Source organism: Anaeromicropila populeti, from assembly GCF_900112775.1.
In the GTDB taxonomy this organism is placed as follows: domain Bacteria; phylum Bacillota; class Clostridia; order Lachnospirales; family Lachnospiraceae; genus Anaeromicropila_A; species Anaeromicropila_A populeti.
The window spans coordinates 123,165-180,835 of the sequence record NZ_FOYZ01000003.1; the positions used below are offsets into that span (position 1 = coordinate 123,165).

Here is a 57,671-nt window from a genome sequence, read left to right on the forward strand (position 1 = left end):
TCTTCGTTTCTCATAACCAATTTGACAGCATCCTTAAGCGCCTTATTTTTATCTAGATTTATACCAGACACAAGTGTTTCAAATAAAATTTTATTTGCTTTGATTTCTTCGAAATTTACGTCTTCAGATGTTGTATAAATTAACTTATCCGTTCTGATTCCATATTCAGTAAATATTTGAATCATATTTATTATATTATCAAATAAAAATTTCCCCGATGTGTTGTACAAATAGAAATTTTTTATGGTATTATCTTTTAATATATTTTCACCGGTATCTCTGTACATTTTATTATACATTACAGCATCATCATCAAATTTGCTCAATGTTCCATCTAACTTTCGTTCTTTAATTCTCTTGTTAATAATTGCTTCATCATCATTGTATATGAAAATGATCAACCTGCCATCCAACTTAGTTTTAAAGTTTATCTTTAATTTTTCAACTCTATCTTCTTGAGAATAACTAGTAAGCATATATTTACATATAAATTCTGGTTCACGATCTTTTATGTTAAACCCGAACTCCCTAAGAAACTTTATTATTGTGGATTTTCCTGCCATATCTCCACCATCAAAAATTATTTCATTGGTCATTGTTCACCTCCTATGTTTGCTAAATCATCATATAAACCCATCCAAGTATCATATATTAGACTTTCTTCTTTTCCAATTCTCCACAAATCCTTGTCAAAACATTTGCCTTTCTTCTTGATTCGCATTCCATCAGGAGTTATCTCGCTATACACAACAGAACCCTTTGTATTAATAAAATAACAAGTATCAACGAATATGTAATCTTTTTTAAGTAAGAATTCAGATATAATATTAGATACAGCTAGAACCGTTTTCTTAGCAGCTGTTGTATCTACCCAAAAACCTGCGAAGTCATCAGGAATACACTCATCCTTGTATCTCACTCCATCTTTCTCGAATGGATTTCTCCAATCAAACCTAACAAATTCTTCTGTTTCATCTTCTGGTTTAATATAAGTTCCATATTTCGTTTGGAACTTATCAACATCCACAAGATTGTGTTTCATAGTCCCTATGAAACACTTCTTCCATACAAATTCAAGCGGGGTTTGGTTTTCGATATATTTACAAATGTTATATGTTATACCATCTATCTCGATACTTCCAAGATACGATGTCAAGAACGGATAATTTTCAGATATTTTTCTAGTTTCCCATAATGAACAAATTAAATCGTTTACCTTTTTGCTGTATGTTCCGTTTCCAGTAAAACAAACACTAAAGCATTCGTTATTAATTTCGTTTGAGAATAATCTCCACAACTTATTTCGTGGAATATCTATGTTATTCACGATACCGTATCGATTCTGCGTGAAAGAATACATTGTTGGCTTCAATGATATTAGACATATGTCTGAGCCAACGTCCTTGAAAATTCTTTTTGACTCTCCTTCCTCTGTTGTTTTGTTCAAGTCGAATCTGTTAAAATTGTGTCTAACATATTCAGTTACAATTCTTGAAACGGCAGAAACAACTGTTTCATTGGAATTTATATACACCTCTTCGCATTCAATCTTTAGTCCTTCAATAATGCTATTTACTATATTTACCTTATTCATTTACTTTTTCCTCCTTTTCCTATTGCCATATATTAGGCGTTTGTTAAACTCCATGTAACACTTCATCCTATGGCAGAATGATTTATGTTTATCCTGAAAAAAATTATGCTGACCTATTCCTTTCTGGAATCGCTCAACTTATGACCGTTGTATTAGCTGACAAAATATATCAGCATCCATACATTAGAAGTTTAAAACCACTGATTGCATAGACAGTGTCTATGGGTTACATATATATTTCATATTCTGTTAAATCTCTACCCATAACATGAGGTATATTCCTAAAGCTATTTCTACAATGTTTTTATATGAATCAGTCCACCAACTATAACGTTCTATTTTTCCGCTTTTATATATTCCTGCGCTACAACATCCAACAATCCCTTTTATTTCCCCAATAATTCACAATCTATTAGTTATACTAAATTATATACTATTATTTGTAATAAATCTATATATAATATTTTCTTTTTCAATATATGATCTTTTATTGTATAATTTAGGTGTCATAGCAAAACACCTGATGTGGTAAAAAAAGAAAATCTGTCGCACGTTCCATGCCAGCTCCCATAATTCCACACATCTTCAATTCTTCATTCCTCTAATTCCCTTCCTATTACAATTCTTATCTTTCTAACCCTTTTTACAACATTACTTATAACCCTTCCCGGCTTAGCTCAATCGCAGACAAAACAATATTATATGGTATCAGATCCATATTTCCAATCGTGATAATATAATTCTTCTTATCAGGAAGTGTTTTATCTTCAATTACGCACCCAATAGGATTAGCTATTGTAGTTTGTATCATTATCATCATTCCTAAGAGATACGATTAAGCTTCCCTGTGGGTCAAAATGCACCAGTAAAACTTTCTTTTCCTGATTTGCTAACGCATAGCCTAAATTTAAAGTAGTAGTTGTTTTCCCACTCCACCTTTTTGATTTACTACTGCAATTACTTTATTATTCATTTCAAACTCCTTCTTTCCTTTTTATTTTTCCATACCCTTTTCCATAATTTAAGCCAGAGCTGCGCGACTCTGGCTTAGGAAAAAAGGTAATATGTGCATTCTGTTGCTTTTAAGCAACAAAAAAAGGACAACCAAACACATTCTGATTATCCTTTTTTTATTGCTTATCATATTCATTTAGCAGGTTTTACACTCCATTTTTTTTCATTTATTACTCCATTTTTACTCCAAATAAATAAAATCTTTTAAGAATATTTAAGAAAAAATAAGAAAACCATTTATTAAAATAACATCAGTCAAGCTCTGCAATCGTGCGTCTTTCCTTAACTTTCCTATAACTCATACGGCGTCCTCTGATATACATAATAATTCAGCCAATTAGTATACAACGCATTGGAATGTCCCCTCCAGGTTAGCAAAGGCTTTTCATTGCAGTCATTCCCCGGATAATAATTAACAGGAAGCTTAATCTCAGCTCCCTTTTCAAAATCACGCTTGTATTCCGAGTCCAGCGTCATACGATCGTACTCAGGATGTCCAAATACAAAAATCTGTTTACCTTCCTCTGCAATAGCAAGATAAACACCAGCCTCCTCAGACTGCGCTAATATAGTCAGCCGTTCTTCCTTCAGGATATCTTCACTGCATGTCCCTGTGTGCCTAGAATGAGGGGCAAAGAACACATCGTCAAATCCACGCATTAACGGAACCTTTCGGTGCAGGACACGATGTTCAAACACCCCAAACATTTTTTCCTCAAGGTCGTACTTCCGCACTCCATAATGATAATAAATTCCTGCCTGGGCTCCCCAGCATATATGAAGTGTCGAGGTAATGTTGGTTTTTGACCATTCCATAATCTGAACCAGCTCTTCCCAATACTGAACCTCTTCAAATTCCATGGTTTCTACTGGCGCACCTGTAATAATCAAGCCGTCAAATTTCATGTGCTTTACTTCTTCAAATGTCATATAAAACTTATCTAGATGGCTGGCTGGTGTATTTTTCCCAATATAAGATGCTGTTGTTAAAAATGTAATATCTACCTGTAACGGTGTATTAGATAAAGACCTTAAAAGCTGGACTTCTGTGTCCTCCTTAAGAGGCATCAAGTTCAAAATAGCAATCTGCAACGGCCGGATGTCCTGCTCAATTGCTCTGTTTTCATCCATAATAAATATATTTTCATTCTCCAGTACTCTTTTTGCTGGCAAATTACTCTGTACTTTAATTGGCATTTTTCATCATCTTCCTTCCAAAACTCCCCTTATTCTATCATAATAAAATACAAATATCAACTAAGCATCTGCATAAATTCTTCTTCTGTAATAATCGGAATCCCTAATTCCTTTGCCTTCTTATTTTTTGATGAATTAGAAGTATTATCATTATTAATTAAATAGTTAGTCTTTGATGTAACCGAACCAGTAACCTTGCCGCCTCTTTTTTCAATTACATCCTTCACCTCGTTCCGGTTTGCAAAATGATTAACAGAACCTGTTATAACAAAAACCATATCTGTAAAAATTGGCTCTTCTTCATTTTCCTCTGTAACAAAATGAAGCTCATGAATCAAGTGCTGCACATTTTTCCTGTTTTGCTCCTTTTGGAAATAAGACACATAAGTATCTGCAATGATATCCCCGATTCCACTAACGTCTAATAAATCTCCAGAGGACAATTCCATCAATTTATGAATATCACTTCCAAACGCCTTTACGATTAATTTGGCAGTAGATAGTCCTATGTTCTCTATCCCTAAACTAAACAGAAAATTCTCCACTTGGACATTTCTGGACTTTTCTATGGATTGCATTAAGTTTTCAAAGGATTTTTCTCCGTACCCCTCCATAGAAACAATTCCCTCCTGGTGATCCTTTAAATGATACAAATCAGCTAATTCTTTTATATATCCCTTTTGTATCAGCTTTTCAACCGTTGCTTCCGAAAGTCCATCTATATTCATAGCATTTCTTCCGACAAAATGAGAAAACAGCTTGATTTTTTTCGCAATACACTCTGGATTTGTGCAATACAGTGATTTTACATTTTGGCTGGAATGATCGCTGCGAACCTCTGTTTTTCCTCCACATACTGGACATGTCTCTGGAATTACTACTGAATTGCTTCTAGTCAGATTTCTGGCAATCTGTGGTATAATCATATTAGCCTTATACACTTCAACAGTATCCCCTATTCCAAGTTCCAGACCCTCCAGAATACTTACATTATGAACACTGGCTCTGCTTACTGTAGTTCCTTCCAACTCCACTGGTTCAAAAATCGCAACCGGATTAATTAAACCAGTCCTGGAAGCACTCCATTCAATCTCTAATAATTTAGTTTCTCGAATTTCGTCTGCCCATTTAAATGCAATGGCATCCCTTGGAAACTTTGATGTAGTTCCCAATGACTGCCCATAAGCGATGTCGTCTAAAATTAGTACCAAGCCGTCAGACGGAAAATCAGTTTTCCCAACCTGCTGGGAAAACCACTCAACACTTTCTTCAATGGTATCCTTTGTGACTTTTCTGCTTTCCACCACATCAAATCCTTGTTCTTCCAGCCATTTCATTTGCTTTTCCCTGGAATTTTCAAAATCAGTTCCTGCTGCCTGTACCAACGCAAATGCAAAAAAATACACGCTTCTTTTCGCTGTAATTTCATTATTAAGCTGACGAACTGATCCACTGCACAAGTTTCTTGGATTTTTATATTTGGCATCCACATCGGCAATTTGGCTGTTAATTTTCTCAAAATCAGAATACTTAATAAGTGCCTCTCCTCTTAAAACAAGAGTTCCCTGATAGCTGATTTCTAAAGGAATATTGGCAAAAACCTTTGCATTATTTGTGATAACCTCTCCTATTTCACCATTTCCTCTCGTTACAGCTTTCATCAGTTTACCATTTTCATAGGTTAATACAATGGTCAATCCATCTAGCTTCCATGACAAAATTCCTGTCTGATTCCCAAGCCAAGATTTTAATGTACCAACCTCTTTGGTTTTATCAAGGGAAAGCATTGCCGACATATGACGCTCCTTAGGAAGTTCACTTAAAACTTCATAGCCCACATGGATGCTTGGACTATTTGACAAAACAGTTCCTAATTCCTTTTCCAGTGAAAGAAGCTCATCATAAAGTTTATCATATTCAAAATTACTCATAATCTCATTAGCTTCTTGATAATAGGCTTTTCCTGCCTCATTTAAAAGTGTTACAAGTTCACGCATACGCAGTTTTTTGTCCATAAACAATTTCCTTTCCACAATACCGTTTTATCTATCTCTTCTTTAACAACCGCTTTAATTCACTAAATTCCTTATCCGTTACCCCACGATAAGTACCTTCTTTCAGATTTCCTAACAAAATATTCATAATTCGAACACGCCTCAGCCGGATTACCCGATATTCAAAATACTCACACATTCTTCGTATCTGCCGGTTCAATCCCTGAGTAATGACAATTTTAAACTGATAATCTCCTATTACCTCAATTTTGCAAGGACGTGTTACCGTATCTAATATAGGGACTCCCTGCTCCATTTTTCTGACAAAATCAGAGGTAATTTTTTTATTCACTGTAACCACATATTCCTTTTCATGGTGATTACTTCCACGTAAAATGTCGTCTACAATATCGCCCTTATTAGTTAGCAGAATAAGCCCCTCTGAATCTTTATCCAGCCTCCCAATGGGATAAATCCTTTTATCCATATGAATATAATCTACGATATTATCTGGATCATTTTTACTTGTGGTACATACAATTCCCCTGGGCTTATGAAAAGCAATTAAGATTCTTTTTTCTTCTCGCTCTATTTCTCTGCCGTTAACTGCAATAATCTGATTCCAAAATATTTTATCTCCTAGTGCTGCTTTTTGCCCATCAATGGTAACTTTCCCTTGCTCAATCAGACGGTCTGCCTCACGTCTGGAACAAAATCCAGCATCACTCATGTATTTATTTAAGCGAATAGCGTCCTCTGCTAAATTATCCTTTCCCATCTATCTCTCACCCTTATCCTTTAAAAGTCAATTCATTTCTTCATAAAGCAGGTGCTGCAAATCCTATTGTTCCCGTGTAAATATGGTATACAACCTTCATTTGCAACACCTTTTTCATTCCTATAAAATATCAGCTGTTACTATTCTTAGCAGAATTCTCAAGCTTCTTGTCAAACTCATTTAATTTCTCATCCTTTTGAAGAGCTTCTGTAAAACGATTATCCACTGAACGAATCAGTTCCTGTACCCCTTCGCACTCAGCAGCTTCTTTCATATAGTTCTGTGTTTCTTCATCCAAGACACCAAAATACACACATAGCTTGTCATCATCTGTCTTACGAATATAAATACTTGTAAGCCCTGGTGCTGGTGTATCAATATCCAAAATCTTCACTTCACTATATACATATACAATGTAGCTGTCCTCTTCCAGACCTTTTACCGTATAACATTCAATATTCTGATAGCCTTCAATATATTCACTTTTTTCTTGCAATGTCTTTTCACTTAGATAACTCACATCACTGACAAGACTGCTCAATGCATCCATATCACAACGTACTCTTGCATTCAGATAGTCTTTCACCAGTTGGTTCACTTCATCATAAGCATCTTTCTCAAGAATTATTTCCCCGGCCTCACCTTCATAGGTCTGCTTTGTAAACTCGGTACTATCCACGCTGATTTGTCCTGCACTTGTCTCAACACTGTCAGCTTTTGATTTATTTTTGACTGGCTTACTAAGAGATAATGTTACAAAACCAATAAACATAGTTCCTAACGTAATCAGAAGCACTATTTTCTTGTATTTTAATTTCATAAGTTCACCTTTTCTAATACTTTTGTTATTTCCTCTATAATAGTAACAAAATTTTAAAGAAAAAGCAATCTGCTATTTACTTTTTTCAATTTTCCATATATAATAGAAAAGTACTTTTTAGCATCTGTAGCTCAGTGGATAGAGCAGTGGCGTCCGAAGCCATGTGCGCAGGTTCGACTCCTGTCAGGTGCATTTTTTATGCTCATTTATAGCAGACTTCATTTGTCAAAGTGCCTACATCAAAAAATTCCTGAAAATTTCCCAACGTAGTTTTTGCAATATTTTCAATTGCTTCATTCGTAAAAAATGCCTGGTGAGAGGTTACTAAAACATTTGGCATAGATATTAATCGAGATAATACATCATCATGCACAATCGTATTTGACAAATCTTCAAAAAAGAAATCCGATTCCTCTTCATATACATCTAAAGCAGCTCCACCAATTTTACCAGATTTAATATTTTCCAGCAGATCATCACTATCTATCAGCGCACCTCGGGATGTATTGATAATATAAACTCCCTGCTTCATTTTCTCAATGGATTTTTGATTGATAATGTAATGGCTTTCCTTAGTTAGCGGACAATGCAGCGAAATAATATCTGATTTCTCACATAATTCATTAAAATCTACATATTGAAAATCAGCATCTTGAGCAGGATATGGGTCATAGGCAAGAATGTTCATACCAAATCCTTTGCATATTTTGATAAATATTCTTCCTATTTGCCCAGTTCCCACTACACCAATGGTTTTTCCATATAAATCAAATCCATTTAATCCATTTATACTAAAATTATATTCTCTTGTCCGGTTATAGGCACGATGAAATTTTCGATTTAATGTTAAAAGCATTCCCATTGTTGCTTCTGCTACTGCATGAGGCGAATACGCTGGCACTCGGACAATATGAATTTTTCCTTTTGCAAATTTCAAGTCCACATTATTATAGCCTGCACAACGCATCGCCACAATTTCAATTCCACTTTCGCATAAGGTTTCTAATGTTTCTCTGTCCAAGGTGTCATTTACAAAAGCACATACACCCTGACTGTTTTTTGCCAGAATTGCAGAGCCCTTATTTAGTTTCGTTTCATGATAAATAATATCAATATGATATTTTGCTTTATACGCATCGAAATAAACTTTATCATAAGGTTTTGTGTCAAAAAAGCTTATCGTTTTCATCTTTTTCTCATCCTTTTCTTTTTAAGAATAAGATTTGTAAAAATGCTTATAACTATGCTTATTAGAATATGTATGTTATGGAATAAATGACTTTCTTTACTGAATAAAATTACATGATTTGAAATGAATGTTCTTGATAAGAATAAATATAGACACGATCACTTAGAATATCTTCTCTTGGAACCTGTGTTTGATTTACTTCCTTTACCATAGATTTTAGCTGCTGCACATTTAATGCATTTGAATAGGGAATAATAATAATTTCATGAATACTACTTGGTAAGATATATAAATTAGACTGAATAGAACAGGCAAATTCCTGCAAAACTTCTTCATACAGCAATGAGGCTGCACCATTGACTCCTGAAAGATTCGACATCACATACATGCCATACGGTTCCGGCACTCGTTTCATCTCCAATATCTCCTGTATGAGTTCATGAACCTGACAAGCATAAGAATCTGATTCCTCTTCTGGCGATTCACCAGCTAAGCTGATTAACTCCGATTGCATAATATCAAATATCACTTCTTCCATACGCCGTATTGACACTGGAAATAACTGTTGGGTGTTTTTCACAGCATATCTCATTAATTCATTTAATGAAATCTTCCATTTCTGCTTTATTATATTAGTAATCGTTAAAGTACTAACTCCAAGTTCTCCTCTAGAAACGAGACAATGGAATGTAATTGCTAAATCCAAAAATCTCAAATGGGGAATTCCCTTTAAACGCTCCTTATTCCGTTCGTAATGAACCAATCGGAATATAATCTTATCTTTTTGGGAGTCTAAATCCAATGGTAAATCAAACTCTTTTATCACCTCCGAATGAAAGGAAGCCTCATAAATCTCCCAAATTTCCAGAACTACTTCTTCTACCGTCTTTCCTTTTAAATATTGTTCATAATAACCATTCAAATAAATATTAGGAGAAATTTTGCTCTCTTCCTTTAAAATAACCAGCCCGTCCAAATAGACTTCGTTATTTTTTACTACTTGATTCACTCGTACTGTATACCCTTCACCTGCCCTTTCTTTAATTTTGCTCTCTACTGTCTTAACAAATTCTAAATACTCCATTCAATACTCCTTTCTATTTCGTGCTGCCTCTACATTTTACCAAGAAAAACCATATAAATCAATACATTATTTTATTTTTCACTCCAACGATTGCTTAATGTTAGCAATACCTGGCTTGGCAAATAAAATAACCACATCCCTATCTGACTAAATGCAAAAAGTTTTTTAAAAAGTTCGCCTTCAATCGAAATATACTGGCTTATGTTAAAAATGCCCACTTGAATGTCACAGCAAAGAAATAACAGCATACCTACCGCAAATAATACATTTTTCTTCCACTGTAAACAGCTTCCAATTACATTATAAAATAAATTGACAAAGTAAAAACCTGTTAACAAAACAAGCAAATCAATCGATACCTTTCTCCAACCAACTATCCAGATTAGAGCCAGAAAGGTCACGAACCGTATAATAAAAAATAAGCTTCCCTTTTTCCTTCTTGATAAATAAATTTTTATTCCATAGCAAACCTGTGTTATGTTAAAGAATAACAGCCCGATTGTGTAGTGTCTATTTAATAAAAGCAAAAAAACATCAGCTATTACAGTTGTCGTAATAGCCAATGTTACTATATTATTTTCTAAGTTTTTATCTTCCTTCATTAAAAAGCAGATTATGCTATAGAACAAACATAAGCTGATTCCTATAAATTTCATCCCAGTAGAATAATCACTATGGCTGTTTGCTATATCCAAACTAAGAAATGCCACATAAATAACCGCTTCTATTAATAAAAATATTCCTGTAACTGTACAAATAAAATATTTTTTACCCTTATCTACTATATTCTGCATCTATCCTATCCTTATATTTTCTTATGCCTCTGCCTCTCTAAGTGCCTGTTCCAATGTCAGATTCGCATGGTTCCTTCTTTCTCGAAGCTTCTCTAATAAAAAACCTGCATCCTTTTGCGGAATTGGCTTACTATATAAATATCCTTGTGCCTTATCACAATGAACATTTTTTAAGAATACAGCTTGTTCATTGCTTTCAACACCTTCTGCAATTACGACCAAATCTAAAGTCTGAGCTAATGTAATAATAGTTGATACAATCTTTTGATCATTCTGATCTTCCATAACCGTATCTAGAAAACTCTTGTCAATTTTCAAGTTATTCACTGGAAGATGCTTTAAATAATTCATGGAAGAGTAGCCTGTTCCAAAATCATCCAGCGAAAATTTTACTCCAATTGATTTCAGTTTCTGAATCATTGCAATCGAATAACTCATGTTTTCTAATGCAATTGATTCCGTTATTTCTAATTCCAATTTATTTGGATCGATTTTCGTTTCCTTTATAACTTCACATACAGTTTCTACAATATCTGCATCTTTAAACTGCCTCGCAGACAAATTAACAGCAATATTGATTTCTGTAAACCCTGCTTCTTCCCACTGCTTCAGCTGCTTGCATGCCTCAAGGAGCACCCATTGTCCAATAGGAACAATTAACCCTGTCTCTTCTGCCACTTGTACAAAACCAGCTGGGGTAATTAATCCTTTTGTTGGATGATTCCAACGTACCAAAGCTTCAAAACCAACAATCCGATCCTTTTCCAAATCGATCTGTGCCTGATAGTATACATCAAATTCGTTGTTCTCTATTGCAGTACGAAGTTCGGACTGTAATTCTATCTTATCCATAAGACTATTGTTAATCTTTTCATCATAAAAACAGTATGTGCTTTTGCCCATTCCTTTTGCCACATACATTGCCGCATCAACATTCTTAATGAGCATCTGCGTTGTCTTCCCATCCTTTGGTGCAAAGGCTACTCCAATACTTGTCGTAACAAAAAATTCTCGTGTTGATAAAACGAATGGATAACTGAATACCTTCTGAATCTTCTTAATCTTTTGTTCATACTCACCTTCATCCACAAAATTCTGTGTAAGAATAATGAACTCATCACCGCCAAACCTGGAAAAGAAATCATTCTCGTCCAGTACCTGCCGGATACGGTCTGTTACATCAATTAAAAGTTCATCTCCATAGGAATGACCCAAAACATCGTTAATATTCTTAAAATTATCCAAATCAATATACATGATGGCAATGTTCTCAGAAGGTCTGATCGTTGCCAGTATATGATCCAGCTTTTCCGAAAATGCAACGCGGTTCGGTAAATCTGTCAGATAATCTGTAAATGCAAGCTTTTTATTCCGCTCTTCGCTGCGCTTCAGCTCTTCATATTTTTGTGCCAGTTCCTTCTGCGTATGCTTTACTTTTTCATATGCTTCTTCCAGCTTTACATAATTATCTTCCAACTGCCTTTTAGCCTCAAACGCATCTGCTTCTGCCACAATCCTTCTTCTCATATTAATCAGCATAAAGACAATTGTAATCACCAGAGCAATCGCAATAAAGGTTAACAACAAACCTGATTTATTATCAAATTGGTATAACATCAAAGCAAAAATATTTATTTTCATTAATAGAAAACCCCCACCGATTACCAATATATTATTCTCAATTCTGTAAGAAATAGAAAATATGTAATTTAATTTGATAAACATCTTTAATACTATTGTAACATATCTGCCATAACACATCAACTGTTTTTTCCTTGATTCTTCCACAAAACCCGAAAACTAAGTCGTATTTTGTCAAAAAAGCGCTTACTAGTTCCATCAACTGAAATTAATAAGCGCTTTTGTAAATATTATACTACATTCTCTATTTCTTTAAGAATTCCTCGATTCCCTTTGCTGCTGCCTTACCAGCACCCATAGCTAAAATAACCGTTGCAGCTCCTGTTACAGCATCACCACCAGCAAATACACCTTCCTTTGAAGTTGCTCCATTTGCCTCATCAGCCATAATACACTGCCATTTATTCACTTCTAATCCATCGGTTGTTGAAGAAATTAATGGGTTAGGACTTGTACCTAAAGACATAATTACTGTATCCACATCAATTATATGTTCAGAACCTGCTTTTTCAACTGGACTTCTTCTTCCAGATGCATCTGGTTCACCCAGTTCCATATCAACCACTTTGATACCACTTACCCAGCCATCTTCATTCACAATAATTTCCTTTGGATTTGTCAGAAGATCGAAAATGATTCCTTCCTCTTTTGCATGATGCACTTCTTCTACTCTGGCTGGAAGCTCTGACTCGCCTCTACGATAGATAATATGAACTTCTGCGCCTAAACGAAGAGCTGTTCTGGCAGCATCCATTGCTACATTACCCCCACCAACAACAGCTACCTTATTACCGCCTTTAATCGGTGTAGCATAGCTTTCATCAAATGCTTTCATTAAATTATTTCTGGTCAGATATTCATTGGCAGAAAATACACCATTGGCATTTTCCCCTGGAATGTTCATAAATTTAGGAAGTCCTGCACCAGATCCAACAAATACTGCGGAAAATCCCTCTTCCTGTAATAGCTCATCAATAGTTGTTGACTTACCAATCACAACATTTGTTTCTATCTTAACACCTAAAGATTTCACGTTCTCAATTTCTGATGCAACAACTGTCTGCTTTGGAAGACGGAATTCAGGAATACCATATGATAAAACACCGCCTGCTTCATGTAATGCTTCAAAAATAGTAACTTCATATCCGGCTTTTGCTAAATCTCCTGCGCAAGTTAATCCCGCAGGACCAGAACCAATCACAGCAACCTTAATACCATTGGTAGCTTCTGGTGCATTTGGCTTAATTCCATTTTCCCTTGCCCAGTCAGCCACAAAACGTTCTAACTTACCAATAGAAACTGGTTCACCTTTAATCCCTCTGATACACTTGCTTTCACACTGACTCTCCTGTGGGCATACACGTCCACAAACAGCTGGCAATGCTGAATATTTACTAATAATCTGATATGCTTCTGCAATATCTCCTTCTTTTACCTTGCCAATAAAGCTTGGAATATCAATTGAAACAGGACAGCCTTGGATACACTTTGCGTTTTTACATTGCAGACATCTTGTAGCCTCATCCATAGCCTCTTCCTGATTATATCCTAAACAAACTTCTTCAAAGTTTTTCGCACGTACTTGTGGTTCCTGCTCTCTTACAGGAATTCTCTTTAAAACATCAACTGCCATTTCCTTTACCTATCCTTTCCCAATTAATTGCCGCCGCAGCCGCAGCCGCCATGATGATGTGTGTCACCTTCTTGTAATTTCAGCACTTCTCTGCCTTCTTCTGTTTTGTACATCTGCTGTCTCTTCATAGACTCATCAAAGTCTACAAGATGTCCATCAAATTCTGGTCCGTCTACACATGCAAACTTCACCTTGCCGCCAACAGTTAAACGACATGCTCCACACATACCAGTTCCGTCAACCATAACTGGGTTCATACTTACAATTGTCTTAATACCAAGTTCTTTTGTTAAAATTGAAACAAACTTCATCATAATAAGCGGGCCAATTGCAACTACCAGATCATAGCTTTTTCCCTGATTATTCACTAAGTCCTTAATCTGATCATTAACATTTCCCTTAAAACCAAGTGAACCATCATCTGTACATACATATACATTCTCAGCCCACTGCTTCATTTCTTCCACTAATATAATTAAATCCTTATTTCTTGCACCTATGATTACGTCTACATCGTAACCATTTTCTTTCATCCACTTTACCTGTGGATATACAGGTGCTGTTCCCACTCCACCTGCAACAAATAAGATTTTTTTTGCTTTTAATTCCTCTGGTTCTTCATCAATCAACTCTGAACGACATCCCAGTGGACCAACAAAATCGCGGAATGACTCACCTTCCTCATATTCTGCCATAATCTTAGTAGATGCACCAACTGACTGGAATACTATAGTAACTGTTCCTGCTTGTCTATCATAATCACAAATTGTCAGGGGGATACGTTCTCCCTTTTCATCCATCTTCACAATTACAAACTGACCTGGAAAACATGATTTTGCAACTCTTGGTGCCAAAACATCCATTAAATAAATGTTGTTTGCCAGATACTGTTTTTTAACGATTTTAAACATGCACTTATCCTCCATAAAAATTGAATTATCTTTTCCTATTATAATTGAGAATTGATAAAAAATCTACACTAAAGTTAAATTAAGTAGCAAAATGTTTTCTACTTTCGACAAATAAACATTTGTGAACCTTTTATCCAGACTCACATCTTCCCCAAACCAGCTGGGTATAGAAAATTGATTTGCAGCCTCTTCCTCCTTAAATTCGACTTCTACCAGTAAAAGTCCATCCAAATTCCCATGAAATACATCCACTTCCGCCTTCAGTTCATCTGCAATAGGAACTAGGTATCTGGTTTTATACACCATATGATCATCCACTTTTGCCTTTAAATGCCAATAACCCTCTTCATTTAAAGGAACTTCTACTTCATTACAAACCTTTGCGGTTCTCTCCAGTGACTCTGGGATTCCAAACCGTGACTTATAGGTCAAAATATATTCCTCATTACATTTCCGGATACGGACTGTTGGATTAGTACACAGATAACCCTGTTCGATTTCTTTCTTCTCATACTGTTCCAGCTTCTCAGGAAGAGTCTTTACAAGAAACTTTCTTTCAATCTCCATCTTTTACTCCTTACTTCTTCTTTCCACTTCGAAATACAAATACCTTACTAAATATATAATTTAATACAATCACAATTATATTCATAAATATTTTGGAAAAGTCACTATTTAGTTTTAAACTATCTACCATTACTATCATACCAGCCTCGTCAATGGCCAATGTTACCAGTCTTGCACTTGTGAACTTCCAAATCTTACTCAGTTCACTTTGCCGGTTCTGTTCATCCTCAAGAAATACAAATTTGTTGCTGAGTACATAGGCAATTATGACTCCTACTACCCATGCAATTAAATTGGCAGTCCAGTTAGCTACATGGCAATAGTCAAACAATACTTTATACGTCACAATATTGGCAACTGTTGTAATCCCTCCTACAATGACATATGCAATAATTTCCCTGTTTTTCTTCGCAATCCCTAATAGTTTATTTATCATACCCCTTATCCTTAGCCCTTTCTCTTCTTTCATAAAGTATCGTAAAATTATTATAACAAAGCTCTTCTCACTCTGCAATATATACTCAAAAGAGGATGCTTTTACACACCCTCTTCTATAAAAACCTATATTAATTTAATTCAAATAGTGCATTTTTTAATACTTGAATATCTGCAATTGCCACTTTTCCACTCTTCTTATCGGTCGCTTTAATCTGTATCACTGCCTCAGCATTGCTGCCTGACAGATAATGAAGCGGCAGTGGAAAGGAATACTGTTTGCCCTTATCTAATGATGCCACTGCTGATGCAGTAGAGCCTGTTAATGTGGAATCTGCTACAACATTTCCAGCAGAATCCTTAATTCTTACACGATTCCAAGCCTTATCCAACAGTTCTGATACCGTTGTATCTGGATTTATAACTAACAATTCACAAACAATGTCCGTAGAGTCCATTCCCACACAGTCCACAGAAAATGTGATATCCTCTGTTTCTTTCAAGAATGCATCTGCCTGAAAATCATAGTCTGCATAGGTAAAATATTGACGATAACCAACATTGTCAACACTCTTAGCAAGCTTTTCTATGGTAATATCCATTCTTTTCTCATGGTGCAGTGCAGCAACGATTGTATTTACAAATAATTTCACCTCTGATTCTGAAGTAGAAAATGCTGTCTTTGTAATTCCAGTATAATAAATATTGTCATTCTGGAACAAGTAATAATTGTTTGTAGCATTATTGTCGGAAACTGTATACAGCCCTTGATTATTGGCATCGGTATCTCCCAAACAATAATATGTTATAATATTCTTTTCTGTAACCGCATCCTCTTCCAGATTCAATTGATAATTACCGGCTCTCACCGCTGAAAAATCCTTTGCTTTTGTATCAATTGTATACGGATACTCTGTGATCTTTCCTGGATTCACCTGTGTAACTACATTTGTAGTGTAATCTGTCTTATTCAAATGAGAATACTTAAAATTGGCAGTGGAAGAGTTTTCATTTAATGTAATATAGGTAAATCCTTCTAGCCAGAAGGTATCTCTTACTGCTTTATCAGCGTCTGCTAGTTTCTCATAATTACGATCCATATTTAACAAGCTTCGATACGGTATATTTGAATTCATACCTGTTTTATTAATACCTGCTCGATTGTTCGCTGTTAAACAATCTCCTACAATAATAATTCCTTTTCCCGTTTTAGAAACATCCACCAAACCTGCCGCAACTGCTGCTTCGTTGGCAGACAATTCTCTTCCATCATCTAGGAATCCATAGATACAAATATCAAAATTTTTCATTTCATCTTGAACATTGCCTATATCATCCACATCCATAAATGTCACGTTAATATCGTAATCATTTGAAACAGTGGTTTTATTAATATACTGATTGAAATAGGAAGAAGCATTTGCGCTGGTCAGTAGATTCTTAGAACCATCATCTCCAACATGCAATACCTTTAATATCTGCTTTGCTTTATTATAGTAAACTACACCAGATACACTGCTTCTGATTCCCGACTCATTGCCAGAGGAATCCATCTTTACAACTTCCAGCCTCCAAGGCAATCCTCCTCCAAACACATTGGCCTTAAATGCCGATCCAGAAACATCAATTATCGATCCGCCAGACGTACTGGAAAAGCTTTTGCTCCAGATTTCACTTTCAAAGTTGTTGTTTTGTTTCCACTCTGCCGATGCACCTGCATTATATTTCCAACGATTAAAGATACCATCATTGTTACTGTCAACGTATAAATAAGCCTTATAGCTTCCTGGTGTTTTTACATAAAAACTCATATTATCGAATCCAGACACACCAGAAATTCCTTTCGAGCGATCCATGCCCTCTTTATAATACCACTCTTTATTGCTATTCAATAAATAAACCTGAGCTTTTCCTTTGTCTATATCAGAATCTGCCAGTTTATTGGAACCAGTAAAGCTACCTTGTGCCTTCATTTTAGCTTTATTGTTATTGAAAAATTCCTGGAAAATTGTACTCTTACCGGTTGAAGCAGTCTGACTGTCTAAATCTGCAACTAAGCTTGTAACATCATCTCGATAGACAACTGGATAGCCAGCAGCGATAAAGGCTTCTATTTCTTTGACTTTTCTCAAGGTAATATCATTACCAGAATAATAAAATTCTGCTGAATCCGTTCCATTACTGGACTGTAATGCAGTGCTTTCTGCCATGATGCCAGTTTCATAGAACTTATATGCATCTAGTAATGTTCCCTGACAAGAACCAATATAAATCAAATCATATTCACTGTTTAAATCGTCTTCACTTCCAATAAATTCAGCCATAGACATATAAACTACCAATGGATTATATTTACTTTTCATTGTATCTGGGAACCACTTCCTAACTTCAGACTTTGACAAGCTGAATTCAACGGATGGCTCCAAATCCAATACGCGGAATCTTGGTTTATTTGCATTTGCAATAACGGTGATGACGTCCTTTGCATTGGTACTACTTATCATATTATCAATTAACGCATTCATACCATTACCATGACCAATTGCCATAACCGTCGTAACAGAATCGTCACCAATATAGCCTCTGGCTACATAAGTAGATTTCTTATTTTGTGTTGCAGCTTTTAGTGCTTCTTTCAAATTTCTGAATGCATCGCCATTATCCACATACCCCATTGCCAAAAGCATTGCTTCTGCAACTGTATCATACCCCCAGTACACCTCGCTGGAATAAGTATCTGCTATCGTTGCTGCTATAGTCTGGTTAGAATTTGACCAGTCGATGCCTTTACCATATATTTTATCACTGTTGATGATACCCTTTGTAATACTTCCACTTCGTGGTGTCATTAAATTATTTTTTGACTTATCATAATACAAGGATTTTACTTTTTTAAATGAAAATCCATTTTTAAAATCGTTTTGCTCAAATATCTTATAATACAATTCGGATTCTTCTATTTCACCGCCTGTATAACCATATGCAGCTTCATCCTGGGTAAAATTATCTGTCATGGAAAAAATGATACCCAGCTTATATATATTTAACGACGTATACTCACGTTCAAACAATTCACCTGATAAAATCAACGGCATTTCATTGACTCTGGCGTATTCATATAGTTTTTTTGCAACCTCCCACGAAATGTCGTTTGCAACAACCTTATAAGTTCCGCTTTCTTTAATTGTTTTTTTAGCAAAATTAGGTACAGAAGCTAATGAATTTGAAATTGCTGCTTTATTAGACCCCTTTCCTACATAATAACGCACTAAATTATCTTCATCAGAAGCATTCCTATATTCATCTGAATATTTTTCATATAACGTTACAATACGGTAATCCTCTACCTCATGGATATATATCAAATCTGCCTCATCAATCAATTCTGGATGCTCATTAATGGTTTCCACATCTACTGCAATATGATCCACCCAGTTATGATCTAGATAATAATTTACTTCAGCTGATGTAAGCTCTAGCGCCTCTTTTAATACATATTTAATGAAATAATCATTGTTCACGAATTTTTGATCAACAATTTTTAATGCATCCCCCAGCACCTGTTTCATATCAGAACATTGATGCTCATAGGTCATTGCATCACTTTCCGTACCTGTAAATGTACTCTCAATAGCCGATAAATCAATAGGCTCTTCTCCTTCAATGGAGTAACCTAGCACTGCCATACTTCTTTCAGGAACAATTTCCAGTACACGGAACTGGCTTGTGGACCGAAACTTCAAAGTAGGTGTATAGGTTCCTGCGGAATAAGACTCTACAACATCTTTTTTATTAGTAAACAGAAAATTATTCTGCACCACAGAAGCCAGCATGGCAAAAACCAGCAGGAGTGCCGTAGCCCCAGCAACTATTTTGTATCTTCTGGAATCATCTTTCATAATTATCTAACCATCCTCTCAACTCACCAAATGCATTTCTTTGCAATATTCTCCAAACCCAAACATTAAATATTAACTAATCTGCTTACTGGGACATCTCTAAACTCCTTATTACGCATTAAAATCTCTTCTTGCAGATTCACTTCCTTATCCTGCTTAAAAAGCTTAAGTGTAACCTGGATTTTAGGAGACTGGGAACAATCTGCGTCAAAGCCTTTTACATAATCACACAACAAATCATCCTGACTGCCAACGACCGTGCCGTCACTGGTCCACACATTTCGAATCTTAGTTTCCATAGCTGTTATTTCTGATGAAGTCATATTTTTAGAATCTACCTCGTAGTAATAAATCTTTTCTTCACTTTCTTTAAAAATAAAGAACTTCTCCCGGATACTGGTTTTTGTGGCAGTATCGAAATAATATACCCTAAGCATAGAGTCATTGTGTGATGTTACGGTGGGAATGATTTCTGCATAATTCCCTTCTAGTACAATGTTTGTAATATGTGTCATAATAATTTGAGCCTCTGACTGCAATTCCACATCATTTTCCGCCATACTGGCTGTTCGGCTTCCTGTTGAAACGAAGTAGATAATACCTGTCAAGATAATTGAGGTTAGTGCCATTGCAATCAATAACTCAACAATCGAAAAACCCTTTTGATTCAATTTCATCTAATACCTCCTTATCTACCCTTTACTTAAAAAGTGCTTGCCCGTTAACTTGTTCAGTTCAATTTTGTATGTACTGCTTCCAATTACTTTAATGTACTTATAGTAAGCAGCACCGCCTGTCACTGACTCCTCAAGCAATCCACCTGTATTTTTAGAAAATTTGAGTTTGATGGGGTTACTGCCTGCTGTCAGTGTTTCCTCACTTGATGCCCCATCCTTTTGAAATTTAATGGAAATAGAATTCCCTGCCAGCAAGTTCCCATCTGTAGGAGTAGTAGTTTCTTTTGTTATTTTGTAATACACTCCGTCAGAAGTCTTATATACATATAGATACCATGTACCCGCTTTACTCATAGCCTGCATTCTGCCCTTTTCTATCAGAGTATTCAGTTCATTGGCACATTTCTTTGTATTGGCATATCGGATTTTGGAAAGCCCAGCAACAGCACCTGTTGACAGTATGGCTAAAATAGCAATTACAATAATTAATTCTATTAAACTAAATCCTTTACTATTTTTCAACTCTCATCACCCCTTACTAGTCAACCTTATAATCATCTAATGTGTTATTGCTCTTCATTTTTCTTCCAGTTCTCATAGGAAATATTTTTTCTATACTTTAATACACTCTCGCCAGATGAGGCTGACCCACTATATGCGTTAACATAATTTCCAAAGTTATCTATTGTATCCACGCAAGCCTTTAGCGCCTTCAATACCATGACTTCATCTGCATAGATTTTGGAATTTGCCGACGAGGCATGGATAATTCCTCTGGCAATGACCACACCAGTAAAATTCTGTGGCATAATAACATCTCCACTGGTAATCACTATTCCGTTCATTCCTTCTGGAACTTTAAATGCCGCTCCGCCAGAACCATTAGTCCCATCATTGTGTACAATATACAGTTCCATATTAACACTATTATAAGCACCTAAATCTTTATACAAATAATAGTAATGCTTTGTCGAATCCTCAATCATCTTATTGGCACTTTTATTGGACAAATAGCTGTAATTTATAATGCTGTCAAACAATCGGCTGGCATCTGGATTCGCTGGAGGAATACCATTTTCACTTAAACTTGCCTGCAACGCTTTGTATTTGTTTTTGTATTCTTCTATTTCTGTATACAACCCAGCCGCTGAAGTCTCATAGGTATCTGGATTATATTCGTTATTCTTTAAAATAATATATTCTCCACTGCTGCTTGGAGTTTTTGCCACAATCTGTCCGCCAACAAAATATCTGGCATAATCCGCCTTATCTTTTGTTGTAACAGTAGCATTCCCTGCGGTGTCTTCGTGATAAGAGATATTTTCTTTTACCTTATCTTTATTTGAATGAAAATAATCACTATAGTAGGCATTGGCTGTCGCCTCGCTTTTAAAATTATAATAGAAGCTTACCATTTGGATTGAACCGCTGCCTGCACCTAACCGATAATAAACCCTTTTAATTGGTTCACTAGGATTTAAATACTTGGTATAAATTTCATTGGTTTCCGTAGCTTCATAATTCCAGATTTCTTTGTCTTCTAATTCTCGATAACGACTATCTGAAGTTTGGGCAGCTGTAGAAAATGGTGTCGTTCTTGTAGACTCTAATTTTTTTGCATATTCCTCTAATGTATCTATTTTGATTGGATTCACCCTACACTTTAATTCGGATGTGACTGGTATTAAGTAAGCTGACTGATCCTTTTTCACCGCAATGGATTCACCCATCATAATATCATTGTCTGTATCAAAGGTTGCTCCTGTAATGGAAGACGTAGCCGAACTAGTAGATATAAATGACCGTCCTCCTAAAATCAGTGTAGACAATCCTGTTAAATCCAAAGAGGAATTCTTTCCATTAATTAGCATAGCACTACTTTTTGCTGCATTTTTTTTGCCTGCACTGTCAATACTGTCAAATGACAGTCCCACATACTCTGATTTTAAAGTAATTTTGCTATTTGCAGATCTCAGATTCAAATCGTTTTCAACCCGTACCTGACTGTCTAATTTAATTTCATTCGGTACAACATCAGTGGCTGCTCCACTTGTTAATATATTTTCTGCCCACACTTTGCCACCATTTACGGTCAGCTTTGCCCCATCATGTACCCATATATTTTCCCTCGTGATTACATTGCTATTTTCTGCATTTACCTCTAAATCACCACTTCCCAGAATCGCAATTCCTCCATCAAATGGATATGTGCTACTACTTGGGATACTGCTGTACGATGTCTGTAACGTACCTGCATACATACTTCCTTTAACTTCTGTAGCGCTTCTAACTTCAATCAACTGATCGGATATTAGTGCATACTTTGCAAATGCTGGCGTAATTTCTTCACTTTCTGGCAGCGTAATATTTAAATCAGTAGTGATACTAGATGCAAAACCGTTATTGCTTTCATAACTGATTTTTACATTCATTAATGTTATATATTGATAATCTAAAGTAAATCCGCTGCCAGTTGCAGAAGGAGTTCCTGAATATGCTAACTCACTTGTGCTGCTGGCCGGATTTGTAGAACAGGTTATGGTAAGAGTACCTCCCACACCTTCTGTATTAAATTGAGTTTCAATTAAATCATTTAGCTTACTCAACTGAAACGTAAATGTATTTCCTGTTAAAGTATCAACCGTTGGATCCGTACTAGGCAGTTCAGATGCACCTAATTGGGCAGCTACATAGCGAAAAAAATTCTTAGACAGTAATTTCTGTCTGTCACCAGTAGATGACATATAATTTACAACCAAAGACTGATAAGCCTCTTCCATGGCATCTGCCGAAATTCCTTCTAGCCCAGATACAATTTCGTCTGCTGCAATCTCAGCTGTATAAAAAGTTTTCTTTGAAACTAAATCCGACGACTTGATCTGCATATTAGTCATAACAACAGAAAGCACCAATGCACCAATAATTCCAAGAAATGAAATGGCGGTAATGACTAGAATCATACTAAATCCTTTTTTATTTTTTCCGAATCTCATAGGTCTAATTCTCCCCTTTCGCCGAACTCATTTCAGCATAAACTTTGTTATTCACATCGTTTGCTCTTGTAACCTTTACAGTTACTCTGTAAAGTCTATCTTTTGTCTCCTCTTCAAAGAAATCACCTGCCGCAGTTGCTACTTCATTGGAATGACCGTCTGAAAAATTAACATTATGAACCATATAAAACGGACTTGCACTTCCACATAAGTCAGTAGGACAATCAATGGTCAGCTGCGAAGACACTGATGTATCTGTACTTATTACAAAAAAATTAATATGATCCGTTGCAGGAACTGTATCACAAGTTATTTTCAATGTATCATTTCCACTGGTTAAAGGCTGATAATAAAAATAAATACAATCTAATCCGTTCATAAATGTTTCTTCATATATATGTAATGGTAACGTTTCAATACATCCATCATAGGTATATTCATACTCTACACTGACTTTATATTGTTTATCGGCCAATTTCTCAATTGTAACCTTCATAGTACGTCTAAGTTTTGAATCATCATGGTAACCCTTATTACTAAAGAAAACCTTTCCCGAACTGGAATCATATCCATCTGACATAACACAAGTATTATTGGAACTCATAGCATAAATCTTCGGCAGTTTTTTATCATTAATACTATCCACACCACCCGTACCATAATAGCTTGTTGGCGTCATTCTGACTTCAGCCTTATACTCCACACCATCATAAATAAACCCTGCTTTTGCTCGAATCAATGCCGCGGTATCAGAAGGATCTACTGGCTGAGTCGTCCAACCCGATGCTTTTAAAAACTCTTCATAAGTTTTATTCTTAACGTCTTCCAATACAGTTTGAGCGACTAAAGTTGCCTTTTGCATGTAGCCAGCCTCACGATTCACTTTTATACTTGCTACAAAATTTGAAATAATGGGAATAAATAAGATTGCCAGTACCATAACACTAACCATTACCTCTACTAAAGAGAAACCTTTTTTATTCTTTCGGAATTTCATAAACAACCTCCTCGCCAAACTAAACTTCTATCTTGTTATATTTTATTACTTGCTTTTTGAAAAAGTGTCAAATATATCTGGCTTTTTCGTCTGAATATATGCTAAATCTGGTTCTATATATGGTATTCCATTTTTACCCATGCAATATGCTGATACAGTTATAGAACCTGATAATAAACCAGATGAAGAATCAAACGCCATATCCATTGAGTCAATAGTCATATGATACTCATTTTTAATAAAATATTCAATAATATTATTAAAAGCTTTATAGTTAGCTCCATCAAAAGAAATAGTAAATTTTTGCTGTGCTGCAATTAATTGTAACACATCCACTTCTTCTACTTCTTGCTGAAACAATGCATACACCTCTCTATCCGTAATACATTGTTCTAGTTCTGTTTGAACAGATGTGCCAACATAAAATGGCTTTAATCCTTCTAATGTAATAGATGTAAGAGTAATATTAGTTTTCTCTTCCAATTTCACCATCATTTCAATAATTTTTTCTGTTTTTACAAGACATGGATATTTACTTGCAATTTCAGTTATTTCTGCTTCCTTTTCTTCTTTCTTCTGACGAATCTCTTCTTTTTTTTGCTCCTTAGCTTTTAACGTATCTAACTCTGTCTGTAAAGCAACATTATCTTTTTTTACCGCCTTAGCTTTGTCGAAATTTGGCTTAATAACGAAAAATCCAGAAGCTGCTACCAATAATATAGTGACAAGAATAATTAATAATTTTTTATCTCTCTCTGAGATTTTACTTTGCTTCATATTTAGCCCCTCCTACTCCGCACTTACTTCTGTATTATCACTTTGTTCCGTCGTTTCAGCACCTGTTGCTTCATTATCTACAGAACCACTATCTGTATCAACTAACTTATCGAACGCATCCTGTGTATATACTGCATTTACAATAATAGACACGGTTGCAGGTCCATCATCTACGTCAGAAGTATTTGTTGAATCAATAGATATTTTATCCAAGCAATCAATTTGCTGTAATTGCATTAATAACTTTGCTACTGTTATTGTTTTATCTAAAGTTATGGTTAATGAAACATTCGTATCTGTAATAGAAAGAGCCGTTACAGAAACTGCCTTTGGAAGTTTTTCTTCTAGTTCACCAATCAATTTGTCTAAGTTCTCATTAGCATTCCGAGTAGAATCATATACCCCTGCCAACGTATTGTAATCAGCTAAAACTTTATTGTATTCATTATAGATAACTTCCACAGAACTTCTGGACGCAATATCATTTTCAAGCTGTCTCTTTTTTGCTGCATACCCAATATTGGCAAAAACAGAAACCAAAATAAGTCCTGTTGTTAAAATCATACAAGCAGATGCCCCTAACATCACACCTTTTGTAGTTCCTCTATTTCCTGCCTTCATTTTATCGTCATGGATTTCAAATCCAATTGGTTTTACACAAGCACCAATACAAGCTAAAAATTCAGAAGATTCTGCTGGATTTGCCAAAGCATTTTTATCAAAACGAATGGAAAACAAATCTTCCATTTTCTTTGCATCTAAGCCTAATTCATTATGAAATAACTGTGCTACTCCCATAAAGCGTGAGCCAATACCACTAAGATGAATAAACGAAATCTTTTTCTCTGGATTCTTTGATGAAAAATAATCTAACACACGGATAACATTACTTACCACAAACTTAAATGCCTGCGTTACATCCTCTCTAGCACGGGCTTCCTTCATTATTTTCTCATAACCCTCTGATGCTACTGCATAAGTAACCCCATCTTCCTTTGCCAGATCAAACTGATGATTAATTATTTTTTCACGGCAAAGCAGACTAACCGCCTCCTCAGAAGTAGTTACTTTAAAGGTAGAATGTTTTTGTACAGCCTCAATTACACCATTAGCTCCATAAGGTATAATTCTTTGCAGCATTAAGCTTTCATTTTCAATAATATTAATAATACTGCTGTTTTCATTAATATGTACAGCAATGCTGACTCCCTGACCAACTTGTTTTTTGGCAATCTGAAAATAGCTGTTTCCAATATAATCAATGGATTCAACCTGCATCTCTAACGCATCTGCCAGCCCATAATAGCCGCGAATTAAATTGACTGGTGCCGCTAACACTAATAACTTTATCTGCTTATCTTTTCCATTTGACACACGACTTAATATATAGTAAGAAATCGTATACTCTGAAATATCAATTGGAAAATACTCTGTTGCCTGGTTCATAACAATCGACTTAATGGTCTGTTCCTTCACAGCTGGAATCAGAACCTCACGATTAGCAACCTTTGTTGAATTTACAGTAAAAATAACTTCTCTTGTCTTAATATTTGCATCTGCAAGTGCCTGCCTCAATACTGTAGCAAACATATTTTTATCCCGGATATAACCATCCTCAACCGCACCTTGTGGCGTCGGAATGGAAACACATTTGTGTACATTTGGAGTTCCCTTTATATAAGAAACCTCGCTCAGTTTGGTACTTCTTGCACCAATTTCAATACTTAATACTCTCTTAGCCACGTAATTTCCTCCCATTAGAAGTATTTTTAAAACATTAATTTTTCATTACGCAAGATTGCTTTTATCAATCCTCCGTAACAAAAAATTATAAAGAACATAGATTCAGATACCATTGAATCATTTTTTCACCATATAATGCGGCAATCAAAATACCCGTTGCCAAATAAGGTCCCATGGCAAGCACATTCCCTTCTTCTTGAATACGCATACGAATGACATGAATCACAGAACCTATAATACATCCAAAAAAGAAAGCCAAAATAATATTCTTCCAACCTACAATTAGTCCTGCTGATGCCATTAATTTTACATCACCTCCACCGATTGCCCTTCCCTTGGAAAGAATAAAAATAAGCAGCAACACTGCACTGATACTGACTCCGCCTATTATATAAACAAACCAGTGCCCTATATCAGATACAATACGTCCAACTCCTATAATAGCCAAAAAAACATTAATTCCATCCGGTATTTCGTAAATTCTCCAGTCAATTACACTGAGGACAATAAACGCAGAGGTCATAAAACAATATAGCAGACTCTCCACTGTAAAACCATTTACAACAAAAATGCCAACCCAAAAAGCACCATTTAAAAACTCAATAACAGGATACTGGATAGAAATTTTTTCGCCACAGCTTCTGCATTTTCCTTTTAAAGCAACATAACTGAACACAGGAATTAAATCGTACCATTTCAGTTGATAATCACACTTCATACAATGAGATCGGACTATTGCAATATTCTCTTTCTTAGGAATCCGATAAATGCAGACATTCAAAAAGCTGCCTATGACTATTCCGTAAATAAAAATGACCACAAATATCAATACTTCCATACTACTTTCCTTTCATAGGAAGCAGATCGCATGTGCCGATCTGCTCCTTAAATACTCATTAATTAAATTAGTGATGCCCTAATCATTTAGAAACAGCTGGATCTAAAAGTGCAGTAGTTCCATTATAAAGCTGAACTGTCACCTTTCCAGTAGCATAAACATAGTCAATATGAAGACTTGTTGCACTTTTTCCATCTTTTGACTGAAAAGTACCAGCTGGTAAATAATCATCAAATATACTTGTTGATGTAGCAGGTACACCTAATAATTCTTTTAATCCAGCTAAAATAGTTGAATTACCTGTGTCTCCAGTTGAATTTGTTACAATATGCTCATCAGTTGAAATAACATCTGCATGCTCTGCAAATACAGCTAATGCAGATGTACTGATTCCACTTACAATTTGCATATCTTTTGCTTTTCTAGATTTTTCCATGTATGGTAATACTGCTGTACCTACCACACCTACTAAAATTGCCATAATGGCGATAACAATGATCATCTCGATCAGGGAGAAACCTTTGTTACCAAGTTTTTTTGATTTTCTTAGCTCTTCTCTCATCATTCATTACTCCTTTTCATTTCTTCATAAATTATTAAAAATGGCTTATACCCTGCATACGATGCTATTTGATTATGTATTACCAGGATACTCCATCGTTAACCTATTTCCTTACATTTTATCCACACTGGAATATAATGTAAACATTGGTGCCAATACTGACATAATAATTCCACCTACAACAACAGCCAGAACTACTATAATCAATGGCTCTAGCACTGTTGTCAGTACCTGTGTGGTCTGCTCCACATCGTCTTCAAAAAAATCTGCTACTTTGTCAAGCATAGCTTCCATATTACCAGTTTCTTCTCCGATTTTTACCATGTGATACAGCATAGGCGGAAACAAACCACTGATTTCCAATGGTTCAGATAAAGGAACACCACGCTCCACCTCTTCCTTGGCTTCTATCAATGCGTCCTTAATTACCTGATTATCCATAATCTTAGCTGTAATTTCTACTGCATCAATCAAGGAAATACCTGCTGCTAATAAGGTACTCAATGTTCTGGTAAAACGTGCAGCAGATGATTTTACAATTAATTTACCAAAAAGAGGAATTCTCAATCCTATCCTGGACAAAGTCATTCTTCCAGTATCAGATGCCTTATAAAAATGAAGACCAATTACAATTCCTGCAATAATTAACAGCATAAGCCACCAGAATTTTACCATAAAATCACTGACTGCAATTACTGCCAATGTAATCTTAGGTAATTTAATATCTGCATCGTCAAACATGGACATAAACTGCGGTACAACAAAGGTTAACATAAGGATTACTACAGCAACTGCTACCACACAAACGATAATTGGATAAACCATGGCACGAATTACTACTGAACGTAGTTTCGCATCCTTCTCAAACTGAGTTGCCATACGCTCAAATGCTGTATCAAGGTTACCTGAGGCTTCTCCTGCTTCCACCATGTTAATCAGCATAGGTGGAAAGATTTGTGGCTGCCCGCCCATACCACTTGCAAGAGTTTCTCCTTTTTCAACTGCAAGCTGCACATCACGGATTGCCTTCCGCATACTTTTTTTCTCGGTCTGTTCAGAAAGCATCTGCAAAGCATTAATTACCGTAACACCTGCTGCCAGAACGCTGTGAAACTGCTTACAAAATAAACTCAGGTCTCTTGGCTTTACCCCTCCGCCAAACGTAATCTCTTTATTTAAAAGAGTTTCTTCTGTTACTGCAATGGGAATTAGTCCTTGAGCCTTTAACTGACTGCGGACTGTTTCCACATCGTTGGCTTCCATCTTGCCCTTTTTCTCTTTCCCGCTCTGATCTAAAATGACATAATCAAAAAATGGCACTTTCTCATCCCTTCCTAATTTAATTAGTAAATTTTCTTTTCAAATGCAATCGGATCCTGGGAAAAGCTGATTGCCTTTTCCGCATCGATTTTACCGCTAATATACAACTCATAAATAGCATCATCCAATGTCTGCATACCAATTTTCTTACTGGTCTGCATAGCACTTTCAATTTGGTGAGTTTTCCCTTCACGAATCAAGTTTCTGACCGCAGGAGTTCCCAACATAACTTCAAAAGCAGCAGCTCTTCCTCGTCCATTAGCAAGCGGAATCAATTGCTGTGAAACAACCGCTTCCAAAACAGAAGCTACTTGTATACGAATCTGTTGCTGCTGATGTGGCGGAAATACGTCAATCATACGATCTACCGTTGCTGCCGCACCAATGGTATGTAAAGTAGAAAATACCAAATGTCCAGTCTCTGCTGCGGTAATAGCAGTGGAGATTGTTTCCAAGTCTCGCATTTCTCCAACCAGAATTACATCTGGATCTTCTCTTAGCGCAGACCTTAATGCATGTTCATATGAATATGTATCCAAGCCTATTTCCCTCTGATTCACCACAGAACGTACATGTGAATGAAGATATTCTATTGGGTCCTCAAGGGTAATAATATGTGACGAATAATTTTTATTAATCTGGTCAATTAGCGATGCCAGTGTAGTAGATTTACCACTACCCGTTGGACCTGTTACCAGAACCAGCCCCCTCTTTCTTCCTGTCAGTTCTACAATAGAAGATGGAATTCCCAGCATCTGAGGTGACGGAATCGTAGTACCTACAAGACGCAGCACGCATGCCAGTGAACCTCTCTGTTTAAATACGTTAACACGGTACCTTCCCAGATTGGGTACCGAATATGCAAAATCCACTTCACCATACTCATCCAAAATGGAACGATGGTAAGGTGAAAGCATCGGATTAATAATTGCCTCTGTATCTGCTGGCATAAGCTTGGGAAATTCCATATTCCGCAGCTCGCCATGAACCCTGCATTTAGGCGGCACCCCCACCGTAAGATGCAAATCCGACGCTCCATTTCCATTCGTTATAGCTAATAAATCATTAATTGTAATCATACTTTTCCCTCTCGCTTATAAACTAAAATCAGTCTTTATTTATCAAATGAAATACGTTCCATTTCAGAATAGGACGTAATTCCATCTATAACAAACTTCGACGCTGAAAGCCTTAGCGTATGCATACCTTCATCCAAGGCAGCCTTTTCAATATCATCTGCACTTCCATGCTTGCTGATAACATCTTTTATTTTTTGTGAAATCGCCATAATCTCATATACACCAATACGTCCCCAATAACCAGTATTATTACACTGAGTACAGCCACATGGCTCATAAACAGTCAATGGCATTTCCTTCGGATATCCTAACATTTCTTTTTCATACCGGGAAGCACTTCTGCCCTGCTTGCACTTTGGACACAGCCTTCTTACCAGACGCTGTGCAATAACACCAACTACAGAGTCCGCAATCAAGTAAGGTTCTATTCCCATATCTTCAAGTCTCGTAATGGTACTGGAAGCACTGTTTGTATGCAGTGTACTAACAACAAGGTGACCCGTAATAGAGGCTTTTACAGCTATCTGAGCCGTCTCCCCGTCACGAATCTCACCAATCATGATAATATCCGGATCCTGACGAAGAATCGAACGCAACGCATTGGCAAAGGTCATATCTGCCTTATTATTAACTTGAACCTGATTGATACCATCAATATTGGCTTCTACTGGATCTTCAACCGTAATAATATTTACACCCTCTACATTCAGCTCACTTAATGCCGTATATAATGTGGTGGACTTACCACTACCAGTTGGTCCTGTTACCAGAATAATTCCATGTGGATGCTTTAAAATAGAATCAAACAGTGCCAGCTCATCATCTGAAAAACCTAAATCCTTTTTGTCCTTCGTCAATGCCTGCTTGGATGTAAGACGCATTACTACCTTTTCTCCAAATACAGTTGGCAGAATAGATACACGAATATCATATTCACTTCTATCAACCACGCTGGTAATACGGCCATCCTGAGGCTTTCTCTTTTCTGATATATCCATTCCACCGATAATTTTAATTCGCGTTACAATCGCTGCCAAAAGATCTGTTCCATAGGACATAACAGCCTTCAGCACACCATCCACACGAAAACGTATTCTAACTTGATACTCCATCGGTTCAATATGTATATCACTTGCACGTAATCTAACTGCCTGCTCAATAATCTTATTCACGAGCTGCACAATAGGTGCATTACTTATGTCATCATCGAAATTAATATCTTCTTCTTTTTTAGAATCCTTAAACTTTTCTTCACGCTCTTTTGTATATTGTTCAGCTACCTTCATTGCCTCTGCATTACCAAAGTACCGGTCAATTGCAGAAGAAATTTCTGTTGGTGTACTAACAACTGGTTCTATTTGAAGATTTGTTATAAAAGCCAAATCATCAATAGCATAAATATCCATTGGATCGGACATTGCGACTCTTAATTCGTTCATATTCATCATATTGAATTCAAAAGGAATCACGTTGTATTTTCGCAAAACCGACTCACTAACTAAGCGGAGTATATCTTCAGGTATAACCAATTCTTCAAGCCGAATCATGTCAACTCCCAGCTGCCTGTGCAGCGCATCTGCAATATCCAATTCGGTGAGAATTCCTGAATCTATTAATGTTTCCCCTAACTTTTTCCCCTTTTTCTTTTGTTCGTCTAAAGCCGTCATAAGCTCTTCTGGACTGATAGCACCACTTGAAATTAAAATATCCCCCAAACGCTTTTTGCGACGTCCCCCTTGATCTACCAATCTAGTTCCCAATATAATGAACCACCTTTATAAAATCTTTATTTTTATTATTATTTCTCTATCAATTATATTCTATCACTCTTCAAAAATAAAGAAAACTATATTTTTAATTATCTTTATTTTAGCAAATAAAATCTATTGCTTCAAGTATCTTTTATACTTTTTTTAATTATTTTTCATTTTTTCTTATGTTTTACTAGCAATGTTTTACATATAAATTCACACAAATACAATGTTGTCCGTTTTCTGTTGTGTAGATTACTAAACAGAAAATGACTGTCTTTGTTTACAATAGCCAACTAGTACAAGCTGCTATATCTTGTACTTCTTCCATTCTATTCATTTTGGTATAGTTTATTCTGCAACAAATAATACATTCCAATTATTTTTCTGCTATCAAAAAGTCAAAAAACTCCAACGGCTCATTATATTCCTGATGTCCTGTACTTATAACCTGGTTTTCAGCTGTTACATTTATTGACTTTAACTTGTAGTACTCAATAAATGTATTGACCAATGACCCCATCAGCATCGTTTCACCTGTTGTTCCTGTTTGTGACACGGCATCCCTAAATTCCTTTGATAAATCAATATGTGCTGTTAAACTGTCATCATCCTCAATTTCAAAAGAATTCACCTTTACTCCTTCTGGAAGAGCCCCTGCCTGGATTAATGCATCTACGATTCCCTGTGGACTATCTTCCGCTGTCACTTTTGTTGGAATTTCATAAAGAACATCCTCATCAGGTACATACACTGTCACCTCTGCTTTTGGAATTTCACTGGCTTCTGCAACAGGTTCTGATGTTTGCTGCACTTCCTCGGTTGGCACAGTTTCTGAATTTTCTGGAGTTACAACATCTTCTGTTGGAACTATTTCAATAGGCGTTATCGTTTCCGTCACCATACTATCTTCCGCAGCATCTTTCTTTTTACCACATCCCATTATGCTAAACAACAGCAGTAGCATAAGAATATAAAATAGAACACTTCTTTTTTTGATATTTTTACTTGCATCTTGAATCGTATTAAAAAAACTCATGGTAAGCCCTCCTTTTAGTCAGAATTTATCTGCCATATGTTTAAACACATTCATTATAACATAAATCTTTTCATTGTGCAGATAATATTTGAAAAAGCTATTGCTATTCATATTTATTTGTTTTATAGTTTCATAATACTAATACTTTCAGGAGGTTCTATAGACATGATTATTGTAGCACAAAATGGAAGCGGAGATTTCAAAACAATACAAGAAGCTGTAGATAGTATTTCTATTAATAATGGCACCGAAGCTGACAAAACAATTTTCATCAAACGGGGGGTATATAAAGAACAATTAGAGATCAAAGTACCTAATCTTAAACTAGAAGGGGAAGATCGAGATGAAACCATTATAACAAACACTCTGGGGGCATTTGATCCAATGCCTGACGGAAAAAAGCGCGGCACATTCCGCAGTTATACTGTTTTTATTGATGCCAGCCAGATATCACTTTATAATCTGACAATTAGAAATGAAGCCGGCATTGGCTCAGAAAAAGGACAGGCAATCGCCCTATATGCCGAGGGGGATTTGCTGCAAATTGAAAACTGCAATTTAATTGCAAGACAAGATACCCTTTTTACAGGTCCTCTGCCTGAAAAGGAACTGATTCCCGATGGATTTCTGGGACCAAAACAATTTTCTCCCCGTATAAACGGACGCCAGCTCTATCGGAATTGCTTTATATCTGGAGATATTGATTTTATTTTTGGCAGTGCTACCGCATATTTTGAAAGCTGTGAGATATTTTCTCACACTTTAAACCAGGAAGTGAACGGCTATGTAACTGCTCCATCCACACCAAAGGGACAGACTTACGGATATGTGTTTCAAAACTGCTGTTTTACCAGTAATTGCCCCGATAATTCTGTCTATTTGGGAAGACCATGGCGAAACTATGCAAAAGCTGTATTCATAAATTGTGAACTAGGTTCCCATATTAAGAAAGAAGGCTTTCATGACTGGGACAAAACAGAAAGTCATCACACTACTTTTTTTGCTGAATATCAAAACTATGGTCCTGGTGCAGAAGATACCTGCCGAGAACCATGGGTTCATTCTTTATCACCAGAAGATATTTCACAGTATTCCATAGAATCCATATTTAAGAAGTAACACCTTGTGTTTTTTCTAAAAATAGTTTAATTCCCTGGAATACTTCATCACATATGATATGTTCCATTTTACAGGCATCTGCCTCTGCTGTACTCCGATCAACACCCGTTGTAAGAATCAGAAATTCAGTCAGCAGCAGATGCCTTTCTAAAACACTGTTAGCTTTCTCAAGACCTAATTTCGTTAGTGTAATCTCTCCTTTTGCATCCATTACGATATGTCCCGATTCTTTTAATATTCCCATTGCCCGGCAGACACTAGGTTTACTAAATCCCAATTCCCTTGCTATCTCGATAGACCGCACCGAACCATTCCTGTTCTTCAGCATCAAAATGGTTTCCAGATAGTTTTCACCTGATTCATACATGTAAATTGCCTCCTACTATGTTATGAATTCTATCTTAAATGATTCTTAGCAGCTCGTCTAGATGTTTTTACCACAATTTTTATCACAACTGCTGCAACCGCATCCGCATCCCGTATTGATTCCTGCTTTCTTATTTTTTACGCCCCGATAAACGATTAGTCCAACGCAGAACAGAATAATTGCTACTACTAAAAAATCAACCATACATTTGTTCCTCCTCAATTTCATTTTTTCTAATTTTAACTAGAAATGAGATGTCTTCATTTTGCAATATTCCTTTTTCCTTTAACCTGTTTTTTAACTCCTGGCACCAGGCAGAATCTTTGATTTCTATCACATGATTTCCGTCTAATACTAGTATATTATCATTTTCAATACATTTAAAGCCCTCACAATGAATTTGGTACATATTTTTTCGATTAATTGCTCCGATTTCTTCCAGTGTATTCAGCATTCGGTAAACCGTTGCAATTCCGATTGACGGATCCCGCAATACCGCCTGGTAATATATTTCTTTGCAACAGGAACATTCGTTTTCCAAAATAATTTCTGTAATTATTTTTCTCTGGGAAGTAATCCGACATCCTCTTTTCCGAAGTTCATCAAATATTAGTTCCTGTTTAAACATTTTGGTCTGAAACTGTTGCTCTTGATTTTTCATTAAAACTGCCATTCTGTTACCTCCTATTCGTATAGCCGTTGGTTAGTTTATGCTAACCGACATTTCTAAATTTGCAGAGTTTTATGTAAGTAAAACTCTGCTATTCCATCGTAATATTTTGAGCTTCGTCTTTACGTAAGCTTAATTCGTATCCTCTGATATTTACTTCAATTGGATCTCCCAGAGGCGCTATCTTAACCACTTTTATACGGGTTCCTGGTGTTACCCCCATATCCATCAGTCTTCGCTTCATAGGTCCCTTTGTTCCTATCGCTTTTACAGTACCTTCCTCACCTGGCTTTAATTCTTTTAATGTCATATAAATCCTCCTAATTCACCATGATTTTAGACGCAAGTCCTTTGTTTATTGCAACCTTAACACCCTTTATCAAAAGTATTAATCCACTGTCATTTTCACTTACTACTTTTATTGGAACTCCATTTACAAACCCCATATCCTGAAGATGCCTTCTCATGTCATCTTGCCCTCTAAAACCTACCATTTCTTTTTCTTCTCCAAGCTTCACATACGATAATGGCATATAACCAGCTCCTTTGTAAAATTAATTAGATATTGATTATCATTTTCATTTATAATAATAAGTCATAATCTATAAAAAGTCAATCCTTATTTAAAAATTTATCAAAAAAGAAGTATGCAACAAGTATTTTTACTCATTACATACTTCTATTCCTAGTCGCAGCTTATTAATCAAAAGACTCTCTTAACTTCCTGAGAGCTTTTTTTTCAATTCTGCTCACATAGCTTCTGCTAATTCCCAGCATATCTGCAATTTCTCTTTGAGTTGCCTCGTCCTCTCCACCTAAACCATACCGCAATTTTATAATTTCTTTTTCTCTTTCACTTAAAACTTTATCAAAAAACTGATATAGTTTTTTGGTATTCTCCTCCAGCTCCATTAATTCTACAATATCATCGTCAACAGATTCTATAATATCCAACAAATTGATTTCATTTCCTTCTTTATCGGCTCCTATTGGCTCATACAAATAGACATCCCTGGACTGCTTTTTGCCATTTCTAAGCATCATTAACAGTTCATTATCAATACATCGAGAAGCATATGTGGCTAAACGAATTCCCTTATCCATGTCGAAGGTATCTATAGCTTTAATTAATCCAATGGTGCCAATCGAAATCAAGTCATCAATTTCCTTATCATTTGCGTTATATTTTTTCACAATATGTGCCACAAGACGCAGGTTTCGCTCAATCAAAATTTCTCTTGCTGCTTTATCACCTATCTTACAAAGCTGGATATAATGTTGCTCCTCCTTGGTGCTAAGTGGCATAGGAAATGATTTCATTGAATAAGCACCTCAATGATGAATCAGTTTAATTATAGTCTATGATTCTGGAGGCTGTTTAGTGCATTTCCATAAAATAAAAACTTTTAATCTGCCTGTTTTTTTCTTAAAATATCAAAGGCTTCTAATTCTAAACCTAAATCTACAAAAATCACTTGTTTTGGATGTGGACAGCTTTCCATCTCATTTCCTTCTTCGTCCTGAATAGACTTAACCACAGCCTCTATATTTTCACCAGAAGGCTTCATAACCTCAATTACTTCACCCACACTAAATTTATTTCTCTGTTCCAGTTTATAATAACCAGCTTCTCTTTTACCTTCAATCAACCCCAGATATGTGTACTCTTTAATATAAGTATTGTTATCATATACCTGACTTTCTTCAGTAGTTGGACCATAAAAAAAACCAGTAGTAAACTTTCGATACGTACATTTTGAAATTTCGCTCATATAGTATGGAACATTTTTCTCATATAGTGCCGGGTCTTTAAAATAATCGTCAATTGCCTGACGGTATGTTCTAGTAACTACAGCAACATATAGTGCTGTTTTCATCCGACCTTCGATTTTAAGACTATTAATACCCGCCTTTACAATATCGGGAATATGTTCAATCATGCATAAATCCTTTGAATTGAAAATATATGTTCCTCTTTCATTTTCTTCAATCGGCATGTATTCACCTGGACGTGTTTCCTCAACTATGGAATATTTCCATCTGCACGGATGGGTACACGCCCCTAAATTGGCATCTCTCCCAGTAAAATAATTACTGAGCAGACACCTGCCTGAGTAGGAAATACACATTGCACCATGAATAAAGGTTTCTATTTCCAAATCATCCGGAATATTGGCACGAATCTGCCCAATCTCTTCCATGCTAAGTTCTCTTGCTGTTACAACTCTGACAGCCCCCATGGTCTTCCAAAAACGAAAAGTTAAATAATTCACATTATTTGCCTGTGTGCTGACATGAAGATCAATCTCTGGACAAACCTCTTTGGCAATGCTAAAAACACCAGGATCTGAAATAATAATCGCATCTGGCTTTATTACTTTTAGTTCTTCAAAGTATTCTCTGGCATTTTCCAAGTCTCTGTTATGAGCAGTAATGTTTGCCGTTACATATACTTTTACACCATGCTTATGAGCATATTCAATCCCCTGTTCCATATTTTCTCTTGTAAAGTTTTTCGCCTTTGCACGCAGACTAAACATTTCGCCTCCAATGTAGACAGCATCTGCTCCATAATTAACTGCAACCTTTAAAACCTCAAGACTCCCTGCTGGGATTAATAGTTCTGGCTTACTACTTTTCAACATCTCAATTTCCTTTCTTGCAAAAAACTACATCCTTTTTGTACTTAATGTTACTCCATCTCCAATTGGTAAAACAACCGTATCAAATTGTTCTGAATGTGTCAGTTCAAATAAATATTCTCTCATTCTAAAATGTATTGTCCTGTTTCGCCGTGTTACAGCATATCGGGATTCTACAATATCCCCATCCTGTAACACATTATCTGAAATAAGAATTCCGCCAACTTTGAGTATTTTCAAAATATCAGGCAGAAAATTCAGATACTGCCCTTTTGCAGCATCCATAAAAACAAAATCAAATGCTTCCTTCTTCTCTCCTAATTCTTGCAAAATAACGGCTGCATCCCCCTCTAACACTTTAATAACCTGTTCCTTTTGGGCAAGCTTTATATTTTCCTTTGCACGTCTAATTCGCTCCGGCATTTTTTCTATTGTTATAATTTCAGCTTCTTTCTTTAGGTACTGGCTCATAAGAATTGAAGAAAATCCCACCGCGGTCCCCACCTCCAGGATTCTTTCTGGATTATGGCAATGAATTAAAAAGCGCAAAAGACTTTGGGTTGGTTTTTTTATAATTGGAACATAATCAGCCAAAGCTTCTTGTTCCAGTTTCCGCAGAAAATCATTCTGCTCCATTTCCAAAGAATTAATATAGGCCGCTATTCTTTCGTTGGTTATCATTTCAAAATCTCCCATCCATTCTGCATTCTCATAAATCAGTTTTCAAGAAAAGACGAGTACCCATTAGAAGTTCTCTAATAAATACCCGCTTTTAATCATACAATTTTATATTTATATCATTTACTCACCTGAATCTCTTCCTGCTCTTCTTCAGGCGTTGTTATCATTTCAATAATTTCCCTGTACGACATAGAAGTATTCAACACATATATTCCTTTAATGATAGGTCTATCTGAATTAACCATTAGCTTTGCCCTAATCATAAAAGACGCTTTATCTGCAATCAACTTGTTATCTTCTAACCGCTGCGCCAGATCTGATATGGAATCCCCTTCTCGCACTGTAAATCTCACTTCTAAACCAGGTGTACCTGCAACCGATGATTTTCCAAAAACATGGTAGGCTGTATAATATGCACTTCCTGTCAGATGCATTGCAGTAGTGATAATTACAACATAAAATGCAATGTGAAGCAATCCAAAAAGCACTAGATTCATCACTTTCAGTATTAGCTTATTATTTACTGCTTTTGTTGCCATAATCATCCCTCCAAAATGTAATCTTCAGTTTTCTGCTGTCTATTCATTCGTAACCAAGCTGCAACCTACACTTCCATAATGATAGGTAATATCATTGGATCTCTTTTTGTCTTTTTCCACAAATACTCGCTTAGGGTATCTCTAATTTCATTCTTTATTTTACCCCAGTCTGTAATATTTTTACTTAAACACTTATTTAATGCTTCATTTACAACTAATCTAGCTTCATCCATCAGATTTTCGGATTCTCTTACATATACAAATCCTCTCGAAACAATATCCGGACCAGCAAGAATCTGATTACTGTATTTTTCTAGTGTAACTACAATAATAATTAATCCATTCTCTGACAAATGCTGCCTGTCCCGCAATACAATATTTCCTACATCTCCCACTCCCAAGCCATCTACAAGGATTCCTTGAGCTGGTACCCGTGAGACAATTCCTGCCTTTTCGTGAGACATTTCCAATACGTCACCAGAAGATAAGATGAAAATATTATCCTTGTTGATTCCCATTCCTTCTGCCAGTTCTGCATGTGCAATCAAGTGACGATATTCACCATGTACAGGAATTGCATATTGAGGTTTTACCAACGTATAAATCAGTTTTATCTCTTCTTGACAGGCATGACCAGAAACGTGTGTATCCTGGAAAATAACTTTAGCGCCTTTCATGGATAATTCATTAATCACTTTGGAAACCGACTTTTCATTTCCTGGAATTGGTGTTGAACTAAAAATCACCGTGTCTCCTGGCTGAATTGATACTTTTCTATGAAGTGAAGCAGCCATACGTGAAAGTGCAGCCATAGCTTCACCCTGACTTCCTGTTGTTATCAATACCAACTGATCGTCCGTATAATTTTTCATTTGTTCTATATCAATCAAAATATTTTTCGGCATATTAATATAACCAAGTTCGGTGGCAGTGGTAATAATATTTACCATACTGCGGCCTTCAATCACAACCTTCCGCCCATACTTTTCAGCAGAGTTAATAATCTGCTGGACTCTGTCCACATTAGAAGCAAAGGTTGCTACAATAATTCGATGTTTCGTATTTTCAGCAAAAATATTATCAAATGTTTTACCTACTGTTCTTTCTGACATGGTAAAACCAGGCTTCATAATATTCGTACTGTCAGCTAGTAATGCCAAAACGCCCTTTTTCCCAATTTCCGCAAATCTCTGCAAGTCGATTGTTTCTCCGAAAACTGGTGTATAATCAATTTTGAAGTCACCTGTATGAACAATAATACCTGCTGGCGAATAAATTGCTAGTGCAGCGGCATCTGCAATACTATGATTCGTTCTGATAAATTCTATTCGGAAACATCCCAAATTAATGGACTGACCATATTTAATTACTTTGCGTTTTGTGCTTTTCATTAAATTATGCTCTTTTAATTTATTCTCAATGATACCCATCGTAAGCTTTGTTGAGTATATAGGGACATTTACATCCCTCAAAACATAAGGAAGACCACCAATATGATCCTCATGTCCATGGGTAATAACAAACCCTTTTACTTTTTTAATATTATCTTTTAAATATGTCACATCTGGAATAACTAAATCAATTCCCAGCATATCATCTGCTGGAAAGGATAACCCGCAATCTACAACGATTATACTGTCCTCATATTCAAAAGCTGTAATATTCATACCAATCTGTTCTAATCCACCTAATGGGATTATTTTAATACCTTTATCTGATAATTCTTTTGATTTCAAATCATGCACCTCCATATTTTTTATGTAACAAAGGGCAAGTATGAAATATTAGATTATATTTTATTCGTTTTCAACCATTTTTCTACACTCTTCACAGTAACCATAAAGCTTCACTTCATGATCCGTCACTTGAAAATTTAGGGACTTCTGAATTCTTTCTTCCAGGGTTTCTAATAAATCGTCTCGAAAAGTAAGCACCGAGCCGCATTTTAAACAGATCAAATGATGGTGGTGATGACCTTCACCTTCTTCACTTGCGATATTCAATTCATATCTTACATAACCATCGTCTAAATTCAGCTTATCTATCACATTTAAATCCGACAAAACCTGTATCGTTCGATATACCGTAGCAAGTCCAATATCGGAATACTTTTCTTTTACATAATCATAAATCTCCTCTACTGTCAGATGTTCCTCCGGTCTCTTCTCCATCACTTCCAGTATGGCAATTCTTTGATTCGTCACCTTTAGCCCGTTACTTTTCAACAACTGCTTAAATACGTCCTGCTTATCAGGCATTTTACCTCACCTTTTCACAAATAAAATGAAATCTAATTTTCTCTCTCGCACTTTTTGGTTCCTTATAAAATGCTGCTATCTACTAGCCATTAATCTCAATATCCAAATCTTCCATTAGTTCCGTAAAAACCTTTGACAATGCAGCCAGCTGTTCTTCATCCTCTACTACTTCATATACTGCCTCTTCTGATTCTTCTTCTGAAACATCTGCCAGAATTAATGCATTTGCTTCTTCACCCTCAATTTCATCTGCAACGAGAAGATAATTCTTACCGTTAATTTTTGTTTCTTCTAATACAAAAAATTCAAAAGCCTCACCATCTTCTGTGGTAAAAACTATTTTTTCATTATTATCGCTCATGTTTCTCTCCTTAATCCATCTGTTTTTGTAAGTTTTTATAGTCCAGATACCCCTGTAAAATAAATACTGCTGCTACTTTATCTACTATCTGATCGCGTTTATCCCTACGCAAATTTCCCTCTATCATCGACTGGTGTGCTGCAACAGTTGTTAATCGTTCATCCCATAAATGTACCTCAATACCCAGACGCTTCTCCAGCATCCCAGCAAACTCTTCCGATTTAATTGCACGGTCACCTATTGTATTGTTCATATTCTTTGGATATCCCAAAACCACTTCTGATATTTCGTATTCTTTTACAAGTTCTTCAATTCTCGCCAATGTCTGCCTGAGCTTATTTTCCTGCTTTCTGCGGATTACTTCTATTCCCTGTGCCGTAATATTAAGTCCGTCACTGACTGCAACGCCTACCGTCACTGAGCCGTAATCAAGTCCCATAATTCGTTTCATACTAAATTCCTGTCAATGTAATTTTTTAATAGTTCTTCTAAAATTTCATCTCTTTCTACTTTCATAATCAGACTTCTCGCATTATTGTAACTAGTGATATAAGTTGGATCTCCAGACATAATGTATCCAATAATCTGACTTACTGGGTCATATCCTTTCTCTGCCAAAGCACTATACACCCTCGATAACATTTCATTTACTTTTATTTCAGGTTCTTTCTGCACCTTAAAAAACTGAGTATGATTGATTTCCTGCATCTTGTCACTTCCTTACTATCGTTACATTTCTATATCATCCGGCCACACCATTAGTTATATGATAATATAAATGCTGTAAAATAGCAACCCATTTTTTTCATACGACACTTCTTACTTTTAAAATATTCACTAAATCCACCTGTTTTAAACCTGTCAGATTATTTTTCACCTAATAAAATATCATTATTCAAAAAGCCAGTAATCTTAACCTGGTGAATATAATTTTGACAGTCCACATCTGATAAAACAGCGATCTTAACATATCGTTCGTTATGTCCTGTCTGATAAATCTGCTGCCCAATCTGAATTTCTTCTTCAAACAAAATGTTTTGAAATGTTCCAGTAAACTGCTGCATATACTGCTGCCTCATGTGTTTTTCTAATTCTATCAATTGCTCACTTCTTAAAGTTTTTTTATTTTCTTCCACCTGATTTTCCATACATTCAGCCTTTGTCCCTTTTCGCGGTGAAAACTTAAATATATGCATTTGCGCAAATTTTATTTTAGACAGAAATTCCTTTGTCTGTTCAAACTCTTCCTCTGTTTCACCTGGGAAACCAACAATCACATCTGTTGTAATGGCTGGATTGTCAAAATACCTTCTGAGAATTTCACATTTTTCATAATATTCCTCGGCAGAATAATGCCGGTTCATCCTTTTTAACGTTTCATTGCAGCCACTTTGTAAAGACAAATGAAAATGAGGACATACTTTATCTAGTCCTGCTAATTCCCCTGCAAAGGCTTCACTAATAATCCTTGGTTCAAGAGAACCTAACCGGATTCGTTCTAGTCCACTTATCTTACTAATCCTTTCAATTACAGCCAACAAAGGCCTGCCACTTAATGCAACAAAATCAGAATGCTCCAAACCTTCTCTCCATGGGTCCAAATCCACGCCATAGGAGGACAAATGAATTCCTGTCAGTACAACCTCTTTATATCCGCCTGCTACCAGTCTTTCAACCTCTGAAACAATATCATCTATTTCTCTGCTTCTTACCCGTCCCCTTGCAAAAGGAATAATACAATACGAGCAGAACTGATTACATCCATCCTGTATTTTTATAACTGCCCTTGTTTTGTCTCCCGCTGAATCAATCGTTAACTCTTCATAATTTTTTTCTGCAAACAGTTTATCCGTTACATAGTAGCTGCATTCCATCTCTCCCATGTAGTTTTCCACTATAGTAACGATTTCACTCTTCCTGTTATTCCCAACTACTAAATCCACAGCCATATCTTTTGTCAATTCTTCTCCTGCTGCTTGTGCATAGCAGCCAGCAGCAACTACAATTCCTTCTGGATTATTTTTTTTCGCCTTATGAAGCATCTGACGGGACTTCCTGTCAGCCATATTAGTTACAGTACAAGTGTTAATAATATAAACGTCTGCTTTCTTGGTAAATTCTGTTATTTCATAACCAGCATCCAAAAATAATTTCTCCATTGCATTTGTTTCATACGTATTCACCTTACAACCTAATGTTAAAAAGGCAACTGTCCTTTTTTGTTTCTCCAAAATTACCTTCCTTCCTGTTTGACCCTTAAACAACAGCATCCTTTTCTCTGCTGACACGAAAAATCTGGTCGAAAAATTAACTTTTAATTTACACGATCTGTTGATTTTTATTTACTTTGTATATTGACTTTTACCACTGCAAAATGTACTATATATATAGTACTTAATAACTTAAAAAAGGAGGACATATCAATGAAAACTGTTAAAATTTCATTAAACTCAATTGACAAAGTAAAGTCATTTGTGAATGACATTACTAAGTTTGATTCCGACTTCGATTTAGTTTCAGGCAGATATGTGATCGATGCAAAATCTATTATGGGTATTTTCAGTTTAGATTTATCTAAACCAATTGATTTAAATATTCATGCTGAAGATAGTGATAACATTATTGAAGTATTAACACCATATATCGTGGAGTAATACATCATATAAGGGGGAGGATACCATGTATCCTCTTTTTGTCTGTCCCCTGTTTTTATTCCACGATAATCTTCTCCACAGAATCCATTGCCACTTGAATTAATTCTTCGATTTTCTCTTCCAGATTTCTTTCCGAACGCTTAATTACCTTTAAGTTAGGTTTTGTCACCGGATGCTTTGCCACAAAAATAGTACAGCAGTCTTCATATGGCAGAATAGATGTTTCATACGTATTTATTTTCTCAGAAACATTTACAATCTCCTGCTTGTCGAAACCAATTAAAGGACGATAAACTGGAAGTGTACAGACCTCATTGGTAGCCAGCAGACTTTGCATTGTCTGACTTGCAACCTGGCCAATACTCTCTCCTGTAATCAGTCCAAGGCAATCTGATTCCAGAGCCAGACTCTCCGCAATTTTCATCATATAACGTCTCATAATAATGGTCAATTCCTCATGAGGACATTTTTCATATATATATAACTGTATATCAGTAAAATTCACCACATTCAACTGGATTGGTCCAGAATATCTGGCAACTAATTTTGCCAAATCTACAACCTTTTGCTTTGCTCGTTCACTGGTATAAGGAGGTGCATGAAAATACGTAGCAGCCAGCTTCACCCCACGCTTTGCAATCATATACCCTGCAACAGGGCTGTCAATTCCCCCTGATAATAAAAGCATTGCTTTTCCATTTGTTCCAACAGGCATACCACCTGGCCCGGGAATATTCTGGGAATACAGATAGGCTCTGTTACGTATCTCAACATAAATTCTTACCTCTGGCTGATGCACGTCTACTGTTAGATTTTCAAATCGGCTTAGCAGGTAACTTCCCATCTCTGAACAGATTTCTGGAGATTTTAAAGGATAATTTTTATCTGCACGTTTTGCCTCCACCTTAAATGTCATAGGTTTGTTTCCATATAGTTGTTCTACATAGTCGCCAGTTGCTTTGGTTAAATCTTCCCACTGATATTCTTCCACTAATACAACGGGACAAATTGAAGATATCCCAAATACTCTTTTCAGTGCCTCTATTGTCTCTTCATAGTCAAATGAGCCGGCCGCTTCCACATAAATTCTTCCCTGATCCTTTATGACGTGGAAATCCCCCTCCACATCGTTTAATACAAATGAAATTTGATCACGCAATGCATTCTCAAATATAAATCTGTTTTTACCTTTTATCCCAATTTCAGCGTACTTGATTAAAAATGCCTGAAACATAACTTCCTCCTTATTTTCTGTACTAATCTTTTTCTTTAATGACGTGTAAAGCGTTTTAACACAGGAACGATTTTTTTCAATTCTTCGATTGTATAATCAATTTCTTCGATTGTCGTTGAAACAGAAAAACTAAAACGCAGGGTGGAATCTAAATATTTTTTAGGAATCCCCATGGCCTTTAATGTTCCGCTAAGTTGGGGATGATTAGATGCACAAGCAGAACCACTTGAAACATAAATTCCCTTTTCTTCTAAAGCATGTAAAAGTACTTCACTACGAACATCTTCAAAGCTGACACTAACAATATGCGGCGCTGTTTCTTCAATCGGAATATTCTCTATTCCATTAACCATTACGCCTCCCATTTCTCCAATTCTATCTATAAAATACTTTTTCAGCTTGTACAAATGGGTTCTTTTTTCATCGTAATTCTTATATATTTCTTCTACTGCCTTTGAAAGCCCTGCAATCCCTGGAACATTTTCGGTTCCTGAACGTAGTCCCCTCTGCTGTTCTCCACCAAACAAAATAGGTTTTATCTTCACCTTATTTTGAACATAAAGAAAGCCTGCTCCTTTGGGTCCATGTATCTTATGGGCACTGACTGACAGCAAATCAATTCCAAGTCTTTTGGGATAAATTTTGTATTTTCCAAACCCCTGAATGGCATCTACATGAAATACTGTATTTTCATTCTTTTCTTTTATGATTTTAGAAATCTCATCAATTTTTTCACATGCTCCCACTTCATTGTTTACATACATAACCGAAACAAGTATCGTTTCCTTGCGAATTGATTCTGCTAGTTCTTCCAAAATAACTCTTCCATTTTTATCTACGTTCAAATAAGTTACCTGAAATCCTTGTTCTTCTAAAAAAAATAGCGGGTTATGCACAGACGGGTGTTCTATTTTAGTAGTGATAATATGCTTTCCAGCTCTTTGGTTAGCATAGGCAGCTCCAATAAGTGCCATATTATTAGATTCTGTTCCTCCTGATGTAAATATGATTTCCTTTTGTTCTGCCTTCAGTGCAGCGGCAATGGTTTCTCTTGCCTCTCTCACATATTTTTCTGCTTCCACTCCCTTTTTGTGCATGGAAGATGGATTCCCGTAATTTTCCTCAAGAGTCTCCCACATACGCTTTCGTACCGCTTCAAAAGGTTTTGTTGTTGCTGCATTATCTAAATAAACTTCCATTTTGTTAAAACTCCTTTGTTTTACACCTTACACAATACTATCCCGTTCTTTTTCCAGTTCAAACATTAATACAGAAAGAATCGTTAAGCCTGCCGTTTCTGTACGCAAAATCCGTCTTCCAAGTGTAACTGGACAAAAACCAGCTTCTATCACAGCTGAGATTTCAGACTCATCAAAGCCCCCCTCTGGGCCGATAAAAACACCAATAGATTTCTGTGAAGCTGCTTTTTGAATCATCTGCTTCGTTTCGCTCATATTGTCAGCCTGTTCATAAGGAACTATATTAATATCCAGTCCTTTTGCAAATGCAACTGCTTCTGAAAATCTCATAACGTTTCTTACTTTTGGTATGATACCTCTTCCAGACTGTTTTGCCGCAGATGTGGCAATAGACTGCCAACGCTCTATCTTTTTCTCTTCTTTTTTTCTATCCTCAATTTTAGCTACACAACGTTTCATGGAAACAGGAATTACCTCATAAGCACCAAGTTCAACTGCCTTTTGAATAATCAATTCCATCTTGTCCTTTTTGGGGATTCCCTGAAATAAATAGATTTTTCCCTGTAATTCCGATTCTGTATCATTAATATCCTCAATTTTTGCCACAATTTCAGAAGCTGAGAAATCCTGCAAGGTACAATAGTAATCTTTTCCCTCACCATCGCAGATAACTACTCTCTCTCCCTTTGACATGCGAAGGACATTTTTAATATGATTCACATCAGAACCTGTAATACTAATATACTCTCCATTAATCTGACTTTTTTCTATATAAAACCAATGCATCGTATCATGCCTTTCACTCGAATATGCTTATAGTATCATTCCTTTATGCAAATGTCAAATGCTCATTTTGCAACAAAAGAAACCCAGTCTCCCTGTTCATTTGTCTCAACTATTTCAAATCCATTTTTTAAAAGTGCCCGTTTTACTTCTTCTTTTTTCATATTAATGATTCCCGATGATATAAACACTCCCCCTGGTTTCAAAAACTTACCTGCAATTTCAGATAATGGTATAATGACATCTGCTAAAATATTTGCTGCCACAATATCATACTTTTCATATCCAATACTCTCACAAAATTGTGAATCTGTTAATAAGTTACCTTCTTTTATTACAATCTGCTGCTGGTCTAACTGATTTACCTGTACATTTTCTCTTGCCACCTGTACCGCAATTGGATCAATATCCGTTCCACAGGCAGATTTGGCTCCCAGCTTTACTGCTATTATGGATAAAATACCACTTCCACAGCCCACATCTAGTACCTTTGTATCAGAATCCACGTATTTCTTCAGACCTTCGATACATAGTTTGGTTGTCTCATGAGAACCTGTCCCAAATGCAGTTCCTGGATCGATTTCTACAACAATATCTGCTTCTTCACCATCGGGAATCTCTTCCCAAGTCGGTTTTATTAAAATGGAGTCTGCAACGCGAAAGGGTTTAAAAAATGCTTTCCAATTATTGATCCAATCTTCATCATCTGTTACTTCAAACTCAAGCTTTCGTTCTCCCAGTTCCACAAATAGAGCCAGCTCATCAAGTCCTTCCTCAATGGATTGTTTTAATTGTTCTACATCCAAATCCATTTCCACATAGGAGCTGATAACACAAGTCCCATCATCCTCTTCCATTTCCGGTAAAATATCAATATACATTTTCATTTTTTCTTCTTCGGTAAGAGGAATATGATCCTCAATCTGAATTCCTTCAAATCCAAGTTCGTCAAATAAATTACTAATAAAATCAACTGCCTCTGTAGTTGTTTTTAGGGATACTCTTCTCCACTTCATATTAGCCTCCTGCCTGCTTAACGAATCATTTTCTTTACGCTAAAACATAGGGTGCTGCAACAAACCTATATTACTACTGCAACACCCTACTAAGATATTACTTTATCTTATTGTTGTATCAAAACTCTCTATTTTTTAAAGAACTTCTTTTTCGTTTTATGTTCTGTTTCTCCCTCAGAATTAGTGTGTTCCATCACCTTTCCTGTAAGAGATTCTTCAAACTGCTGCAAAAGCTGCTTTTGCTCACTAGTTAATTTTGTTGGAACCTGTACTACCAACGTTACATAATGATCTCCTCTGACCTGTTTATTCCGTAAGGTTGGAACACCTTTGCTCCTTAGACGAACCTTGGTATCTGTCTGGGTACCTGGTTTTACAGAATAAATCACCTCACCATCAATGGTACTGATTTTCACATCTGCGCCCAGCGCTGCCTCGGCAAAGGAAATCGGTGCTGTAGAATAAATATCATAATCCTGACGTTGAAATACTGGATGTCTTGTAACAATTACTTCTACTAGTAAATCACCTCTTGGACCTCCATTTATTCCTGGCTCACCTTTATCACGTATTCTCACACTCTGTCCATTGTCGATTCCAGCAGGAATGGATACTTGAATTTTCTTTTTACTGCTGACATAACCCGTTCCATAGCAGTCTGAACATTTTTCTTTTACTATTTTACCAGTTCCATGACAATCTGGACAGGTCTGAACATTACGCACCATACCAAATAAGGACTGCTGGGTAAAAATAACCTGACCCTTTCCACCACACTTTGAACAGGTCACTGGTGTTGTACCAGGCTTTGCTCCTGTTCCATGGCAGGTATTACACTGGTCTTTTAATGTTAACTCTATCTCTTTTTCTACTCCAAAGCAAGCTTCTTCAAAAGTAATACGAACTGAAGTTCTGATGTTTTGACCTTTCATTGGTCCGTTATTTGCTCTTCTGGCTCTGCCGCCGCCAAATAAATCTCCAAATATATCTCCAAATATATCTCCCATATCAAAATCATTAAAGTCAAAGCCACCGGCTCCACCAGCTCCACCAGCCCCATCAAACGCAGCATGGCCAAACTGATCATACTTCCTGCGTTTATCTGGATCGCTTAAAACTGCATATGCCTCTGATGCTTCCTTAAATCTTTCTTCTGCTTCTGTATCTCCTGGATGCATATCTGGATGATATTTTTTTGCAAGCACTCGATATGCCTTTTTTAGCTCGTCATCAGATGCACCCTTGGTCACACCTAAAACTTCATAGTAATCTCTCTTATCCGCCATTTCTTCCACCTTCCATATATAAATAGGCCGTCTGGTCAGACCGCCTATTTATGATAAATAACTATACTTCTTTATATTCACCGTCTACAACATCGTCGTATCCTGCATTTCCATCATTTGGATTTCCACCCATATCAGGACCTGCACCTTGTGCCTGCTGAGCTTGTTGTTCATACATTTTTTGTGATAAAGTCTGAATTCCATTCATAACCTTATCCTTTGCAGCTTTCAGTGCGTCCACTTCACTGTCTGACATAGATTCAGGATCAGATTTTTCAAGTAAGGACTTTAATTCAGCTAAGTCAGATTCTACAGAAGCTCTCTCACTTGGGTCTATTTTATCTCCAACTTCCTGCAATGCTTTTTCAGTCTGGAATACCATTGCATCTGCATCATTACGAGCATCAACAGCTTCTTTACGTTTCTTATCTTGTGCTTCAAATTCAGCTGCTTCCTTGACTGCCTTTTCAATATCTGAATCTGACATATTGGAACCAGAAGTAATGGTAATATGCTGTTCCTTTCCTGTACCCAGGTCTTTTGCAGATACATTAACGATACCGTTTGCATCAATATCAAATGTAACTTCAATCTGTGGAACACCTCTTCTTGCTGGTGGAATTCCATCTAATCTAAATTGTCCTAATGTTTTATTATCTCTCGCAAACTGTCTTTCACCCTGCACTACATGCACATCTACTGCTGTCTGGTTATCAGCTGCTGTAGAGAATACCTGACTCTTCTTAGTAGGAATTGTAGTATTTCTAGGAATCAGCGTAGTAGCTACACCACCCATTGTTTCAATTGATAAAGAAAGCGGCGTAACATCCAGAAGAAGAATATCACCTGCACCAGCATCTCCAGCTAATTTACCACCTTGAATGGATGCTCCTAATGCAACACACTCATCTGGATTTAAGCTCTTAGAAGGTTCTTTATTAGTCATGCCTTTTACTTTTTCCTGAACAGCTGGAATACGAGTAGAACCACCTACTAATAATACCTGGCCTAACTCTGCTGCTGTAATACCAGCATCACGTAATGCATTTTGAACTGGTACAACTGTCCTCTCAACTAAATCATGTGTTAACTCATCAAATTTTGCTCTTGTCAGGTTCATATCAAAATGCTTTGGACCTTCAGCCGTTGCTGTAATAAATGGAAGATTAATATTAGTAGTGGTAGCAGAAGATAATTCCTTTTTCGCTTTCTCTGCTGCTTCCTTTAATCTCTGAAGAGCCATTTTATCTGTTGATAAATCTACACCTTCTTGTTTTTTAAATTCATCAATCATATAACGGGTAATTCTTTCATCGAAATCGTCTCCACCAAGTTTGTTATCCCCAGATGTAGCTAAAACTTCAATAACGCCATCACCAATTTCAATAATAGATACATCGAATGTACCACCACCAAGGTCATATACCATGATTTTTTGTTCATGCTCATTGTCAAGACCATATGCCAGTGCTGCTGCTGTTGGCTCATTGATAATACGTTTTACATCAAGACCAGCTATCTTTCCTGCATCCTTTGTTGCCTGTCTCTGTGCATCATTAAAATATGCTGGAACTGTAATAACTGCTTCTGTTACCTTCTCACCTAAATAAGCTTCTGCATCAGCTTTTAATTTTTGTAACGTCATAGCTGAAATTTCTTGTGGAGAATATTTTTTATCATCAATTGTTACCTTATAATCACTACCCATGTGTCTCTTAATAGAGGAAATAGTCTTATCTGCATTTGTAACTGCCTGACGCTTTGCTGGCTCACCAACTAATCTCTCGCCTGTTTTACTAAATGCTACAACGGAAGGAGTAGTACGCGCACCTTCTGCATTTGCGATAACTACTGGTTTACCACCTTCCATAACTGCAACGCATGAATTTGTTGTTCCTAAATCAATACCTATTATTTTACCCATAATCGTTTCCTCCTATATTTTATTAAAAAACTCATTACATCATTCTATTTTAACAATTATTTAAAATTATATCAGTTAACTACTTTTACCATGCTGTGTCTCACAACTGTATCTCTGTAGGTATATCCTTTTTGGAATTCGTCTGAAATAATATTCTCTCCTAAGTTTTCATCCTCTGCATGCATAACTGCGTTGTGTAAATCTGGATTAAATTCCTTTCCTACAGCTTCAATCGCCTTAACACCAGCATCCTCTAATACTGTTACAAACTGTTTATAAATCTGCTCAATCCCCTGTGCAAAAGCAGTTCCTTTTTCTTCTTCCCTAATTGTACTTAAACCTCTTTCAAAATTATCCAGTACGGGAAGTATTTTTTCTATAATGTCCTTTGCACCGATTTCAAACATCTGAGATTTTTCTTTTTCAGAACGTCGGCGGAAATTATCAAATTCTGCCATTGTTCTCATCAGCTTATCTGTTAATTCTTCTATTTTAGCCTCGTTTTTATCCTTTTTATCTTTTTTATTATTTTTTAGCTTCACATCTTCTTCAGCCTCGCTTTTCTCATCTGCCTCAGCGGATTGTTCTGCCTGTTCTGCCACATCTTCTGCTTCAACTTCAGCTTCTTTTTTTTCACAAACCTCTTTTTCTTCCTGCTTCTCTGCCTTAGATGTCTTTCCAGCTTTCTGTTCCTTATCCTTATCTCTCACCTTTTTTCCACCTTTCTCATTCATTTCACTTCAACTATTTCTTTTTAAAAATCTCATCCAGCTGAGTCATCAAATTTTGCAGTGTACTTACAACTCTCTCATAATCCATTCTCTTTGGACCAACAATACCAACTTTTCCATACACACCTTCCTCTATTTCATAGGTGGCAGTCACAACAGAACAGTCCTTCATGGATTCCACTGGAGTTTCATCTCCTATATAGACCTGAATTCCTCTCTGCTCTTCTTGATCCATTTTATCTGCAATTAATTCAGTTAATTGCTTTTTTTCTTCAAAAGTATACAATAACTCAGTTGCCTTTTCCTTGTCACTAAGCTCTGGATATTTCAAAATGTTTGTAGCTCCACTTGTATAAATCTCCAAATCATCTTCTTCATTGATAGCATCTGCAATTGCATCCAGCAAAATACTTAGTAAATTGCCCTGCTGACCAGCCTGTTCTTTCATTTTCTGTATTATATTCAGATTAATTTCTGTCACATCCAGACCTTGCAAAAATGTATTAAAAATAATATTTAGCTTTAATACTGTTTCCTTATCTACAGGTTCTGAAAGATTCAAAATTTTATTTTTTACAATATTACCTTCTATCACAATAACGGCAAGCAACTGTGTTTCATCTACCTCTGTCAATTGTATAAACTTCAGCTTTTTGTGCTTAAACTTTGGTCTGCTCACCATTGTTGCATAATTCGTATTCAGCGCCAACATTTTTGCCACCTGTTGAAGCATGGTCTCAAGCTTATCGGTTTTTTGAATTAAGATTTCTTTCATATCCTCAATTTCCCGAACCTTATCGTTCATTAATTGATCTACATAGAAGCGATACCCTTGATCAGATGGAATTCTTCCTGCTGAAGTATGGGGTTGAACAATAAAGCCCAAGTCTTCCAAATCAGACATCTCATTACGAATAGTTGCTGAACTTAAGTTAAGATCCGTATATTTTGAAATAGTTCTTGAACCTACTGGTTCACCTGTTTCTAAATATGTTCGAATGATAGCCTTTAATATTTTCCTTTTTCTATCATCAATCTCCACTTATGCTTCACCCTTTCGAAATAATACTGTTATACTCCATGCCCTTCAGTTTTTATTTATTTGTTAGCACTCAGCCAAGAAGAGTGCTAACATCTTTATAGATAAAATACCACTATATAAATATTTTGTCAAGGATAATTTTTCTTTTTCTTTGTACGAATTTTAATCAATCATTCTCTGGCAGGAATTCGATCAGAATCTGATTGCTGACAGAAATTCCATTTTCAGTCAGGTAAATCCGATTTCCTCTTACTTTTATTAAATCTAACAATTGATATTTTTTAATGATTGTTCCGTATTTTTCAAAAATCCCAAGCTGAAAGCGTTTTGTAAATTCATCTCCATTCACTCCGTTGGTAAGTCTCAGACCTAGAATCATAAATTCTGCCATTTCATCTGCTTCTGATAGATTTTCTTCTATATGCATGACCTTCTGGTTCTTCTCGATCTTTTCCATATAAATCTCGGCATTCCGTTCATTATAATATCTCACATGATTTAATAAGGAAGAGGCTCCTAACCCAAATCCCAGATATTCAATACCTGTCCAATAAGAAAGATTATGTCTGCTTTCATGCCCTTTCTTTGCATAATTGGAAATTTCATATTGCTTGTATCCTGCACTCTCCAGCATCTTTTTTGTCATTTTGTACATGTCACGTTCTTCTTCCTCAGAAGGAAGTTCTTTGCTTTCTCCATGTATGGCATATTTTTTATAGAATTCTGTTCCTTCCTCAATTATCAGACTATACGCTGATATGTGCTCTGGGTTTAACCTTACAACCTCCTCAATTGTATTCTGATAGCTTGACATCGTCTGACTTGGCAATGCTGACATCAAGTCAACATTAATATTCTGAAAACCCAGTTCTCTTGCCATATCGTAATTTTCTCGAAACGTTTTGTAATTATGGATTCTGCCTAATATTTGAAGTTCCTGATCGCTGGCAGACTGTAATCCCATACTTAGCCGGTTAATCCCCAACTCCTTATAAACTCTCAGTTTTTCCTTTGTTAATGTACCTGGATTCGCTTCAATTGTAACCTCAGGCTCATTTTGCTGAAACGAGTCTCTATACTGGCATGCCTTATTAACAGCTTCCATAATCCGGTCCACTTGATCTGCTTTTAGAATGGAAGGCGTTCCTCCTCCAATAAAAATACTCCTTATTTTATACTGACTCATGACTTGGCCTTGAGAAATAATTTGCTTTTGCAGCATATTCACGTACCGTTCCTGCTGGCTGTCTGAAGCCGCAAAGGATAAAAAGTCGCAGTAATTACATTTCTTCACACAAAAGGGTATGTGAATATATATAGATAACTCCCTTTTCTCACTTCTGCTTTCCATATAACTTTTGCCCCTGTTCTATTATGATAAAGAAATAGAACGCTATAAAATACAGCGTCCCATTTCCTGCTCTTTATTCGTCATCAAGCTTTAATACACTCATAAATGCTTTTTGTGGTATCTCTACATTACCAACCTGGCGCATTCTCTTCTTTCCTTCTTTTTGTTTTTCTAGAAGCTTTTTCTTACGAGTAATATCTCCACCATAACATTTTGCCAATACATCTTTTCGCATTGCCTTAACTGTTTCTCTAGCAATAACCTTGCTTCCTACTGCCGCCTGAATAGGAATTTCAAAAAGCTGTCTCGGAATTTCTTTCTTAAGCTTTTCACACATTTTTCTTCCTCTTTCATATGAGGTTTCTGCATGAACAATAAATGAAAGTGCATCAACTTCTTCTTTATTTATAAGAATATCCAACTTCACAAGTTCAGATTTTTCATATCCTTTTAACTCATAGTCAAATGATGCGTAACCTCTTGACCTGGACTTTAACGCATCAAAGAAATCATAAATAATTTCATTCAATGGAAGCTCGTACCTCAGTAAGGCTCTTGTCTCCTCCATATATTCCATTCCAAGATAGATACCCCTGCGTTCTTGGCAAAGGGACATAATAGAACCGACAAACTCTGTTGTAACCATAATTTCGGCGCTGACAACTGGTTCCTCCATATATTCTATTTCTGTTGGTGAAGGAAGATTGGATGGATTCGTAATTTCTAAAACTTGTCCATCTGTCCTATATACCTTATAAACAACACCAGGTGCTGTTGTGACAATATCCAGATTATATTCTCTTTCAAGCCTTTCTTGAATGATTTCCAAATGCAGCAGTCCTAAAAACCCGCACCGAAATCCAAATCCCAAAGCTACGCTTGTTTCTGCCTCAAACTGAAGTGATGCATCATTTAATTGAAGCTTTTCTAGAGCATCTCTTAAATCTCCATATTTTGACCCATCTGCTGGATACATTCCACAATATACCATAGGATTTACCTTCTTGTATCCTGGAAGTGCTTCCCCACAAGGATTTTCAGCATCTGTAATCGTGTCACCTACTCTTGTATCTTTCACATTTTTAAGACTCGCTGTTACATAACCAACCATACCTGCTGTCAATTCTTCACAAGGGATAAACTGACCTGCTCCAAAAGTTCCTACTTCAACTACTTCCGCCTCTGCATTGGTAGCTATCATTTTCATTCTGGTTCCTTTTTTAATTACTCCGTCGAATATACGAGTAAATACAATAACACCCTTATAAGAATCATAAATGGAATCAAAAATAAGTGCTTTTAAAGAAGCATCTTTTCTTCCAGATGGTGCTGGTATTCGGGTTACAATCTGCTCTAGTACTTCCTCAATATTTAATCCCTGCTTGGCAGAAATCAGTGGCGCGTCTGATGCGTCTAGTCCAATAATATCTTCAATCTCTGCCTTTACCCTGTCTGGTTCAGCACTTGGCAAGTCAATTTTGTTAATGACTGGCATTATTTCCAAATCATGATCCAATGCAAGGTAACAGTTTGCCAGTGTCTGTGCCTCAATCCCCTGGGCTGCATCTACAATCAGTATAGCCCCTTCACAGGCCGCAAGACTTCTAGATACTTCATAATTAAAATCCACATGTCCTGGAGTATCAATTAAATTGAACACATATTCTTCTCCGTCTTTTGCTTTATAAACAATACGTACGGTTTGTGCTTTAATGGTAATACCTCGTTCTCTTTCTAACTCCATATTATCCAGTACCTGCTCCTGCATTTCTCTTTGCGTCAATAATCCCGTTTTCTCAATAATTCGATCCGCCAATGTTGATTTTCCATGGTCAATATGTGCAATAATGCAAAAATTTCTTATTTTACTTTGTTCAATGCCTGCCATTTGTACCTCTTTCTATGCAATACATGCAAAACCCATTTTCATTGTCTGTAATTATAGCATAGGAAACTTATTCATTCAATACTTGGTTTAAAACCTCTGCTAAAGGAGTCATTGCATTTTTAGCTTCCTGTAGAGTATTGGCATCCGTCCCCAATTCAATTAACAGTGACTTTTCTCGTAAATGCAGATTATATCGGTAATTTTTTAAATAAATTGGCTTTGTCAGATTTGGATATTGTTCCATTGCCTTTATTTTTAATTGAAGACTAAATGCAAGATTGGCTTGTAAATTAGGATTTTTTAAATATTCAATATCTCCCTTTTGATTTCTGCTAAGCCCATTAAAGAACATAATTTGTGCTGTAGGTTTTCCATCTACTGTAGTAATGGTTTTTCCTTTATTTAAGCTGGAGTCTCTATGTATATCTATCACTACCTCAATACTGGGATACCTGGCCAGTGTTTTCTTTAGTGCGGACAGAGCCACAGTATAGCTTTTATTCCGGTCAATACTGCCATCGATAATATCATATTGGGTTTTATCATGAATCACATTGTAACCATAGGTATTTGCCAAAACATTCGCCAGTTCAGTCCCTA

The 57,671-nt window shown here is 36.2% G+C and carries 56 protein-coding genes, 1 tRNA gene and 2 pseudogenes (2 of these 59 cut by a window edge); 4 read left to right on the forward strand and 55 right to left on the reverse strand.

What is annotated here, in order from left to right:
* Together BM305_RS04705 and BM305_RS04710 are read right to left on the reverse strand one after the other, a co-directional pair.
* On the reverse strand, positions 1 to 596 hold the start of the coding sequence (locus tag BM305_RS04705; RefSeq protein WP_092559553.1) for an HIT family protein. 721 nt of this gene lie to the left of the window's left edge; the window shows 596 of its 1,317 coding nt (coding positions 1-596); it begins with the start codon at positions 594 to 596; the stop codon falls past the left edge of the window.
* The gene (locus tag BM305_RS04710; protein ID WP_092559554.1) at positions 593 to 1,594 is read right to left on the reverse strand and encodes a hypothetical protein; all 1,002 of its coding nucleotides are present in this window, start codon (positions 1,592 to 1,594) and stop codon (positions 593 to 595) included. Before BM305_RS04710 ends, BM305_RS04705 begins: the two co-directional genes overlap by 4 nt.
* 50 nt (positions 1,595 to 1,644) lie before the next feature.
* On the opposite strand from BM305_RS04710, the pseudogene BM305_RS19810 reads away from it, so the two are divergent.
* Positions 1,645 to 1,806, forward strand: a pseudogene (locus tag BM305_RS19810) (ISNCY family transposase); the annotation flags it as partial.
* A 443-nt stretch (positions 1,807 to 2,249) separates the two neighbouring features.
* On the opposite strand, the gene BM305_RS18895 reads toward BM305_RS19810, so the two are convergent.
* The 6 genes and pseudogenes from BM305_RS18895 to BM305_RS04735 form a co-directional block, all read right to left on the reverse strand.
* A complete protein-coding gene (locus BM305_RS18895) occupies positions 2,250 to 2,405 on the reverse strand; it encodes a hypothetical protein (RefSeq protein WP_177214550.1) in 156 nt (51 codons plus the stop codon).
* Positions 2,406 to 2,418: 13 nt separating this feature from the next.
* Positions 2,419 to 2,567, reverse strand: a pseudogene (locus tag BM305_RS19865) (AAA family ATPase); the annotation flags it as partial.
* 332 nt (positions 2,568 to 2,899) lie between these two features.
* The gene (gene metA, locus BM305_RS04720; RefSeq protein ID WP_092559555.1) at positions 2,900 to 3,805 is read right to left on the reverse strand and encodes a homoserine O-acetyltransferase MetA; all 906 of its coding nucleotides are present in this window, start codon (positions 3,803 to 3,805) and stop codon (positions 2,900 to 2,902) included.
* Positions 3,806 to 3,861: 56 nt separating this feature from the next.
* Complete coding sequence (gene ligA, locus BM305_RS04725) at positions 3,862 to 5,820, reverse strand: NAD-dependent DNA ligase LigA (protein WP_092559556.1); 1,959 nt, start codon at positions 5,818 to 5,820, stop codon at positions 3,862 to 3,864.
* Positions 5,821 to 5,851: 31 nt separating this feature from the next.
* On the reverse strand, positions 5,852 to 6,577 hold the full coding sequence (locus tag BM305_RS04730; RefSeq protein WP_092559557.1) for a pseudouridine synthase: 726 nt from the start codon (positions 6,575 to 6,577) through the stop codon (positions 5,852 to 5,854).
* Positions 6,578 to 6,707: 130 nt separating this feature from the next.
* Positions 6,708 to 7,397, reverse strand: a complete 690-nt coding sequence (locus BM305_RS04735; RefSeq protein ID WP_092559558.1) for a hypothetical protein — start codon at positions 7,395 to 7,397, stop codon at positions 6,708 to 6,710.
* A 120-nt stretch (positions 7,398 to 7,517) separates the two neighbouring features.
* On the opposite strand from BM305_RS04735, the gene BM305_RS04740 reads away from it, so the two are divergent.
* Positions 7,518 to 7,589 (forward strand) — tRNA-Arg (locus BM305_RS04740).
* A 10-nt stretch (positions 7,590 to 7,599) separates the two neighbouring features.
* Here BM305_RS04740 and BM305_RS04745 read toward each other — a convergent pair.
* The 21 genes from BM305_RS04745 to BM305_RS04845 form a co-directional block, all read right to left on the reverse strand.
* Positions 7,600 to 8,586 carry a 2-hydroxyacid dehydrogenase gene (locus tag BM305_RS04745; protein WP_092559559.1) on the reverse strand — a complete coding sequence of 329 codons (987 nt, stop codon included), beginning with the start codon at positions 8,584 to 8,586 and terminating at the stop codon, positions 7,600 to 7,602.
* A 109-nt stretch (positions 8,587 to 8,695) separates the two neighbouring features.
* On the reverse strand, positions 8,696 to 9,670 hold the full coding sequence (locus tag BM305_RS04750; protein ID WP_092559560.1) for a DUF5688 family protein: 975 nt from the start codon (positions 9,668 to 9,670) through the stop codon (positions 8,696 to 8,698).
* A gap of 71 nt (positions 9,671 to 9,741) precedes the next feature.
* A complete protein-coding gene (locus BM305_RS04755; protein WP_092559561.1) occupies positions 9,742 to 10,464 on the reverse strand; it encodes a lysoplasmalogenase family protein in 723 nt (240 codons plus the stop codon).
* Positions 10,465 to 10,485: 21 nt separating this feature from the next.
* Entirely contained in the window at positions 10,486 to 12,105 is a 1,620-nt protein-coding gene (locus tag BM305_RS04760) for a putative bifunctional diguanylate cyclase/phosphodiesterase (RefSeq protein WP_177214551.1), read from the reverse strand.
* A 244-nt stretch (positions 12,106 to 12,349) separates the two neighbouring features.
* A complete protein-coding gene (gene gltA, locus BM305_RS04765; protein ID WP_092559563.1) occupies positions 12,350 to 13,738 on the reverse strand; it encodes an NADPH-dependent glutamate synthase in 1,389 nt (462 codons plus the stop codon).
* 23 nt (positions 13,739 to 13,761) lie between these two features.
* On the reverse strand, positions 13,762 to 14,649 hold the full coding sequence (locus BM305_RS04770) for a sulfide/dihydroorotate dehydrogenase-like FAD/NAD-binding protein (RefSeq protein WP_092559564.1): 888 nt from the start codon (positions 14,647 to 14,649) through the stop codon (positions 13,762 to 13,764).
* A gap of 63 nt (positions 14,650 to 14,712) precedes the next feature.
* A complete protein-coding gene (locus BM305_RS04775) occupies positions 14,713 to 15,216 on the reverse strand; it encodes a CYTH domain-containing protein (RefSeq protein ID WP_092559565.1) in 504 nt (167 codons plus the stop codon).
* 10 nt (positions 15,217 to 15,226) lie between these two features.
* On the reverse strand, positions 15,227 to 15,685 hold the full coding sequence (locus tag BM305_RS04780; RefSeq protein ID WP_092559566.1) for a GtrA family protein: 459 nt from the start codon (positions 15,683 to 15,685) through the stop codon (positions 15,227 to 15,229).
* Positions 15,686 to 15,782: 97 nt separating this feature from the next.
* A complete protein-coding gene (locus tag BM305_RS04785; RefSeq protein ID WP_092559567.1) occupies positions 15,783 to 19,550 on the reverse strand; it encodes a DUF5057 domain-containing protein in 3,768 nt (1,255 codons plus the stop codon).
* Positions 19,551 to 19,615: 65 nt separating this feature from the next.
* Positions 19,616 to 20,227, reverse strand: coding sequence for a PilW family protein (locus BM305_RS04790; protein ID WP_092559568.1), 612 nt, complete (start codon positions 20,225 to 20,227; stop codon positions 19,616 to 19,618).
* A 15-nt stretch (positions 20,228 to 20,242) separates the two neighbouring features.
* On the reverse strand, positions 20,243 to 20,749 hold the full coding sequence (locus tag BM305_RS04795; protein WP_092559569.1) for a prepilin-type N-terminal cleavage/methylation domain-containing protein: 507 nt from the start codon (positions 20,747 to 20,749) through the stop codon (positions 20,243 to 20,245).
* Positions 20,750 to 20,793: 44 nt separating this feature from the next.
* Complete coding sequence (locus BM305_RS04800) at positions 20,794 to 23,220, reverse strand: type II secretion system protein (RefSeq protein ID WP_092559570.1); 2,427 nt, start codon at positions 23,218 to 23,220, stop codon at positions 20,794 to 20,796.
* Between the two features lie 4 nt (positions 23,221 to 23,224).
* Positions 23,225 to 24,217 carry a prepilin-type N-terminal cleavage/methylation domain-containing protein gene (locus BM305_RS04805; protein WP_092559571.1) on the reverse strand — a complete coding sequence of 331 codons (993 nt, stop codon included), beginning with the start codon at positions 24,215 to 24,217 and terminating at the stop codon, positions 23,225 to 23,227.
* 45 nt (positions 24,218 to 24,262) lie between these two features.
* A complete protein-coding gene (locus BM305_RS04810) occupies positions 24,263 to 24,994 on the reverse strand; it encodes a hypothetical protein (RefSeq protein ID WP_092559572.1) in 732 nt (243 codons plus the stop codon).
* Positions 24,995 to 25,006: 12 nt separating this feature from the next.
* On the reverse strand, positions 25,007 to 26,737 hold the full coding sequence (pilM, locus tag BM305_RS04815) for a pilus assembly protein PilM (protein WP_177214552.1): 1,731 nt from the start codon (positions 26,735 to 26,737) through the stop codon (positions 25,007 to 25,009).
* A gap of 85 nt (positions 26,738 to 26,822) precedes the next feature.
* A complete protein-coding gene (locus BM305_RS04820; protein WP_092559574.1) occupies positions 26,823 to 27,575 on the reverse strand; it encodes a prepilin peptidase in 753 nt (250 codons plus the stop codon).
* Between the two features lie 82 nt (positions 27,576 to 27,657).
* Positions 27,658 to 28,137 carry a prepilin-type N-terminal cleavage/methylation domain-containing protein gene (locus tag BM305_RS04825; protein WP_177214553.1) on the reverse strand — a complete coding sequence of 160 codons (480 nt, stop codon included), beginning with the start codon at positions 28,135 to 28,137 and terminating at the stop codon, positions 27,658 to 27,660.
* A 111-nt stretch (positions 28,138 to 28,248) separates the two neighbouring features.
* Positions 28,249 to 29,457 carry a type II secretion system F family protein gene (locus tag BM305_RS04830; RefSeq protein ID WP_092559576.1) on the reverse strand — a complete coding sequence of 403 codons (1,209 nt, stop codon included), beginning with the start codon at positions 29,455 to 29,457 and terminating at the stop codon, positions 28,249 to 28,251.
* A gap of 23 nt (positions 29,458 to 29,480) precedes the next feature.
* Positions 29,481 to 30,536 carry a type IV pilus twitching motility protein PilT gene (locus BM305_RS04835; protein ID WP_092559577.1) on the reverse strand — a complete coding sequence of 352 codons (1,056 nt, stop codon included), beginning with the start codon at positions 30,534 to 30,536 and terminating at the stop codon, positions 29,481 to 29,483.
* Between the two features lie 35 nt (positions 30,537 to 30,571).
* Positions 30,572 to 32,203, reverse strand: coding sequence for a GspE/PulE family protein (locus tag BM305_RS04840; RefSeq protein ID WP_092559754.1), 1,632 nt, complete (start codon positions 32,201 to 32,203; stop codon positions 30,572 to 30,574).
* Between the two features lie 463 nt (positions 32,204 to 32,666).
* The gene (locus BM305_RS04845; RefSeq protein ID WP_092559578.1) at positions 32,667 to 33,326 is read right to left on the reverse strand and encodes a GerMN domain-containing protein; all 660 of its coding nucleotides are present in this window, start codon (positions 33,324 to 33,326) and stop codon (positions 32,667 to 32,669) included.
* Between the two features lie 165 nt (positions 33,327 to 33,491).
* Here BM305_RS04845 and BM305_RS04850 point away from each other — a divergent pair, with 165 nt between their 5' ends.
* The gene (locus tag BM305_RS04850) at positions 33,492 to 34,445 is read left to right on the forward strand and encodes a pectinesterase family protein (protein WP_092559579.1); all 954 of its coding nucleotides are present in this window, start codon (positions 33,492 to 33,494) and stop codon (positions 34,443 to 34,445) included.
* Here the strand turns inward: BM305_RS04850 and BM305_RS04855 are convergent.
* The 15 genes from BM305_RS04855 to mtaB all read right to left on the reverse strand — a co-directional run bounded on the left by BM305_RS04855 (position 34,435) and on the right by mtaB (position 44,194).
* Positions 34,435 to 34,812 carry a metal-dependent transcriptional regulator gene (locus tag BM305_RS04855; protein ID WP_092559580.1) on the reverse strand — a complete coding sequence of 126 codons (378 nt, stop codon included), beginning with the start codon at positions 34,810 to 34,812 and terminating at the stop codon, positions 34,435 to 34,437. The two genes, BM305_RS04850 and BM305_RS04855, sit on opposite strands and share 11 nt — an antisense overlap.
* 57 nt (positions 34,813 to 34,869) lie before the next feature.
* Positions 34,870 to 35,016: a FeoB-associated Cys-rich membrane protein gene (locus BM305_RS04860; RefSeq protein WP_143099128.1), complete on the reverse strand. Its 147-nt coding sequence runs from the start codon at positions 35,014 to 35,016 to the stop codon at positions 34,870 to 34,872.
* Positions 35,009 to 35,485: a transcriptional repressor gene (locus BM305_RS04865; protein WP_242940455.1), complete on the reverse strand. Its 477-nt coding sequence runs from the start codon at positions 35,483 to 35,485 to the stop codon at positions 35,009 to 35,011. The genes BM305_RS04860 and BM305_RS04865 overlap by 8 nt, the downstream gene beginning before the upstream one ends.
* An 88-nt stretch (positions 35,486 to 35,573) precedes the next feature.
* Positions 35,574 to 35,792 (reverse strand): FeoA family protein, encoded by a 219-nt coding sequence (locus BM305_RS04870; protein ID WP_092559582.1) that lies wholly within the window; start codon positions 35,790 to 35,792, stop codon positions 35,574 to 35,576.
* A 10-nt stretch (positions 35,793 to 35,802) separates the two neighbouring features.
* A complete protein-coding gene (locus BM305_RS04875) occupies positions 35,803 to 36,015 on the reverse strand; it encodes a FeoA family protein (RefSeq protein WP_092559583.1) in 213 nt (70 codons plus the stop codon).
* A 166-nt stretch (positions 36,016 to 36,181) separates the two neighbouring features.
* Complete coding sequence (sigK, locus tag BM305_RS04880; protein ID WP_092559584.1) at positions 36,182 to 36,802, reverse strand: RNA polymerase sporulation sigma factor SigK; 621 nt, start codon at positions 36,800 to 36,802, stop codon at positions 36,182 to 36,184.
* An 86-nt stretch (positions 36,803 to 36,888) separates the two neighbouring features.
* A complete protein-coding gene (locus tag BM305_RS04885) occupies positions 36,889 to 38,124 on the reverse strand; it encodes a peptidase U32 family protein (RefSeq protein WP_330393421.1) in 1,236 nt (411 codons plus the stop codon).
* A gap of 27 nt (positions 38,125 to 38,151) precedes the next feature.
* Positions 38,152 to 38,805 (reverse strand): O-methyltransferase, encoded by a 654-nt coding sequence (locus BM305_RS04890; RefSeq protein WP_092559586.1) that lies wholly within the window; start codon positions 38,803 to 38,805, stop codon positions 38,152 to 38,154.
* A gap of 116 nt (positions 38,806 to 38,921) precedes the next feature.
* Positions 38,922 to 39,344, reverse strand: a complete 423-nt coding sequence (locus BM305_RS04895) for an endolytic transglycosylase MltG (protein WP_177214554.1) — start codon at positions 39,342 to 39,344, stop codon at positions 38,922 to 38,924.
* A 65-nt stretch (positions 39,345 to 39,409) separates the two neighbouring features.
* Positions 39,410 to 41,080, reverse strand: a complete 1,671-nt coding sequence (locus BM305_RS04900) for a ribonuclease J (protein WP_242940456.1) — start codon at positions 41,078 to 41,080, stop codon at positions 39,410 to 39,412.
* A gap of 60 nt (positions 41,081 to 41,140) precedes the next feature.
* The gene (locus BM305_RS04905) at positions 41,141 to 41,602 is read right to left on the reverse strand and encodes a Fur family transcriptional regulator (RefSeq protein WP_092559589.1); all 462 of its coding nucleotides are present in this window, start codon (positions 41,600 to 41,602) and stop codon (positions 41,141 to 41,143) included.
* A gap of 82 nt (positions 41,603 to 41,684) precedes the next feature.
* Positions 41,685 to 41,963 carry a DUF1292 domain-containing protein gene (locus BM305_RS04910; RefSeq protein WP_092559590.1) on the reverse strand — a complete coding sequence of 93 codons (279 nt, stop codon included), beginning with the start codon at positions 41,961 to 41,963 and terminating at the stop codon, positions 41,685 to 41,687.
* A gap of 10 nt (positions 41,964 to 41,973) precedes the next feature.
* Complete coding sequence (ruvX, locus tag BM305_RS04915) at positions 41,974 to 42,414, reverse strand: Holliday junction resolvase RuvX (protein WP_092559591.1); 441 nt, start codon at positions 42,412 to 42,414, stop codon at positions 41,974 to 41,976.
* Complete coding sequence (locus tag BM305_RS04920) at positions 42,411 to 42,671, reverse strand: IreB family regulatory phosphoprotein (RefSeq protein WP_092559592.1); 261 nt, start codon at positions 42,669 to 42,671, stop codon at positions 42,411 to 42,413. The genes ruvX and BM305_RS04920 overlap by 4 nt, the downstream gene beginning before the upstream one ends.
* A gap of 158 nt (positions 42,672 to 42,829) precedes the next feature.
* Positions 42,830 to 44,194, reverse strand: a complete 1,365-nt coding sequence (gene mtaB, locus BM305_RS04925; RefSeq protein WP_272481942.1) for a tRNA (N(6)-L-threonylcarbamoyladenosine(37)-C(2))-methylthiotransferase MtaB — start codon at positions 44,192 to 44,194, stop codon at positions 42,830 to 42,832.
* Positions 44,195 to 44,386: 192 nt separating this feature from the next.
* Between mtaB and BM305_RS04930 the strand changes: the two genes are divergently transcribed.
* A complete protein-coding gene (locus BM305_RS04930) occupies positions 44,387 to 44,617 on the forward strand; it encodes an HPr family phosphocarrier protein (protein WP_092559594.1) in 231 nt (76 codons plus the stop codon).
* A gap of 55 nt (positions 44,618 to 44,672) precedes the next feature.
* Here the strand turns inward: BM305_RS04930 and thiI are convergent, their stop codons facing one another.
* From thiI to spoIIP, 11 genes are all read right to left on the reverse strand, one after another.
* Positions 44,673 to 45,851 carry a tRNA uracil 4-sulfurtransferase ThiI gene (thiI, locus tag BM305_RS04935; protein ID WP_092559595.1) on the reverse strand — a complete coding sequence of 393 codons (1,179 nt, stop codon included), beginning with the start codon at positions 45,849 to 45,851 and terminating at the stop codon, positions 44,673 to 44,675.
* A gap of 35 nt (positions 45,852 to 45,886) precedes the next feature.
* Complete coding sequence (locus BM305_RS04940; RefSeq protein ID WP_092559596.1) at positions 45,887 to 47,050, reverse strand: cysteine desulfurase family protein; 1,164 nt, start codon at positions 47,048 to 47,050, stop codon at positions 45,887 to 45,889.
* Between the two features lie 27 nt (positions 47,051 to 47,077).
* Positions 47,078 to 47,836 (reverse strand): 16S rRNA (uracil(1498)-N(3))-methyltransferase, encoded by a 759-nt coding sequence (locus tag BM305_RS04945; protein ID WP_092559597.1) that lies wholly within the window; start codon positions 47,834 to 47,836, stop codon positions 47,078 to 47,080.
* A gap of 62 nt (positions 47,837 to 47,898) precedes the next feature.
* Positions 47,899 to 48,849, reverse strand: a complete 951-nt coding sequence (gene prmA, locus BM305_RS04950; protein ID WP_092559598.1) for a 50S ribosomal protein L11 methyltransferase — start codon at positions 48,847 to 48,849, stop codon at positions 47,899 to 47,901.
* Positions 48,850 to 48,977: 128 nt separating this feature from the next.
* Positions 48,978 to 50,135 carry a molecular chaperone DnaJ gene (dnaJ, locus tag BM305_RS04955; RefSeq protein ID WP_092559599.1) on the reverse strand — a complete coding sequence of 386 codons (1,158 nt, stop codon included), beginning with the start codon at positions 50,133 to 50,135 and terminating at the stop codon, positions 48,978 to 48,980.
* A 61-nt stretch (positions 50,136 to 50,196) separates the two neighbouring features.
* A complete protein-coding gene (dnaK, locus tag BM305_RS04960) occupies positions 50,197 to 52,059 on the reverse strand; it encodes a molecular chaperone DnaK (RefSeq protein WP_092559600.1) in 1,863 nt (620 codons plus the stop codon).
* A 71-nt stretch (positions 52,060 to 52,130) separates the two neighbouring features.
* Complete coding sequence (gene grpE / locus BM305_RS04965) at positions 52,131 to 52,769, reverse strand: nucleotide exchange factor GrpE (protein ID WP_092559756.1); 639 nt, start codon at positions 52,767 to 52,769, stop codon at positions 52,131 to 52,133.
* A gap of 34 nt (positions 52,770 to 52,803) precedes the next feature.
* Positions 52,804 to 53,832 carry a heat-inducible transcriptional repressor HrcA gene (gene hrcA / locus BM305_RS04970; protein ID WP_092559601.1) on the reverse strand — a complete coding sequence of 343 codons (1,029 nt, stop codon included), beginning with the start codon at positions 53,830 to 53,832 and terminating at the stop codon, positions 52,804 to 52,806.
* Positions 53,833 to 53,998: 166 nt separating this feature from the next.
* Entirely contained in the window at positions 53,999 to 55,183 is a 1,185-nt protein-coding gene (hemW, locus tag BM305_RS04975) for a radical SAM family heme chaperone HemW (protein ID WP_092559602.1), read from the reverse strand.
* 73 nt (positions 55,184 to 55,256) lie between these two features.
* Positions 55,257 to 57,071: a translation elongation factor 4 gene (gene lepA, locus BM305_RS04980; RefSeq protein ID WP_092559603.1), complete on the reverse strand. Its 1,815-nt coding sequence runs from the start codon at positions 57,069 to 57,071 to the stop codon at positions 55,257 to 55,259.
* Between the two features lie 67 nt (positions 57,072 to 57,138).
* Positions 57,139 to 57,671, reverse strand: the 3' end of a protein-coding gene (gene spoIIP / locus BM305_RS04985; RefSeq protein WP_092559604.1) for a stage II sporulation protein P. It continues 784 nt past the right edge of the window; only the last 533 of its 1,317 coding nucleotides appear in the window; its start codon lies beyond the right edge, outside the window — the gene reads right to left on this strand; it ends in the stop codon at positions 57,139 to 57,141.

Coding starts and splice junctions, on each gene's coding strand:
- BM305_RS04710 (WP_092559554.1), bottom strand. CDS start 1,594: ATGAATAAGGTAAATATAGTAAATAGCATTATTGAAGGACTAAAGATT.
- BM305_RS18895 (WP_177214550.1), bottom strand. CDS start 2,405: ATGATACAAACTACAATAGCTAATCCTATTGGGTGCGTAATTGAAGAT.
- metA (WP_092559555.1), bottom strand. CDS start 3,805: ATGCCAATTAAAGTACAGAGTAATTTGCCAGCAAAAAGAGTACTGGAG.
- ligA (WP_092559556.1), bottom strand. CDS start 5,820: ATGGACAAAAAACTGCGTATGCGTGAACTTGTAACACTTTTAAATGAG.
- BM305_RS04730 (WP_092559557.1), bottom strand. CDS start 6,577: ATGGGAAAGGATAATTTAGCAGAGGACGCTATTCGCTTAAATAAATAC.
- BM305_RS04735 (WP_092559558.1), bottom strand. CDS start 7,397: ATGAAATTAAAATACAAGAAAATAGTGCTTCTGATTACGTTAGGAACT.
- BM305_RS04745 (WP_092559559.1), bottom strand. CDS start 8,586: ATGAAAACGATAAGCTTTTTTGACACAAAACCTTATGATAAAGTTTAT.
- BM305_RS04750 (WP_092559560.1), bottom strand. CDS start 9,670: ATGGAGTATTTAGAATTTGTTAAGACAGTAGAGAGCAAAATTAAAGAA.
- BM305_RS04755 (WP_092559561.1), bottom strand. CDS start 10,464: ATGCAGAATATAGTAGATAAGGGTAAAAAATATTTTATTTGTACAGTT.
- BM305_RS04760 (WP_177214551.1), bottom strand. CDS start 12,105: ATGAAAATAAATATTTTTGCTTTGATGTTATACCAATTTGATAATAAA.
- gltA (WP_092559563.1), bottom strand. CDS start 13,738: ATGGCAGTTGATGTTTTAAAGAGAATTCCTGTAAGAGAGCAGGAACCA.
- BM305_RS04770 (WP_092559564.1), bottom strand. CDS start 14,649: ATGTTTAAAATCGTTAAAAAACAGTATCTGGCAAACAACATTTATTTA.
- BM305_RS04775 (WP_092559565.1), bottom strand. CDS start 15,216: ATGGAGATTGAAAGAAAGTTTCTTGTAAAGACTCTTCCTGAGAAGCTG.
- BM305_RS04780 (WP_092559566.1), bottom strand. CDS start 15,685: ATGAAAGAAGAGAAAGGGCTAAGGATAAGGGGTATGATAAATAAACTA.
- BM305_RS04785 (WP_092559567.1), bottom strand. CDS start 19,550: ATGAAAGATGATTCCAGAAGATACAAAATAGTTGCTGGGGCTACGGCA.
- BM305_RS04790 (WP_092559568.1), bottom strand. CDS start 20,227: ATGAAATTGAATCAAAAGGGTTTTTCGATTGTTGAGTTATTGATTGCA.
- BM305_RS04800 (WP_092559570.1), bottom strand. CDS start 23,220: ATGAGATTCGGAAAAAATAAAAAAGGATTTAGTATGATTCTAGTCATT.
- BM305_RS04805 (WP_092559571.1), bottom strand. CDS start 24,217: ATGAAATTCCGAAAGAATAAAAAAGGTTTCTCTTTAGTAGAGGTAATG.
- BM305_RS04810 (WP_092559572.1), bottom strand. CDS start 24,994: ATGAAGCAAAGTAAAATCTCAGAGAGAGATAAAAAATTATTAATTATT.
- BM305_RS04820 (WP_092559574.1), bottom strand. CDS start 27,575: ATGGAAGTATTGATATTTGTGGTCATTTTTATTTACGGAATAGTCATA.
- BM305_RS04825 (WP_177214553.1), bottom strand. CDS start 28,137: ATGAGAGAAGAGCTAAGAAAATCAAAAAAACTTGGTAACAAAGGTTTC.
- BM305_RS04835 (WP_092559577.1), bottom strand. CDS start 30,536: ATGATTACAATTAATGATTTATTAGCTATAACGAATGGAAATGGAGCG.
- BM305_RS04840 (WP_092559754.1), bottom strand. CDS start 32,203: ATGACGGCTTTAGACGAACAAAAGAAAAAGGGGAAAAAGTTAGGGGAA.
- BM305_RS04845 (WP_092559578.1), bottom strand. CDS start 33,326: ATGAGTTTTTTTAATACGATTCAAGATGCAAGTAAAAATATCAAAAAA.
- BM305_RS04850 (WP_092559579.1), top strand. CDS start 33,492: ATGATTATTGTAGCACAAAATGGAAGCGGAGATTTCAAAACAATACAA.
- BM305_RS04855 (WP_092559580.1), bottom strand. CDS start 34,812: ATGTATGAATCAGGTGAAAACTATCTGGAAACCATTTTGATGCTGAAG.
- BM305_RS04860 (WP_143099128.1), bottom strand. CDS start 35,016: ATGGTTGATTTTTTAGTAGTAGCAATTATTCTGTTCTGCGTTGGACTA.
- BM305_RS04865 (WP_242940455.1), bottom strand. CDS start 35,485: ATGGCAGTTTTAATGAAAAATCAAGAGCAACAGTTTCAGACCAAAATG.
- BM305_RS04870 (WP_092559582.1), bottom strand. CDS start 35,792: ATGACATTAAAAGAATTAAAGCCAGGTGAGGAAGGTACTGTAAAAGCG.
- BM305_RS04875 (WP_092559583.1), bottom strand. CDS start 36,015: ATGCCATTATCGTATGTGAAGCTTGGAGAAGAAAAAGAAATGGTAGGT.
- sigK (WP_092559584.1), bottom strand. CDS start 36,802: ATGAAATCATTTCCTATGCCACTTAGCACCAAGGAGGAGCAACATTAT.
- BM305_RS04890 (WP_092559586.1), bottom strand. CDS start 38,805: ATGATAACCAACGAAAGAATAGCGGCCTATATTAATTCTTTGGAAATG.
- BM305_RS04895 (WP_177214554.1), bottom strand. CDS start 39,344: ATGGCAACAAAAGCAGTAAATAATAAGCTAATACTGAAAGTGATGAAT.
- BM305_RS04905 (WP_092559589.1), bottom strand. CDS start 41,602: ATGCCTGATAAGCAGGACGTATTTAAGCAGTTGTTGAAAAGTAACGGG.
- BM305_RS04910 (WP_092559590.1), bottom strand. CDS start 41,963: ATGAGCGATAATAATGAAAAAATAGTTTTTACCACAGAAGATGGTGAG.
- ruvX (WP_092559591.1), bottom strand. CDS start 42,414: ATGAAACGAATTATGGGACTTGATTACGGCTCAGTGACGGTAGGCGTT.
- BM305_RS04920 (WP_092559592.1), bottom strand. CDS start 42,671: ATGCAGGAAATCAATCATACTCAGTTTTTTAAGGTGCAGAAAGAACCT.
- BM305_RS04930 (WP_092559594.1), top strand. CDS start 44,387: ATGAAAACTGTTAAAATTTCATTAAACTCAATTGACAAAGTAAAGTCA.
- thiI (WP_092559595.1), bottom strand. CDS start 45,851: ATGTTTCAGGCATTTTTAATCAAGTACGCTGAAATTGGGATAAAAGGT.
- BM305_RS04940 (WP_092559596.1), bottom strand. CDS start 47,050: ATGGAAGTTTATTTAGATAATGCAGCAACAACAAAACCTTTTGAAGCG.
- BM305_RS04945 (WP_092559597.1), bottom strand. CDS start 47,836: ATGCATTGGTTTTATATAGAAAAAAGTCAGATTAATGGAGAGTATATT.
- prmA (WP_092559598.1), bottom strand. CDS start 48,849: ATGAAGTGGAGAAGAGTATCCCTAAAAACAACTACAGAGGCAGTTGAT.
- dnaJ (WP_092559599.1), bottom strand. CDS start 50,135: ATGGCGGATAAGAGAGATTACTATGAAGTTTTAGGTGTGACCAAGGGT.
- dnaK (WP_092559600.1), bottom strand. CDS start 52,059: ATGGGTAAAATAATAGGTATTGATTTAGGAACAACAAATTCATGCGTT.
- hemW (WP_092559602.1), bottom strand. CDS start 55,183: ATGGAAAGCAGAAGTGAGAAAAGGGAGTTATCTATATATATTCACATA.
- lepA (WP_092559603.1), bottom strand. CDS start 57,071: ATGGCAGGCATTGAACAAAGTAAAATAAGAAATTTTTGCATTATTGCA.